Here is a 44,064-nt window from a genome sequence, read left to right as displayed (position 1 = left end):
CTGGCCAGAAAGCTGGCCAGGATCGCCTGGGGTGTCTTCAAAAGCGGCCGGGACTTCGATCCGGCCATGCTGAAGGTGGGTCAAGCCTGCTTCCAGCAGGCTTGACCACGAACATAGGATCTCGACTGCTTCATTTCGCCCAGTCGAGCATGGCTCGACTCTACAGATGGGTGGGGCGCCAGTCGGCGCCCAGCGCCCTTACTTCTTCAGGCTGTCGCGGATCTCGCGCAGCAGCACCACTTCCTCGGCCGGTGCGGCCGGGGCGGCTTCCTGCTTGCGCGACAGGCGGTTGATCGTCTTGACCACCAGGAAGATGGCGAAGGCCACGATCACGAACTGGATCAGCGTATTGATGAAGTCGCCATAGCCGATCACCACGGCCGGGATTTCCTTGCCGTCGGCACCGATGCTGGCCGGTGACAACGTCCAGGCCAGCTGCGAGAAATCCACCTTGCCGATCAGCATGCCCAGCGGCGGCATGATGATCTTCTCGACCAGTGCGGTCACGATCTTGCCGAAGGCCGCGCCGATCACCACACCGACGGCGAGGTCGATGACGTTGCCGCGCATCGCGAATTCCTTGAACTCGGTGAGCATTCCCATTGTTGTTTTTCTCCGGTGGGGGAAGTGGACAGCGCGCAGGGTAGCGCAGGTGATGTCAGCCGGCGATCACGCCGTGGCGCTCGGCCACGTTTTCCAGGCGGGCACTGAAGCGGTCGCCGGGCTTCAGCGCAGCCACCCCGGACGGGGTGCCCATGAACACCAGGTCGCCGGCGCGCAGCTGCCACAGCTTGGACAGCTCGTGCAGGATCTCGGGCACGTTCCAGATCATCTGGTCCAGCAGCGCCTGTTGGCGCACTTCGCCGTTGACCTCCAGCGACAGGTTCAGCGCGGCCAGGTCGCCGACTTCCTCGGCGTGGACGATTTCACTGATCGGCGCGGAAGCATCGAAGCCCTTGGCCGCATCCCACGGGTGTCCCTTGTCCTTGGCGGCGGCCTGCAGGTCGCGGCGGGTCAGGTCCAGTCCCACGGCATAGCCGTAGACCAGCGCCTCGGCGTCGGCCATGGCCAGCTCGCCCACGGGCGCGTCACGGCCGATTGCCACCACCAGCTCCACTTCGTGGTGCAGGTTGGCGGTTGCCGGGGGATAGGGAATGGCATCGTCGTGGCCGACCACGATCGCATCGGCCGGCTTGCTGAAGAACATCGGACGGCCGCGATCGTCGGCCGCCGGCACTGCTGCGCCCATTTCGCGGGCATGGTCGGCGAAGTTGCGGCCGACGCAGTAGATACGGTGCACGGGGAAACTGCCGCCACCGGCTACCGGCACACGCGGCACGGCTACGGCAGGGATCACATCGGAGACATCGGACATGCGGGCATCCAGGAAGGGCGTGCCCGCAGTCTAGAACGCATGGCGCCCGCCGTCAGCGGGCGCGGAGGACGTGGATCAACGCGAGGCCGGCAGCACCGGCTTGCGCACCACGCGGTACTCGCCTTCGACCACGGTCGGATCGACCGGACGGGCAACGCCCGGCTTGCGCGAGGCCAGCAGCTTCCACGCCAGGCCGACCAGGATCATCGCCGCACCGACGAACACGCCGATGAACACCATCGCGGCCAGGATCGCCAGACCGAGCAGGCCCACGGCAACACGCACCAGCGGGTGACGCGGCTTGCGCGGCGCGAACAGGGTGCGGAACTGGTTGAAGGCGGATGCGCGATTGAACATGGCGGCTCGATAGGCTGGGATCAGCGAAACCAGAGTATCGGGAGGTGCGACTGTCATTGAGTGAAAAACTCGTTAAATATAGCCTGTGCTTATTACGAATCAATGACTTGTGTTCATGTTGCAGCCAGTCACCTGAGCGGGCGTGCGACAATGCGCGTTTACTGTCCGAGCCTTCGCCATGACTGTCGCCGCTGCCCTGATCGCCCTTGATGCCATTGCCGATGGCGCGTTTGCCGAGGTCGAAGCAGTGGTTGATGGCGATGCCGAATCGCTGGTGCTGTACCGCGACGGCGCGCAGGTGCGTGCGTTCCTGAACATCTGCCCGCACGCCGGCCGTCGCCTGGACTGGGCGCCGGGCCAGTTCCTGAAGAGCCGCGAAGGCCACCTGGTGTGCGCCGCCCACGGTGCCTCGTTCGCGCTGGACAGCGGCGACTGCATCGCCGGCCCCTGCAAGGGCGACCGCCTGCGCGCGGTGCCGGTGGACGTGCGCGACGGGCAGGTTTATCTGGCCTGAGTCCAGGCCAGGAGTCGGATCCGTTTTCCGCAGGAAAGCGGCTCTGACCGCATCAAGCCAGAAGCAGTCGAGCATGGCTCGACTCTACAAAAGCATCCACGCATGGCGTGGATCTGCCGTGTCGACCAAGGTCGACACCTACCAAAGCAGTGCAGGACCCGCCCCGCCATCCCCCAGGAAACCAGCTTTTGACGTTGACGTTGCTTCTGCAGGTGCAGGGCGCAGCCCTGCCAACAAACCCAACCCTCAGAACATCAGGTTGATCATCAGCACCACCACGCAGGTGTAGATCAGCGACAGCGGGCCGCCGACCCGCCACATCTCGCGCGGGGTGTAGTTGGCCGGGCCGGTGATCATCGAAATCACCGGGTTGGAGGCCGTCATCAGGTTGTTGGACGCCGACAGCGCCACGATCAGCGCGAACGCCGTCGGGTTGCCGCCCGCCGCCAGCGCAAGGTTCACCGCAATGGGCACCATCACGATGGTGGCGCCCACATGGCTGATGACCAGCGAGAACGCCGTGGTCAGCAGCGCCAGCGCCACCTCCAGTACCCATACCGGAATACCGGTGGGTAGCTTGTCGATGGTATGGCCGGCCACCCATGCCGCCGCGCCACTGGAATCCATCGCCCAGCCGAGCGGGATCAGCCCGGCCATCATGAACACCGTCTTCCAGTTGATCGAGGCGTAGGCCTCGTCCATGCGCAGCACGCCGGTCAGCAGCATGCCGGCCACGCCGGTCATCAGCGTCAGCGCCACCGGCAGCTTGCTGGTCAGCGCGATCAGGATGGTCAAGGCGAAGATCGCCATGGCGATCTTGAACTTGTGCGGGCGCTGCTCGCCGGTCGGGTAGTCGGTCACCACCACGAAGTCGCGGCTGCGGGCGGCCTGCGCCAGGTCGGTCCAGATGCTGTGGAACACCAGCATGTCACCGGCACGCAACTGCACGTCGCGCACGTCCTCGCGGATCACCTGCTTGTCGCGGTTGATCGCCAGCAGGCTGATGCCGCGCTCCTTGCGCAGGCGCAGGTCAGCCGCACTCTTGCCGATCACGTTCGAGGTCGGCGGCACCACCGCCTCGGAAATACCAGCGCGGCTGGGGTTGAACAGGTCGCCAAGGTGCTTCAGGCGCGAGGACATGCGCAGGAACTGGTTCTGCGCGAAGTCGCTGATCTGCTCGCGTGGGCCCATCGCACCGAGCACGCTGCCGACCCAGATGCGCATCTCCGCCGGCGGCGCCAGGCGGGTGTCGTTGCCGGTCTTCAGGGCAAGCAGCAGCGGCGCATCGTGCAGGGTCTCCGCCTCACCCAGGGTCATGCCGACCAGCGGGCTCTCGGCGCTGACCACCAGCTCGAACACATCGCCTTCGATGCCGTAGGTCTTGGCAAAGTAGCTCTCGGTGCGCGCCGGCGTGACCCCGTCGTTGACCAAGTTTTCCTCTTCGATCAGCTTGCGGTCGCCGTAGTAGCGGAAGTACAGCAACGAGGCGACCAGCAGCGCTACGCCGATCGGCAGCGGCGCGAACATGCGCAGCGGCTCGATGGTGGCCAGGCCCGAGGGCAGGTTGTTGTTGGCCGAGGCCAGCAGATCGTTCAGCAGGATCAGCGGCGAATTGCCGACCATGGTCAACGCGCCGCCCATCACGATCGCCGCCGAGATCGGCAGCAGCAGGCGCTGCATCGTCAGCCCGGTGCGCGCCGCCAGTCGCGAGGCGACCGGCAGGTACAGCGCCATCACCGACGGGTTCTGCATGAAAGAGGAATTCAGGCCGGCAATGGCCGTGGTCATCATCAGCAGACGCTGCTCGACACCGTGGCCACGCCGCAGCAGCCAGGCGGCCAGCCGGTTCAACGCCCCGGTGCGGTCCAGGCCCGCACCGAGGATGGTGGTGGCGATGATGCTCATCACCGCGTTACCGGAGAAACCGCCGAAGATCTCCTCCGGTGCGATCAGGCCGGTGACACCGAGCACCACCAGCACCACCAGCGCCACCACGTCGGCGCGGATGCGCTCGAACAGGAACATCGCCATCGTGAAGCCGACCAGCCCGAGCACGAGCTTCATGTCGTTGGTCAGCGTCAGCGCGGTATCCATGTGGGGCGCAGTGTCCTCAGGCGATCGTCAGGTGCGGTCGTACAGCAGGTCCCAGACGCCGTGGCCGAGCTTCTGGCCGCGGGTCTCGAAGTGGGTCTGCGGGCGCCAGTCCGGGCGCGGCACGCTGCCACGCGGGCCGGCGCGGTTGACCAGGCCGGCGGTGGCGTCGAGCACGTCCCACATCTGCTCGGCGTAGTCTTCCCAGTCGGTCGCGCAGTGCAGGCGGCCGCCCGGGCGCAGCTTGCGCACCAGCAGGTCGGCGAACGCCGGCTGCAGCAGGCGGCGCTTGTTGTGGCGCTTCTTGTGCCACGGGTCCGGGAAGTAGATGCGCACTTCATCGAGCGCGCCGTCGGCGATCTCGTTCTGCAGCACTTCCACCGCATCGTGGTGGTACAGGCGCACGTGCTCGGCGTTGTCGTCGGCCAGTGCGTTCAGCAGCCGGCCCACGCCGGGCGCGTGCACTTCGATGCCGATGTAGTCGCGCGCCGGGTCGTGCTGGGCGGCGAAGCGCAGCGCGGCACCGTTGCCGAAGCCGATTTCCAGCACCTTGTGCGCCGGGCGGCCGAAGGTGGCGTCCAGGTCACGCGGCTGGCCGTTGTAGTCAATGCCGAAGCGCGGCCAGCGTTCGTCGAACGCGCGCTGCTGGGCAGGCGTGAAGCGGCCCTGGCGCAACACGAAGCTGCGCACCTCGCGGCGGCCCTCGCTCACGGTGAAGGGCTTGGGCGGGGCCTTGGAACCGGCGCTGTCGAAGGGATTGGTCATCAGCCGATCAACCCATCCACCGGGGAGGAGGCGCTGGCGTAGCGCTTGCGCGGGATACGCCCGGCCAGGAAGGCCTCGCGGCCGGCCTCGACCGCCTTGCGCATGGCGCTGGCCATCAGCACCGGGCTGCGCGCACCGGCAATGGCGGTGTTCATCAGCACGCCGTCGCAGCCCAGCTCCATCGCGATCGCCGCATCCGACGCGGTGCCCACGCCGGCGTCGACGATGATCGGCACCTTGGCGTCTTCGATGATCTGCAGCAGGTTGTACTTGTTCTGGATGCCCAGGCCCGAGCCGATCGGCGCAGCCAGCGGCATCACCGCAGCGCAGCCGATCTCTTCCAGGCGCTTGGCCAGGATCGGGTCGTCGGAGGTGTAGACCATCACCTCGAAGCCGTCCTTGACCAGCTGTTCGGCGGCCTTGAGGGTCTGCACCACGTCCGGGTACAGCGACTTCTGGTCGCCCAGCACTTCCAGCTTGGTCAGGTTGTGGCCGTCCAGCAGTTCGCGCGCCAGCCGGCAGGTGCGCACCGCGTCTTCGGCGGTGTAGCAGCCGGCGGTGTTGGGCAGGATGGTGTAGCGCTCCGGCGGCAGCACGTCGAGCAGGTTCGGCTCGCCCGGGTTCTGCCCGATGTTGGTGCGGCGGATGGCCACGGTGACGATCTGGGCGCCTGCAGCCTCGGTGGCCAGGCGGGTTTCTTCCAGATCCTTGAACTTGCCGGTGCCGGTGAGCAGCCGCGAGCCATAGGTCTTGCCGGCGATCACCAGCGAATCGGGGGAGACATGAACGTTCATGGCGCGATTATCGCTTATCCGCCTGAAGATGGGATCACGCAATGGCGTGCAGGCCGTGGATGGGTAGGGTTTGTGCCGGCCGCTGGCCGGCAGATGCAGGGTGCCTGACAGCGTCGGATTGCCGGCCAGCGGCCGGCACTGCCCGGGATGGCCTCAGCCCCCGCCCAGCGCGTGCACGATCTCCACCACGTCGCCTTCGGCCAGGAGATGCTCGCCATGGCGGCTGCGGCTGACGATCTCGCCGTTGACCTCCACCGCCACCCGGCGCTGCAGCAGCTGCTCGGCCTCAAGCAGGTCGTGGAGGGTCGCCGAGGCGGGCAGGGTGCGGGGTTCGCCGTTGAGCTGGATGTTCATCCCTGCATTGTCGCTGATAGCCCGTCGGGATCGGAACGTTTGTAATTTGAACCGGGCGCCAGCTCCGGCACAGCAGGTTTCGACGTGGTCAGGCGACAATCCATGCGGCGGCGCAGCGTGAGCAAACGGCGGCGCGGTGAAACCATTGACCGTGCGCCGGCGTACGTGCGCCGGATTCCAACTTGTTTACCCCACAGGAGTTCCTAGATGCAGCTCAGCAAACACCCGATCCGCTCCCTCATGGCGGCTGCGATCGCACTGGCCGCGCTGCCGGCCATGGCAGGCGAAAATCCGTACTCCAAGGCGGTGTTCTTCGGTGACAGCCTCACCGACGCCGGCTACTTCCGCCCGCTGCTGCCCGAGGCCACGCAGGGGCTCTCCGGCCAGTTCACCACCAACCCGGGCTGGGTGTGGTCGCAGCAGGTCGCCAATTACTACGGCCTCAACAAGGACCCCAACGGCAACGGCCAGAACGGCGACAACTACGCTGTCGGCGGCGCCCGCGTGTCGGTCGAAGGCAGTGGTGCCCTCGGCGCGATCCCTTCGTTGAAGTCGCAGGCGGCCCGCTACCTGGCGGCAAACGGTGGCAAGGCTGACCGTAACGCCCTGTATACCGTCTGGGGTGGCGCAAACGACCTGTTTGCCGCCGCCGGCGCTGCCGGTGCGGGTGCGCCGCCGGCCCAGGTGCAGGGCATCATCGGTGCGGCGGTCACCGACCAGATCGCGCTGGTCGGTGCCCTGAAGCAGGCCGGTGCCCAGTACGTGCTGGTGCCGAACCTGCCGGACGTGGGCATCACCCCGCAGTTCCGCGGCCCCAATGCAGCAGCCGCCACCGCCATGTCGGTCGGCTACAACAAGGCGCTGTATGGCGGCCTGAAGCAGGCGGGCATCGAGTTCATTCCGCTCGATACCTTCAGCATCCTGCGTGAAGTGACCGCCAACCCGGGCATGTACGGTTTCACCAACGTCACCGGCACCGCCTGCAAGATCAACCCGGCCAACACCACGGGCAGCATCATCGGCTGCAACCCGACCACCTACGTCAGCCCCGATGCGTACCAGACCTATCTGTTCGCCGATGGCGTGCATCCGACCGTTACCGGTCACCAGCTGCTGGGCCAGTACGCCGTCTCGGTGCTGGAGGCTCCGCGCCTGCAGCAGGTGCTGAGCCACTCGGCACAGACCGTCGGCCGTTCGCGTGCCGACCAGGTCAGCAACCACCTGGGCGCCCGTCCGGCCGATGGCCTGTCGTGGTGGGGTGGCGTGCGCGGTGACCTGCAGCGCTATGACCACGCCGACCTGTACGACGGCGTGGCGCCGGCCGGCCTGTTCGGTGTCGACTGGGCACGCAACGGCGTGGTGGTCGGCGGCTTCGCCGGCTTCGGTCGCATGAGTGCCGACTTCGGCAACAGCCGTGGCGACTTCACCCAGAAGGACACCACCGCCGGCCTGTTCGCTGCCTGGTATGGCGACCGCGTCTGGGTCAACGGCCAGGTCAGCTACACCTGGTTGTCGTATGACGTGAACCGCAAGGTCCAGCTGGGCCCGGCCACCCGCGAACACGGTGGCTCGCCGGACGGCAGCAACCTGACCGCTGCACTGAATGCCGGTTACGAGTTCGGCACCGAAGGTGGCTTCCGCCACGGCCCGATCGCTGCGGTGATCTGGCAGAAGGTCAAGATCGACGGTTACAGCGAAAGCGCTGCTGCTGGCACGCTGGCCACCGCGCTGGGCTACGACCGCCAGAACGTCGACTCGACCGTCGGCCGCATCGGCTGGCAGGCCCGCTTCGATGGCGGCACCGTCAAGCCGTACGTGCAGGTGACCTACGACCACGAGTTCGAGGACACCAAGCAGGCCAGCGCGTGGCTGCAGACCCTGCCGGAACTGGGCAGCTACCGCGTGCCGGGCCTGGACTTCGACAAGAACTACGCCACCGCTGTTCTGGGTGCGCGCATGGACCTGTTCGGCCTGCAGGGCAACGTTGGCCTGAGCACCACGGCCGCGCAGAAGCGCGCCCGTGACGCGACGATCTTCGCCACCGTGGGTGGCAGCTTCTGATGAATGCAACATCCCGGGCACCGCAAGGTGCCTGGGATGCCTGCACGGCAGCGCCGGGCCATGCCCGGCGGGTGCGGCGGCCACCATTGCGCAACACCGGCCGCTCCGCATAGACTTTCACCCGCAATGCGGGCGTAGCTCAATGGTAGAGCTGTAGCTTCCCAAGCTACTGACGTGGGTTCGATTCCCATCGCCCGCTCCATGTCTCCCAACGGTTTGCGCCGCTTCAGGCGCTCCGCAATATCCAGACTGCTCCGCATTTCACCGCGTCGGAGTGGCCTTGGCCCCACTTCTTTCGCACGTAGATCTCGGTCGTGGTGACCGATGAATGGCCCAGTTGGTGCTGCGCCTCGCGAATGTCCTTTGCCGAATCGGCCTTGTCCGTGCCCGCCTTGGCGCGGATATCTCGGAACTGGAACTCCCCCTTTGCAGTACCCGCTGCCTCCCGGGCCTTGTCGAACCGGTAGCGCAGGGCCGCGCGCCCCAGAGCTAGGCCGTCGTCGTCTACGATCAGCCGCGTGCTGTAGACCTTCTCTCGCCCATTCGGGCACTTCTCCCTCTTGCGTTTTGCAACGCGCTCGAGCAGCGCAGCCAACTCGCCTGTGATCTCCATGGCGACGCGGTTGCTGGTCTTCGACTTCTGGATGATGAGGCCGCGCGCTGCGACCTGGCTCACGTCCATTGCGGATGCCAACGGGCAACCAGTCTTCTCCCAGGTCCCGGCAACTGTCTTGTACGGAGTGCACTGATATACCAGCAGGCTTTGAGGCGTACACCTCATCTGGAACGGTGCATGTCCGAAGCGATCTGCTCAACTTCCATTTGCGCCATAATATCGATATCAACGAAGCTTGCGCCGTTGCGTACCATGTGTCGAGGATCATAGTAGCCCGGTACGTCACGCTTGACTTCCAGGCCAAGAGCCCCGTAGTTGCGGTCACTGGTCCGAACAGCAACTTCGGGCTCAACGTGATTTTGACTAATCTCGGAGGCAACAACTGGCGAGTGTCGGCCTACGCGGGCTCATCGTTTGTATTCGATACGGTGCGGGTATACGACTCGGTTGTGACCGGAACGCCGGGCAAGACCGGAATCGAGGTCTACGAGCGCACACCGTGGAGCTGGCCTTCGCTTTGTGGGCGAAGCCCCTGCGCATCATGGGCGTAGCTACTGCCCTGTTCGGGGCGGCAGAGGACGCCTATATGCTGGTGCCGGCTGGCCGGCGCTACGCGGTGATCTCGTCTCGTTCGTGTCAGCGGATTGAGCGTGGCGTGGGCTTCCGCCTGACCGGGCCGCAGAAGATGGGACCGGTGTAGCGGGTTCGGGGCGCTTCTACTATGCCGGTGCGACTGCCCTGATCCCGCAGTCCGACAATGAGACACAGTTCAGCGCATCCGGCCACTTCGTGCTGATCGACGTGACCGGGCACTAGGCTGCGGCGTGTCAGATTGCGCCGATGTGCTACTCAGCCCAGATCACCGCCGTGTATCAGAGGCTGTGCCGTAGCATCGGCGAGGGAATGTTGATGCATGAGGTTGCGTCTGAGGACGAGAAATGGCGCCGATTGCTTGGATGCGCGATCAGTCCAGTCGAGGTAGTATCGGTTGGTCACTGTAGAGAGACGCAGGCTTGGCGGTCTACTTCGGAAGTGACGGAAATCGCATTGTTGCCAAGGAGAAGGTCGTGTTGAAGGGCTGTTTTGCTGGGCTTCTTGCGCTGGTGGGATTCATTTCTTTCGCTCCCGATGTTGAGGCGAAAGCTGTTCGTTGCGATACATGTACTAGGGACCTTGATTTCCGCAATGAAGCAATAAGGCTAGGTGCGGGAACACATCTTGTTTATAACGTATCCGCCAATTTGATCCAGCAGTACTACATCGGATACGACAGCACTGGAGGTGGAGGTGGAGGTGGTGGCGTTGTTCCCCGTGCTGCGGGTCCTGTGGTGCAGCGTCAGACGCCACCGTCAGGAGCAGTCGAGGAGGTTAAGCGTGCGCACCAGGTAATGGTGGAGGGCGGCGGCACCCTACGGCCCACTTATATCGTTCCAGTTGATGTTTTGGGTCTGAACCCAAGTGCCTCGGGCAAGACCGCCTATGACTACGTCGGTGATCACAACTTGCGCGCGATGGTAGAGTCAGCAGCTGGCAGTACTGGTGTAATCACAAAGATTGTTGGTGCCAACGTTTTGACAGCGATGTCTGATCTTCTCCAGCACGTGACCAACTACACAGGACTTCGCGATCAAGCTCGACTGTTGATGCGGATTGTGTTCAAAGATGGATCCTACGTTACGGTTATTGTGAATCTTGAGTATCAGAACGGTCAGAGCGAAGTAGGTAGTGAGCGTACTGCCGCAGGTCAATTGATTCCTTCCGATATTCAGCAGGTGCAGGGGGAGTGGACGGACTACAACGGGGAGAACCTTGCACAAATGGTCACGCACCTGCATGGCCTTGGTGCAACGATGACTTCGTCTGGTCCATCCTCTGGCTCCGTGCAGGCAATTACTTGCAGCGGTGCCGGCGCGGCCAAGACATGCCATGTACAGTATCTGATTCGCTGATTGTACTGGCCGCTGGAATAGCCCCTGTATAAAGGGGCTATTTTATTGTGAGGCGAATATTGTCGAAGCTGGGGTGATGGCCGCTAAAACCCTCTGCGCCTGAGCAGCGCCGCGCCGGCCAAGCCGTCGACGACCAAGCCCCTTCCGAAGGACGCCAGTAAAGCGTGGGTGAGGGCAGAGATTCAGCAGATGCAGCGTTTCGTCTCAGGGGCCCGAGCGCACTCCGCAATTGCTGCGGATACTGCGTTTCTCTCGGTAAAAGTGAATCTGCAGCGCGGCACATTGCAGAGCGGAAATCATAGGTAAGCCATTGAAGCGTAGGGGGTCATGACGAGCTTCCCAAGCTGCTGACGTGGGTTCGATTCCTATCGCCCGCTCCATGTCTCCAAGGTACTCCCCCCAGGCAGACGCGGCGCAATCGTTGAACCACGCCGAAGTCCAGCGTGTGGCTGCAGCGCCCTGATTTCTCTCTTCAATGCGTTGGACTGTGGCTTCTCCGAACCGCAGCCCAAGTGACTTGTTTACAAGGCGCATTGCAATCGTGTTCGAATCGTCGACGCTGGCTCCTGCAACCTCCGCTGTCTGCCGGGTCCGCCGGGTCGCAGGGTTCAGTTGGTGCTGGGCTTGGGGATGCTAAAAGATCGTTAACCCTTGCCTCCCATCGTCCGCTGCCCGGAGCGCGAATGATCGCCGCACTTTTGCCCATCAGGCGTTGCTTTGATTTTTCAGGACGATCCAACCGGAAGGAGTTCTGGTCGTACTCCCTGTCTGCTGCCCTTGTGGTGGCAGTGGGCTACACCTTGATGGACGGCGGATACTGGCTGACGGGCACCGTGCTGCTCGATGGGGAGGTCTTCGAGCCGTTCCGGACGCTGGGGTGGGTCATGACGGTCTGCGCGGTCATCGTCCTCCTTCCGCCCATGCTGGCCCTGGCCGTTCGACGACTGCACGACATCGACGAGTCCGGCTGGTACGTCGTGATCGCCTTCATCCCGTTGGGTGTGTTCGTCCTCTTCCCGGTCATGCTTCTGCCGGGCAACGAGGAAGAGAATCGATTCGGCGGTGTTTCCGGCCTGCCGGGTGCCTGACTCAACGCCGGGCGAAGTCCACCAGGTCGGAAGGGTAGTGGGGGCAGGTGCGTAGCGTGGCGTCGTCACCGCCATACAGCACCACCAGCGCAGCCACTTCAAATGCCCAGTAGCCCCACGCGTTCGGCCCGATCAGGCGCCGGGTCCGCTTCTGAGCCTTTGGCGGCAGCAGGAAGAAGTCGCGGTACTGCACCTGCAGGTAGCCGGCCAGCAGTGAAGGGTCGAACGCTTCACCGTCGCGCAGCGGCGCGAACAGCTCGGCGAACGGTCGCGGATGAAAGACCTCATCACTGGCTTCCACCAGGCCCAGCGCCGGCGCGCTGAGGTAGTCCAGCACGCGGTCGGTGTCGAAACAGAGCACCTTCTCCACCAGCGCCGGCAGGCGTTCCTGCGCATCCAGCAGCACGCCCAGTGACAACAGCTGCAGTGCGTATTCGTAGTGCTGCGTTGTACGCGATTGCAACGACGCAGCCAGCGCGATGTCGTGGCCTTGCTGTTGCAGGCTGTCCCGGGCAAGGGCCAGCAAACGCGCATGCTCGAGCCAGAGATCTGCTACGTCGGCATGCATCTGCTGCAACGCCGTGGGGGCGAAGCCGCGGTCGATGCCTTTCAGCAGCAGGTTGCTGCCGGTCTGTGCAACCGTCTCCCAGCCGTAGGCATGCTCCAGGGCCGCATGTCCCTGCAGCGATTCCTCCACAGATTCACCGCCATTGCGCGCATGGCGTGCAAGCAAGGCCATGCCTGCGTTCCAGTCCGCCTGCCAACCCGGCAGGCGAAGCGTGCGGCGCGGCTGGCCCGGGGCCTTGGCCAGTGCTCTCCATCGCGGCAGCATGTCCTGCAGCAGATTCCGGCGATTCACGGCAGTCATCGATTCCATCATCAGCGAGAGTCTAGCGGCATTGCCGGTTCGAACCCCATTGCCTGGCACAGCGTTGAAGGTTTGAATGGTGCACAGTCGCCGCCGCCCAGCCTGCATGACCGTTGATCGAATCGCCCTCCGCCGCTTCACCCAATGGCTACCGTTCCTGATATGGGTAGCGATCTGCGTGGTGTGGTGGTCGCCTTGGGGTGTGGTCGTTGGCCTGGCCGCATGTCTTGCCCTGGGCGGCGTGCTGCAGCACTTCGATCTGGTCGGCGATGCCGTAGGGGGCGCACTGCTGCGCTCGCGGGCGAAGCTGCCCTTCGCGCCCCGGCCCCCCACGCATGATGTGCTGTTGGATTGGGGCGAGCTGGGCATGGGCGGCCCGGCCTACGGCACCCTGATGCTGCGCGATGGCGCCATTGTCGAGGGCGTATCCACCGCAGGCAGCCACGATGCCAGCGGCGAGTGGCTGGCGCTGGCGGGCAGCGCGCTGCGTGTGGCCAGTGGCTACAGTGATCGCAGCGAAGCGGTGATCGTCTACGACGAAGCGGACAAGAGGGTGATGCACCTGCTGGCGATTGTTCCCAGCCTGTTCTGGCAGGAGCTGCACGAGCGCCGGCAGCTTGGCGGGGATGCCGAAGCCGCGATGTGGTTGCGGGATATTCCCAGTCGATCGACCACGCTGCGCCCCTGCCGGGGTCTATGGCTGGAACAGGAGCATCCGGCGCTGGCCGCCGGGGTGCCGCAGGTGTTGCGGCATGTCCTGCCTGATGCCCGGGTGCTGCAGGCCATCCCGCTGCTTCCCGACGACCTGCGCCTGACTGCGCATCCGACCTTGTTCGCGCGCATCTGCCCGTACGCGCTCTGTCTTGATGGCGAGCCCAGTGACCGTCACGCCTGCGATCTGGAGACGGTCATTGCCAGCCCGTCCGGACGATGCGTGGTGGTGGCGGGCAGCGTGCTTGATGGGGATCTGCGTCCCATCGAGGGCGTATGGCTCGTCCACTGGCAGGGGCGTTGGCAGGCCATTGGCCGCCGTGCGATGGGCGGCAGCGGCAAGACCCGGAGTGGGGCCTGGATCGATGTGATCGCGGTCGGCGATGACGGAACGCTTCGCTGCGAAGCCTATGAGGAACACTGGACGTTCGAGGCGATCACACGCGTCCCCACGCCACACACGGCATTGGCGCTGCCTGTGGAATGGCGGGAAACCGCATTGGCCGTGCGTGTCCGCGATGGGGGCTTCTCGCTGCGCCTGCCCCGCGCGGATCAGCGGCCCTCAGTCACAGGTTAGACTGCGTCGAATCAAACAGGGAGGTTCCGGCATGCGTCGTCGATGCAGGCCGGGAAAGCGCTGGAAAAGCTGAAGAAATGGGCTGCGGGCAGTACCGGGTGCGGATGACCGGACTTCCGTATGGCTCATGCGCCTGCCGCCTGCACCTGTTGCGCATACTCCTCGGTAAACAGCCCTGACAATGCCCGGCGCTGCTCTGCATCGATGGCGCGCGAGGCGTTGGTTGTGTAGTCGAAATGCACCATCACGCAGCGCCCGCTGGCCACCAGGGCCTCGAACTGGAACGCCTGCTGCACGATCGACAGCGAGGAGCGGCCGATGGCTTCGATGCGGGTCTCGATGCGCACCTCATGGCCGGCCTGGATCTGCTGCAGGAAGTCGATCTCGTAGCGGCGCAGGATCAGCGTCAGGTCACGCATGCTGGCCTCCTGGCTGAAGTGGCGGAAGATCTCCTGGCGACCCTCCTCGAACCAGACGGGCAGGGCGGTGTTGGTGACGTGGCCAAGCACGTCCACTTCGGAAAATCGCGGAAACACGGTGATCGTCATCGGCCGCTCCATGCGCACTGAACAGGTCCGCGCAGTGTGCCGGCTGCTGCCGGCCAAGCCACGCCGCACGGCATCATCCACCCGCCACACGCCCGCGCTATGCTGCGCGCCTGCCGTCCGATCCTGCCGCGATGAAGCTCGCCATCCTGTCCCGCAACAGCTCCCTGTACTCCACCCGCCGGCTGGTCGAGGCGGCCCGCGCGCGCGGCCACACCGTTCGCATCCTCGACCCGCTGCGCTGCTACATGCGCATCGCCGCCGATGGTTTTTCGATGCACTACAAGGGCCGGCCGATGACCGGCGTGGACATGGTCATCCCGCGCATCGGCGCCTCGATCACCCGCTATGGCACCGCCGTGCTGCGCCAGTTCGAGCTGATGGGCGCGCGCACTCCCAACCCGTCCGATGCGATCCTGCGTTCGCGCGACAAGCTGCGCGCGCACCAGTTGCTGGCAGCCAAGGGCATCGACATGCCGGTCACCGTGTTCGGCGACAACCCCGATGACACCGTCGACCTGTTGTCGATGCTCGGCCCGCCGCCGCACGTGGTGAAGCTCAACGAGGGCACCCAGGGACGGGGCGTGATCCTCACCGAGAAGGCCAGCGCTTCGCGTGGCATCGTCGAGGCCCTGCGGGGCCTGTACGCCAACTTCCTGATGCAGGAGTTCATCGGCGAAGCCAAGGGCGCCGACCTGCGCTGCTTCGTGGTCGGTGACCAGGTGGTGGCGTCGATGCAGCGCCAGGCGCCGGAAGGTGACTTCCGCTCCAACCTGCATGCCGGCGGCACCGCGGTGGCGGCCAAGGCCAGCCGCGCCGAACAGCAGGTGGCGGTGCGTTCGGCCAAGGCGCTGGGCTTGTCGGTCTGTGGCGTGGACCTGATCCGCTCCGCGCGTGGCCCGCTGGTGCTGGAGGTCAACTCCACGCCAGGGCTGGAAGGCATCGAAGCCGCCTGCGGGGTGGATGTGGCCACGCGTATCATCGAGCACGTCGAGAAGATAAAAAAGCCTTGATTAATCAATGACTTGAAATTCTCATGGGCAAATGAGGCCGGCTTTAACACGCCTTTAATCGGCGTCGGCGTAGCCTTCAGCGAACCGCAGCTCTGCCTCTCAGCAGGATCGGTATCGGGATACGACTTCAGACCCAGGCGGGGCACCGCCTGGGTCTTTTTTATGCCGCCGGAAGTCCCTTGTGGAGGCAGCGTGACGGCCGTAGAGTGGCGCCCATCGTTCCTGGATGGATCCGGAGGCTGGCGATGTACCGCATCACGATGATCGCGTTGTTGCTGGGGCTGTCTGGTGCTGTCTCCGCCAAGCCGGAGAAGACCGCCATACAGATGGACGGGCAGGCACCGGTGGCCGAGCAGGTCCGGCGGGTTGAGAAGGCCCTCGATGACGGCGAGTACAGCGAGATTTCCGCTGATGACCGCGCCCAGGTGCAGCAGGCACTGGCGCGCATCACCCAGCGCATGGGCGACCACCGCACGCTTCAGGAGCTCCCGCCGCAGGTCCAGGCGGAGGTCTTCAACGACCAGGAGCGTATCAATACCGTTCTTGTCCGCGCCCACGAGGACAGCCGCCAGATCTGCCAGCACACCCGCACCACCGGCAGCAACATGCCTAAAAGCCGCTGCCTGACCGTGGCCGAGCGCCGCCGGATCGAGGAAAAGGGCAAGGCCCTGCTCAACGACCAGCGCACCTTCAACAACTTCAACCCCGCCACCAACCACTAGGCTGTCCGATGCCCCTGCGCATGGCACTTGCTGGCGTGAAGGTGGTGCGAATACAGTCAACACTCAACTCAAACAAGGATTCGTTTGTCATGAAGTCCCTCCTGTTGTCGGCGGTCCTGATCTCGGGCCTGACCCTGGCCACCGCCGCCTCTGCATCGAACCAGTCCGGTGAGGTCTTTATCCCCGGCAAGCCGCTGCAGCAGCAGATCGAGCGCATCGAAATCGAACTCAACGATGGCGAGACCTACAGCGAACTGAAGCAGACCGACCGCAGCCGTGTACGCGAGGCGCTGGTGCGCATGCGTACGGCCGTCGAGCAGCATCCTGACCGCGATTCCATGCCTGAACAGGTACGAACCGATGTCTTCAACGACCAGCAGATCGTGAACACGGTTTTGACACAGGCACGTGAAGATAGTCGTCTAATATGCCAACGTGAAAAGGCCACGGGTTCGAACCGGTCCACGACGCAGTGCACTACCGTTGCCGAGCGCGCCCGGCGGAAGGACAAGGCACAGCGTGATATGGGCCAGGCCCAGCGCATCGGCAAATTCGTAAATTAGAGGTGACAGTGAGAATCCTGGTAATCGAAGACAACAGCGACATTGCGGCCAACCTGGGCGACTACCTGGAGGACCGGGGCCACACCGTGGACTTCGCGGCTGACGGGGTTACCGGTCTGCACCTGGCCGTGGTGCACGAGTTCGACGCGATCGTGCTGGATCTCAATCTGCCAGGCATGGACGGCATCGAGGTCTGCCGCAAGTTGCGCAATGAAGCGCGCAAGCAGACCCCGGTACTGATGCTCACCGCCCGCGATTCGCTGGACAACAAGCTGGCCGGCTTCGATTCCGGCGCGGACGACTACCTGATCAAGCCGTTCGCGCTGCAGGAAGTGGAAGTGCGTCTGAACGCCCTGTCGCGACGCGGCAAGGGCGTGCAGACCCGCGTGCTGGAAACAGGCGATCTGGAATACAACCTGGATACGCTGGAAGTGCGCCGCCAGGGCAAGCTGCTGCAGCTCAACCCGACCGCGCTGAAGATCCTGCAGGCGCTGATGGAAGCGGCCCCGGCCGTGGTGACCCGCCAGGAGCTGGAAACCAGGGTGTGGGGTGAAGAACTGCCCGATTCGGATTCCCTGCGGGTGCACATCCATGGCCTGCGTGCGGTGGTCGACAAGCCGTTTGAAGTGCCGCTGATCCAGACCCGCCATGGCATCGGATACCGCATCGCCACCCCGGAAGCCTGATTCGGTGGCAACCAAGGGGGAGCGCCGGCGCACGCCTTATCGGCGGCGCCTGCGCAGCCGCATCATCGTTTCGTTCGTGTTGTTGGGCTTCTGCCTGACGACACTGTTCGCGTTCGCCACCAACTGGGCCCGCCTGCGCGTGGAAAACCAGCTGGTGGAAGAGCTGATGAACCGCAACATCGACGAGTATGCGCGCCGCTATTACGAGCACCCCGGGCATAACCCGGACGCACCGGTGCTGCAGATCAAGGCCTATGCCTATTCGAAGGACAAGTTCGACCGGGTGCGCGAAGAGCGCGCGCAGTGGGCGGGCTTCTCCGATGGCATCCACAGCGTCAGCGGCGATGAGCACGGCGAGCCGTACTCCTACAAGCTGGCCGTACGCAAGACGCCCGACGCCTGGTTCTTCCTCGCCTATGACATGACCGACAGCGTGCGCGGCGGCAAGCAGCTCAACCGCGCGCTGGTGCTGTCGGTGCTGGTGTTCAGCGTGCTGTCGCTGGTGCTGGGCTGGTGGTCGGCCTCGAAGGTGATGAAGCCGGTGTCGGATCTGGCCGCGCGGCTGCGTGCCTATCGCGGCGGCACCAGTGATCCCGAGCCGTTGGCGCCACGCTTCCCCGACGACGAAGTGGGGCAGCTGGCCCAGGCGCTGGACGACTATTCCTCGCGGCTGACCGAAGTGGTGCAGCGCGACCGTGAATTCAATGCAGACGTCAGCCATGAGCTGCGCACGCCGCTGGCAGTGATCCGTGGCGCCACCGAGCTGCTGCTGACCCGGCCCGGCCTGGACGAAAAGGTGCTGCAGCGCCTGCAGCGCATCCAGCGCGCCGAACAGCAGTGCAGCGATCTGATCGGCGCACTGCTGCTGCTGTCGCGCAACGAGCGCGGGCAGGGCACCAGCAACGTCGCCCGCGTGGCCGAGCAGCTGCTGGACGCACACCGTGCGCAGCTGGGTGGCAAGCCGCTGGAGCTGCTGCTGGAAGGTGAGCGCAATCTGGTGATCGACGCGCCCGAGGCGGCGCTGTCGGTGGCACTGGGCAACCTGATCGGCAACGCCGTGAAGTACTCGCAGGACGGCGAGGTACGCGTGTTCGTCGGCACGAACTCGGTGTCGGTAACCGACAGTGGCCCGGGCCTGAGCGAGGAAGACGCGGCCAAGCTGTTCCAGCGTGGCTACCGCGGCACGCATGCCGGCCACTCGCAGGGCGGCGGCATCGGCCTGTCGATCGTCAGCCGCCTGTGCGACCTGTACGGCTGGCAGGTAAGCGTGCGCCCCGGCGGCCAGCGTGGCGTGATCGCCACCCTGACGTTCTCGCCGAAGCCGTTGTAAGGGCCCCTGCTTTGGTGGGTGCCGACCTTGGTCGGCACGAACCCCGCCGACCTTGCATCGCGCCCTGTGTCGCTTGTGCCACCACCGTGATCGCTGCCGCGCCCCGCGCGTGTAGATCCACGCCATGCGTGGATGCACTTCGGTAGTGCCGGCCGCTGGCCGGCAACCAGGCCTCAACCCCCGGCCAACCCCAGATACCGCGCATGCAGCTGTTCCACCTGCACCTGCAGGTCCTCCGGCTGCCCATCATTGACCACCACGTCATCGGCCAGCGCCAACCGCTGTGCGCGGCTGGCCTGCGCAGCAATCATCCGGTCGGCCAGCGCGGCATCAATGCCATCGCGCTGCATCAGCCGCGCATGCTGCACGGCTTCGGGCGCATCCACCAGCAACACCCGGTCCAGCCACGGGTAGGCTTTCCGCCCGCCCACCTCGGTCAGCAGCGGAATCGCGGCAATCGCATAGGGGCCCTCAGCCTGCTCGCACTGCTGTTGCATCAGCAGGCGGATGGCGGGGTGGGTGATGGCTTCCAGCGCCGTCCGCTCGGCCGGGTCGGCAAACACGTGGGCGCGCAGGCGCCCCCGGTCCAGGCTGCCATCGGCCAGCAGCATGTCGGCGCCGAAACGCTCGGCGATACGGGCCAGCGCCGGGCTGCCGGCAGCCACCACGGCCCGTGCGGCCAGATCGGCGTCGGCCACCACGATCCCCAGCGCCTCAAAGCGCCGGGTCACCTCGCTCTTGCCGGAGGCGATGCCTCCGGTCAGGCCAACCACATAGCGGCTCATGGGGACTCCCCTCAGCGCAGCCCGCTCATCACCAGGTACTGCTCCACCAGTGGCGCACCCCACATGAAGTACAGCCAGCCGGCGATGGCCAGGTACGGCCCGAACGGGATGGGCGTGGCGCGGTCACGGCCGCGGCTGTACAGCCAGATCGAGCCGATGATGGCGCCCAGCACCGACGACAGCAGGATGATCGGCAGGATCCCCTTCAGGCCACACCAGGCGCCCAGTGCCGCCAGCAGCTTGAAGTCGCCGTGGCCCATGCCTTCCTTGCCGGTCAGCTGCTTGAACAGCCACCAGACCGTCCACAGCGACAGGTACCCCACCGCCGCACCCACCAGGGCGGGCTTGGCTGGCATGTACAGGTTGTCGATGCTGCCTATCAGCCCCAGCCACATCAGCGGCAGGGTCAACTGGTCGGGTAGCAACTGAGTGCGCAGGTCGATGCCGGACAGGGCGATCAGGAAGCAGGTCAGCACGATGGCGCCGAAGCCCTGCCAGCCGAAGCCGAACTGCCAGACGCAGGCCAGCACCAGCACCGAGGTCAGCGCCTCCACCAGCGGGTACTGCAGCGAGATGGGCGCCTTGCAGTGGCGGCACTTGCCACCCTGGATGATCCAGCTGAACAGCGGGATGTTCTCGTACCAGCTCAGCTTGTGCTTGCAGTGCGGGCAGTGCGACGGCTCCACCACGATCCCCGGTGGGGGTGGTTCATAGAAGTCCGGTTCCTCCAGGACTTCGCGCGCATCGCGCTTCCACTGCCACTCCAGCCGCTTGGGCAGCCGCAGGATGACCACGTTCAGGAAACTGCCCAGCAGCAGTCCCAGGGCGGCCGCGGCGGGGTAGCCGAGGCCGGGGTGCTGGTCGAGAAATGCCATTGATACCTTTAGCCGACGACGGCGCCGAGTTTGAAGATGGGCAGGTACATCGCGATCACCATGCCGCCCACAATGGTACCAATGAACACCATGATCATCGGCTCCAGCAGGCTGCTCAGGGCATCCACCGAGTTGTTGACCTCTTGCTCATAGTACTCGGCCACCTTGAACAGCATGGCGTCCAGGGCGCCGGCCTCTTCGCCGATGCCGGTCATCTGGATGACCATGTGCGGGAACAGGTTGGTCTGCTTCATCGACATGTTCACCGGGTAGCCCACCGAGACGTCGTCGCGCATGCGCAGCACCGCCTCTTCGTACACGGTGTTGCCGGTGGCGCCAGCCACGATGCCCAGGGCCTCCACCAGCGGCACGCCGGCCTTGAAGGTCACCGCCGTGGTGCGCGAGAAGCGGGCGATGGCGCTGTTGTGCATGATCTGCCCGATCACCGGCACCTTCAGCACGAACCGGTCCATCGCATGCTGCATCTTCGGCGAGCGTTTGTAGGCCATGACCAGACCGACCGCCGTACCGATCGCAACCAGCAGCATCAGCCACCACCACGACACCATGAATCTCGAGAGGTTCACCACCAGCTGGGTGAAGGCGGGCAGCTCGGCGCCGAAACTCTTGAACACGTCCTCGAACTGCGGCACCACGAACACCAGCATGATGCCGCTGACCAGCATCGCCACCACCACCACCATGATCGGGTAGAACAACGCCTTCTTGATCTTGCCCTTCAGCGCTTCGATGTTTTCCTTGTAGGTGGCCACCGTGTCCAACACGGTTTCCAGCACGCCGGCGCCTTCACCGGCCCGCACCAGGTTGCGGTACAGCTCGTCGAACTGCACCGGGTGCTTGCTGATGGCCTCATGCATCGAGGAACCGCCCTCGATATCGGTGCGGATGGTGTCCACCAGCTTCTTCATGCGCGGGTTCTTGTGCCCGCTGGCAATGATGTCCAGTGATGACACGATCGGCACGCCGGACTTCATCATCGTGGCCATCTGCCGGCTGAAGAAGGCGATGTCCTTGGGCTTGACCGGGCTGCCGGCGGCGCCGAACAACGGTTTCGACTTCGGCTTGACCTGACCCGGATTGATGCCCTGGCGGCGCAGCTCGGCACGCAGCAGGTTGGCGTTCTTGGCCAACTGCTCGCCCTTCATCTTCACGCCCCGCTTGTCGGTCCCCTCCCAGACAAACGGCTGCAGTTCCATGGTGGCGCGCGCCACCGGTTCTTTCTTGATCGCACTGCGACTGACAGACATGTTGGCTCCCCAAGACCCGCCATCCCCAGGCGGGTAACTAGCCATCGATGGTAGCGGGTTCAAGGCCGGATGGGCAGTTGGTGGGGCGCCCGGAATGCGATTTCGTGCCGGGTGCCGGCCAAAGGTGACGCACTGCGTCACATTGCCGCGTCCATCGCAGATTCGGATGCGGGGGGTTCCCATCCACGAAATTGCTGCCATCATGGGCGCGGGGAAATCCAGGGGGAGGCGTGCCGGGGTTGGCACGCAACCTGCGTTGATCCACCCGCAGGGTACGGGGCCCGCTCAACCGGCGCTGTCCGGTCCGATCCCGTGCACTGAACTCAACCACCACTATCTTGGGGATGTACCAATGAAGAACCAGAAGGGCTTCACCCTTATCGAACTGATGATCGTCGTCGCGATCATCGCCATCCTGGCCGCCATCGCACTGCCGGCTTACCAGGACTACACCTCGAAGTCGAAGGTCACCGCTGCGCTGGCCGACCTGGCCTCGCACAAGACCCAGTTCGAGATGGAAGTCAGCAACGGCAACAAGCCGACGCTGGAAACGGCAGGTTTCCAGGCTGATAACACCGGCAGCTGCAGCGAAATTACTGTCGCCGAAACCGGCATGACCTGCACTATTCGTGACCCCGGTCGCATTGGTAGTGCCTCCAAGCTGCAGCTTGCATATGCTGAGGCTACTGTCGATGCGGATGGCAAGATCACCAAGGCCGGTGGCTTCACCTGCAAGGTCGATGACATCAAGCCGAAGTATGCTCCGGCCGGTTGCAACTAATCGAGTTGGGCTAGGATGAGCGGGGACTTGATGTCCTCGAACTTCCGAAAGCAAACACAAGGCCCGCTTCGGCGGGCTTTGTGCTGACCGGGACAAGAAAACCCAGTCAGCACACAGCAATGGGGATTGCTGGATCAAACAGGGGGAGTCATGAACACGCAGAAGGGCTTCACGCTCATCGAACTGATGATCGTGGTGGCCATCATCGCCATTCTGGCGGCCATCGCGACAGTAGTATTTCAGCCTTACATCATCCGTACCCAGCTGACAGCCGCGCTGGCGGATATCAGTCCCGGAAAGACACTGGTGGAGACGGTCGTATATCAGGGCCGCTCCGCCGGCGAGGTCACCCCCGAGTTCATCGGCGGCGCCCAGAACGCCCACTGCTCGAACGTGGAAGCCGAACTCAGCGACTCCGGCGTCGGCCATATCAGCTGCACCTTGAAAGGACACAGTGCGCTGGAAGGCAAGGACCTGATCCTGCGCCGCTCGGCCGAGGGCATCTGGAGCTGCGACGGCAGCGCGTTCGAAGCGCGCTATCGCCCGACCGGCTGCTGATCACACTTCTGCGCTCTGATGGGATGCTGGCCGACCCTTGACGGGGCTATCATCACCGGGGGAGTCAGGATCGTGCGTGCCGGGTAGGGAGTGCCAGGCGAGGCCGTGTTGCTCATGGATTGGCGATGCCGTTGGCCGTTGGGTCGCGGCGGGTTCTGCTGCCCCGTGCGGTGTCCGTGCAAGGCGTACGGCACTGCATGACCCCATGAGCCAAGGATTCATATGAACGCTGTCACCACCGCCAATCTTGTCGGCATCACCGGCCTGGCCCGTCGCCTGGTGCAGGACGGGGCCCTGGACGAGGCCACCGCCCGCGACGCCATGGCCAAGGCCGCGGCCGCCCGCCAGCCACTGCCCACGTGGTTCGCGCAGAACAAGCTGGTCAATGCCTCGCAGCTGGCCGCCGCCAACGCGGTCGAGTTCGGCATGCCGCTGTTCGACGTGTCCACCTTCGACGCCGGCCAGAACGCGATGAGCCTGGTCAGCGAGGAGCTGCTGCGCAAGCACAACGTGCTGCCGCTGTTCAAGCGCGGTGGCAAGCTGTTCGTCGGCACCAGCAACCCGACCCACTCGCTGGACGAGATCAAGTTCCACACCAACCTGGTGGTCGAGCCGATCCTGGTCGACGAGGATCAGATCCGCCGCACGCTCGAGCAGTGGCACGCCAGCCACGATGCCATCGGCAACGCACTGGGTGGCGATGACGAGGGCATGGGCAACCTGGATGTCGCGGCCGGTGACGAAGATCTCGGCGCCAGCAGCGGCGACTCCGGCATTGACGCCAAGAGCGACGACACCCCGGTGGTGAAGTTCGTCAACAAGGTGCTGGTCGATGCCATCCGCAAGGGCGCATCGGACATCCACTTCGAGCCCTACGAAGACGATTACCGCGTGCGCCTGCGCATCGACGGTCTGCTGAAGATGGTGGCGCGCGCGCCGGTGAAGTTGAACCAGCGCATCGCCGCGCGCCTGAAGGTGATGGCCCAGCTGGATATCGCCGAGAAGCGCGTGCCGCAGGACGGGCGCATCAAGCTGAACCTGTCCAAGACCAAGCAGATCGATTTCCGCGTCAGCACGCTGCCGACCCTGTTCGGTGAAAAGGTGGTGCTGCGTATCCTGGATGGCAGCGCGGCCAAGCTGGGCATCGACAAGCTGGGCTACGAGCCGGACCAGCAGAAGCTGTTCCACGACGCCATCCACAAGCCCTATGGGATGGTGCTGGTGACCGGCCCGACCGGCTCGGGCAAGACGGTGTCGCTGTATACCGCGCTGGGCATCCTCAACGATGAGACGCGCAACATCTCCACCGCCGAAGACCCGGTGGAAATCCGCTTGCCCGGCGTCAACCAGGTGCAGCAGAACAACAAGCGCGGCATGACCTTCGCTGCGGCACTGCGCTCGTTCCTGCGACAGGATCCGGACATCATCATGGTCGGCGAAATCCGCGACCTGGAGACGGCCGAGATTGCGATCAAGGCGGCGCAAACCGGCCACATGGTGCTGTCCACGCTGCATACCAACGATGCGCCGCAGACCATCGCGCGTCTGATGAACATGGGTATCGCGCCGTACAACATCACCAGCTCGGTGACGCTGGTGATCGCCCAGCGCCTGGCACGCCGGTTGTGCGGCAACTGCAAGCGACCGGCGAACCTGCCGGAGCACGCGCTGCTGGCCGAGGGCTTCACCCAGGCGCAGCTGGATGCGGGCATCCAGTTGTACGAGGCGGTGGGCTGCGATGAGTGCACCGAGGGCTACAAGGGCCGAACCGGTATCTACCAGGTGATGCCGATGACCGATGAGATCGCCACGATCGTGCTGGCCGGCGGCAACGCACTGCAGATTGCCGAGGCGGCGCAGCAGATCGGGGTGAATGACCTGCGGCAGTCGGCGTTGAAGAAGGCGGCAGCGGGTGTGACCAGCCTGGCCGAGATCAATCGCGTTACCAAGGATTGAGGTAGATCCACGCTATGCGTGGATGACGCGGCGGCGCACGCCAACCAAGGTTGGCGCCTACCAGGGCCGTTCGGCCCTTACTCCATCCCCAGCTTCTTCAGCTTGTAGCGCAGCGCGCGGAAGGTAATCCCCAGCTGCGCGGCCGTGCGGGTCTTGTTCCAGCGGTTCTCTTCCAGCGCGCGCTGGATGGCGCTGCGTTCCAGCTGCTCGATGTACGAGGGCAGGGCGGCACCGCCCGGCTGCAGGTCGGCCACGGCTTCGGCGGGAGCAGCGCCGCCGGGCGCTCGCGGGGCGTGCTGCGGCAGGCGCAGGTCGTCGGCACCGATGCGGTCTTCTTCGGCCAGTGCCAGCGCGCGCTCCAGAATGTTCTCCAGCTCGCGCACATTGCCCGGGAACGCGTAGTGGGCCAGCGCTTCCAGCGCGGACGGCGCCAGCAGCGGTGTGGCACGGCCGTGGCTGCGGGCCAGCCGCGCCAGCACGGCGGCAGCCAGTTCCGGCAGGTCCTGGCGGCGCTCGCGCAGCGGCGGCACCTTCAGTTCAATCACGTTGATGCGGTAATACAGGTCGTGGCGGAAGCGCCCGTCCTCGACCAGCTCGGCCAGGTCGCGGTGCGTGGCCGAGAGAATGCGCACGTCCACCGGTTCTTCGTTGGCCGCACCGACCGCACGCACCGACTTTTCCTGGATCGCGCGCAGCAGCTTCACCTGCATCTGCAGCGGCAGCTCGGCCACTTCGTCCAGGAACAGGGTGCCGCCGTGTGCAGCCTGGAACAGGCCCGGCTTGTCGGCATGGGCGCCGCTGAAGCTGCCTTTGCGATGGCCGAAGAACTCGCTCTCCATCAGCTCGCCGGGAATGGCACCGCAGTTGACCGGCACGAACGGACCAGCCGCACGCGCGCCCTGGGCGTGGATGGTGCGCGCGACCAGTTCCTTGCCCACGCCCGATTCACCGAGGATGTAGACCGGTGCCTGGCTGCGCGCGACCTTGCCGATGGTGGTGCGCAGTACGTCCATGGCCGGCGAAGCGCCGAGCAGGCGTGCAGCCTGTTCGGTGGCGGGGCCGGGCGCAGGGCGTTCGGTGTTGTTGAGTTCCAGCGCGTGCTTGACCAGGCCGCGCAGCACCGAGATGTCCACCGGCTTGCTGACGAAGTCGAAGGCGCCGGCCTTCAGCGCTTCCACGGCCAGGTCCATGCTGCCGAAGGCGGTGATCATCGCCACCGGCGTGCGCGGGTAGTGCTGGGCGATCTCGCTGACCAGCTCGATGCCGTTGCCATCCGGAAGGCGCATGTCGGTGATGCACAGGTCGTACGGGTTGCTGGCCAGCAGCTCGCGCGCTTCGGCCAGGTTGGCGGCGGTACTGATGCGCAGCCCCATGCGGCCGAGGGTCAGTACCAGCAGTTCGCGGATGTCGCGTTCATCGTCGACGACGAGGGCGCTGCGGGTTTCGTTCATGGGCGTGAAAGATAAACGAGGGGGCTGGAAGCGACAAATGTTTGACGCACAGAATTGGAATCAGGTGGGCAACAGCGTGTGCGGGCCAGGCAGCACCAGGCGGAAGCAGGAGCCGCCGGCGGGCACCGGGATGTAGTCGAGCCGTGCCTGGTTGGCGCGGCACAACTCGCGGGCGATATACAGGCCCAGCCCGGTGCCGTGCTCGGAGGTAGTGAAGAACGGGCGGAACAGCTGTGCGGCCACGCTCTCGGGAATGCCGGGGCCACGGTCCATCACGTCGATCACCGCGCTGCGCTCGTGCTGCGCCACGCGCAGGCGCACGCGCGCCGGCTGCTGGCCGATGCGGCCGTACTTCAGTGCGTTGTGCACCAGCACGGTGAGCACCTGGTGCAGGTGTTTGCTGTCGACCTGCGCCATCACCGCCGTGTCGCTGATGATCGGTTCGATGCTGTCGGTTTCCAGCGTCTGGCCCTGCTTGTACTCCAGCACGAAGCGGCGCACGAAGGCGACCAGGTCGACGTTCTCGGGCGTGGCGCGCTCGCGCCGTGCCAGCCCCAGCACGCTCTCGACGATGCCGTTGGTGCGCTGGCATTGCTGGCGGATGATCTGCAGCAGGCGGCGGTCGCTTTCGTTGAAACCGGTGCCTTCCTCCAGCAGCTGCACGGCGTAGTTGATCGCCGCCAGCGGATTGCGGATCTCGTGGGCGAGGCTGGCCGAGAAGCGGCCCATCGCCGACAGGGTGAGCGATTCGGCGCGCCGCGAGACCACGCTGGAGTCGTCCAGGAATACCAGCGCCAGTTCGCTGCCGGCCAGCAGGCGGGCGAACCGCGGTTGCACTTCCGGCTGGTCGGGGTTGAGCTGCAGCGGCAGTTCGTCCTGGGCCCAGCCGTTGCGCCAGCGCTGCAGGCGGCGCGCCAGTTCCGGCGCGGCACTGGCCAGATCCAGGCGTCCCGTCTCACCGATGCCGTCGTTGTCGCCGAGCAGCATCGAGGCCGCTTCATTGGCCAGGGTGATGCGGTTGTCGGCGTCCACCACCAGCACGCCGGTGCGCATGCGGCGGATGATCAGTTCGTTGATCTGGAACAGGTTGGCCACTTCGTCGCCGCGCTGGTTGGCCAGCTGCTGGTTGCGGCGCGCGCGGTTGCCCACCTGGTAGCTGATGAAGGCCAGCGCCAGGTAGCTGGTGGCGAACATGGCCAGCTCGGCCAGCGTGCGGGTGGGGTCACCGCCTTCGAGCACCTTCCAGAGGTATTCGGTACCGGTGGCCAGGCTGGCAGCGACCGCCAGGCCCAGGCCCCAGCTCAGCGGCAGCAGGGTGGCGGCAGCGGCGATGTTGAACAGCAGCGACATCGAGATGCCGGCGCTGGCACCGGGCAGGGCATGCGCCAGCAGGGTGGCGGCGATGATGTCCACCAGCACGCTGCTGACCACGATCGGGCGCAGCCAGCGTTCGTTGCGGCCGATCGCCAGGGCCAGCAGCGACAGCAGCAGATAGATCGCCGCGACGGTATCGGCCAGACGCGGGTGATGGGCCTCGCCGACCATGCCGGACAGGGGGCTGTAGAGCAGGCCGGCGATGACCGCGGCGATCAGCACCCGGTACAGCGCGAAGAAGTACAGCTCACGCCGCGGAATCGATTCGATGCGGTCGATCAATGAAGCACTGGGTGACACGCCGGAACTCCCCTTCTGGCTGCCTGGGTCTGGAATCTGCGGCGGCCCTGCCTGGCATCCCCTGAAGCCGGGCGGGTTCGTCGCTTCTATGTGGCCTGCGGTGGAAGCCGCCGGGCAAGCCCGACACTACACACCTTGGTTGACCAGTATAGGGCCCCCGGCAGGACGCCGCCGGAGCCGCCCGGATCGCGCATTTGGCCTGCCGTGGATACCGGTGGTCAGCGCCGGCCCGGGCGCAACTGCCTGAATGGCGGTGGAAATCTGGCCGGGTGTGGCGTTTTGTACAGACTTCTTTGCGCCCCGGCGCTGGCTCGGCCACAATAGTGGGCCCGCCGCGGTCCATGCCGGCGCCCCGCCGGGGCCCTGAGGAATTGCGTGCGGTCGTTCCTATTCCCACGGTGACGCATGAATTTCCACGAATACCAGTCAAAACAACTGCTTGCCGAGTACGGCATCCCGGTCCCGGCCGGCAAGGTCGCTGCGACCCCGGACGAAGCGGTTGCCGCTGCCAACTCCCTGGGCCAGGGCCCCTGGATGGTCAAGGCGCAGATCCACGCTGGCGGCCGCGGCAAGGCTGGCGGCGTCAAGTTCTGCAAGACCACCGACGACGTGAAGGCCGCTGCGGCCAAGATGCTCGGCACCAAGATGGCCACCTACCAGACCGCTGGCGTTGAACTGCCGGTCAACCTGGTGCTGGTGACCACCGCCGGCGAGATCGTCAAGGAACTGTACCTGTCGGTGCTGGTTGACCGTGGCACCAAGACCATCACCTACATCGCCTCTTCGGAAGGCGGCGTGGAGATCGAGCAGGTCGCCGCTGAAACCCCGGAGCTGATCCACTCGCTGAACGTCGACTTCGTCGAAGGCGTGCAGGGTTACCACGGCCGTGATTTCGGCTTCAAGCTGGGCCTGACCGCCAAGCAGGCCGGCCAGTTCGCCAGCATCATGGTGAACCTGTACCGCCTGTTCAACGAAAAGGACCTGGCCCTGGTTGAAATCAACCCGCTGGCCATCCTGGACGACGGCAACCTGTACGCGCTGGACGGAAAGTTCGACAGCGACGACAACGCCGCGTTCCGTCAGAAGGCCCTGGTCGCCATGCGCGACAAGACCCAGGAAGATCCGACCGAAGTGATCGCTTCGGAGCTGGACATCAACTACGTCACCATGGACGGCAACATCGGCTGCATGGTCAACGGCGCAGGCCTGGCCATGGCCACCATGGACGTCATCAAGCTCAACGGCGGCGAGCCGGCGAACTTCCTGGACGTGGGCGGCGGTGCCAACAAGCAGCGCGTCATCGAAGCGTTCAAGCTGATCCTGTCCTCGGACAAGGTCGAAGGCATCTTCGTCAACATCTTCGGCGGCATCGTCCGCTGCGACATGATTGCCGAAGGCATCATCGCCGCCGTGAAGGAAGTGGGCGTCAAGGTTCCGGTCGTGGTGCGCCTGGAAGGCACCAACGTGGAAGAAGGCAAGCAGCTGCTGCGTGACAGCGGTATGGCCATCATCCCGGCTGACAACATCAACGATGGCGCCAAGAAGATCGTTGAAGCTGTCAAGAACGCTGCCTGATTCGACACCAAGGAATTCCCATGTCTGTTTTGATTAACAAGAACACCAAGGTGATCGTGCAGGGCTTCACCGGCCAGCAGGGCACCTTCCACGCCACTCAGATGATCGAGTACGGCACCCAGGTTGTTGGCGGCGTGACCCCGGGCAAGGGTGGCACCACCCACATCGACCTGCCGGTCTTCAACACCGTTGCCGACGCCGTGCAGAGCACCGGCGCCAACGCTTCGGTCATCTACGTGCCGCCGCCGTACGCGGCCGACGCGATCCTGGAAGCCGCTGCTGCCGGCATCAAGGTCATCGTCTGCATCACCGAAGGCATCCCGGTGCTGGACATGCTGCGCGTCAAGAACGTGCTGACCCGTTCGCATCCGGACACCGTGCTGATCGGGCCGAACTGCCCGGGCGTCATCACCCCGGGTGAGTGCAAGATCGGCATCATGCCGGGCCACATCCACCAGCCGGGCAAGATCGGCATCGTGTCGCGTTCGGGCACCTTGACCTATGAAGCGGTCAAGCAGACCACCGAAGTCGGCCTGGGCCAGTCCACCTGCATCGGCATCGGTGGTGACCCGATCAACGGCCTGAACTTCGTCGACTGCCTGAAGCTGTTCAACGAAGACCCGCAGACCGAAGGCATCATCATGGTTGGCGAAATCGGCGGTGACGCTGAAGAAGCCGGCGCCGAGTACATCAAGAACCACGTGAAGAAGCCGGTCGTCGGCTTCATCGCCGGTGCGTCGGCTCCGGCCGGCAAGCGCATGGGCCACGCCGGTGCGATCGCCTCGGGCGGCAAGGGCACTGCTGAAGGCAAGTTCGCCGCCATGGAAGCTGCCGGTGTTGTCACCGTCCGCTCGCCGGGCGACCTGGGCGCTGCCATCGCCAAGCTGGTCAAATAAGACCGCTTGTGTAGAGTCGAGCCATGCTCGACTGACGCTCTTGCTTCAAACAGAAAGGCCGCCTCCGGGCGGCCTTTCTGCGTCTGGTGCCCGGCCATCCAGGAAAGCCCATTCATGCATGGCGTGGATCTACTGAGCCGGGGCTGTCCACGCAGTGAGCGCGCCCGGCGCGCGCATGGCGCAGCGCTACAATGGGCACATTGCAACCACAGGCTGGATTCCCATGGCTTCGATCCGCATCGCGATGGCGCAGTTCGACTTCCCGGTCGGCGATGTCGCCGGCAACACCGAGCGCATCATCGAGATGATCGGCCAGGCGCGCGACGAGTACGGCGCCGAGCTGGTGATGTTCCCCGAGCTGGCGGTGAGTGGTTATCCGCCGGAAGACCTGCTGCTGCGCCCGGGCTTCCTGTACGAGTGCGAGCAGGCGATGGCCCGCATCGCTGCTGCCTGCCGTGGCATCACCGCCGTGGTCGGTTGGCCGCAGGCGGCCGGTGCGGTGGTCTACAACGCCGCCAGCGTGCTGCGTGACGGCCTGGTCGAGCAGACCTACCGCAAGCGCGAGCTGCCCAACTACGCGGTGTTCGACGAGCGCCGCTACTTCGATGTCGATCCGGATGGCGGCAGCTGCGTGTTCGAGGTCAACGGCATTCCGGTCGGCCTGCTGATCTGCGAGGACCTGTGGTTCGCCGAGCCGCTGGCCGACACCGTGCGCGCCGGTGCGCAGCTGGTGGTGGTGCCGAATGCCTCGCCCTACGAGCGTGGCAAGCATGCCCAGCGCGATGCAGTGCTGGCCGCACGCACCCGTGAGAGCGGGGCGGCGATCGCCTACCTCAACGTGGTCGGTGGCCAGGACGCGCTGGTGTTCGACGGCGCCTCGGTAGTGGCCGATGGCGACGGTACCGTGCACCCGGCCGCCGCCGCCTTCGTCGACCAGTGGCTGGTGGTGGAGTACGACGGTGAAACCCGCCGTTTCATGCCGCACGTGTGGATGGACGATGGCGACGAGAGCATGGACGCGCTGGCCTGGCGCGCAGTGACCCGTGGCATCCAGGACTACTGCCGCAAGAACGGCTTCAAGAAGGTGTGGCTGGGCTTGTCCGGCGGCATCGATTCGGCGCTGGTGCTGGCCATGGCCGTGGACGCGATGGGCGCGGAAAACGTCACCGCCGTGCGGTTGCCGTCGCGCTATACCGCGGGCCTGTCCAACGACCTGGCCGCCGAACAGTGCCAGGCACTGGGCGTGAAGCTGGAGGCGGTATCGATCGAGCCGGCGTTCAAGGGCCTGATGGAATCGCTGGCGCCGATGTTCGAAGGCACTGCGCCGGACGTGACCGAAGAGAACCTGCAGTCGCGCAGCCGTGGCGTGATCCTGATGGCGCTGGCCAACAAGTTCGGTGGCCTGTTGCTGACCACCGGCAACAAAAGCGAATACGCGGTGGGTTACGCCACCATCTACGGCGACATGTGCGGTGGCTATGCGCCGCTGAAGGACCTGTACAAGACCGAAGTGTTCGGGCTGTCCAAGTGGCGCAACACCGTGGGCGGCGCGCCGGTGATCCCGCCGGCCGTGATCAGCCGCCCGCCGTCGGCCGAGCTGCGCGAGAACCAGCTGGACCAGGATTCGCTGCCGGCCTATGACGTGCTGGACGGCATCCTGTATCGCTACATCGACCAGGAGCAGTCGCGCACGGAGATCGTTGCGGCCGGTTACGACGCTGCCGTGGTCGACCGGGTGCTGCGCCTGGTGCGCATCAGCGAGTGGAAGCGGCACCAGGCCGCGCCGGGGCCGAAGGTCTCGCGCCGGGCATTTGGCCGCGAGCGTCGTTACCCGATCAGCAACGGTTACAAGGGCTGAAGCTGCGGTTGGCGGGTAGTGCCGGCCGCTGGCCGGCAACCCCGCATACCGCGTATCCACGCATGGCGTGGCTCTACTCCGTTCGGTAGTGCCGGCCGCTGGCCGGCAACCCGTATAGCGCGCATCCACGCATGGCGTGGATCTACTGCGTTCGGTAGTGCCGGCCGCTGGCCGGCAACCCGCATACCGCGTATGCACGCATGGCGTGGCTCTACTGGGCGTCCTCAAGCAGTTGTTCGAGGCTGGCGGTTTCCGCAGCGTCGTTGAAGCGTCCGTCCCCCAGCCGTGCCCGCACAAACGCCAGGCCATCCGCCGCCGCCGCATCCAGCGTGCCGCGGTGGTCGACCGGGTAACGCCGGAACGCGACCGGCTCGCCTCGCAGGGCCAGGCCTGCGGCATATAGCAGGGTGGTCAGATAGGGCACATCCCGGTCCTCGCTGCCGTGGCCCAGCATCAGCGGTTGGCTGAAGCCGCGGCGCGGTACACCGAGATAGTCGTACAGCACCGCCCAGATGCCCGGCACGCTGGTCAGCGGTGCAGTGAACATGCTGCCGGTATCCGCACCGTCCAGCGTGGTGGCCAGTTCGCCCAGGCACTGCTCGCGTGCCACTGCCACGCGGGCGCGACCGGTGTCGCTGAGGACGCGGTCGATCTGTGGCGCAACCTGCAACAGACCGTCGAGCAGATACGCGTGATACGCGTTGAGCGCGCCAGGATTGGCGGTGCGGTTGTCGGGCTTCATCACCAGCGCGGTCAGCTCGACGGCGGTAGGCGTGCCGGTGGTGAAGCTGCCACGGTAGTGAAGGGAAGGACCACCATAGGTGGGCGCCAGATGCCCGGCTGTGAGGGCTGCAGCGCCACCCTGTGAATGACCAACCGAGACCCAGCGCGGCGACAGCGTTGCGTTGCCCAGATACTGGCGGCTGGCCTTGACCAGGTCGATGGCATTGCGGGCGGCCGTGCGCACATGCAGATAGGCATGCTCGCCGGGGCTGCCGAGCCCCTGGTAGTCCGCGGCGACGACCGCATAGCCCTGGGCCAGGAACTGATCGAGGAAGCGCCCGTCGCGTTCGGGTTGGTAGGGGCCGGACACCGAGGGCGCGCAGCGATCGGCGATGCCCTGGGTGCCATGTGCCCAGGACACCACCGGCCAGCCGCCCGCTGGAGCCGCGCCGGCGGGCAGGTACAGCAGGCCGGTGCCTTCGGCCAGCTGGCCGCGAAGATCCGGGGTGCGGTAGTGGAGCTTGTAGGCCTGCGCAGCCTTGGACGGCACCCATGACGCGCGATAGGGGGCAGCAGACAGCAGATCGCCCGGTGCACCCGGTGCGGCAGCCAGGGGGCCCGAGGACAGCGCCAGCAGGGCGGTGGCAAGGAGGCAGGCGAGGGGGCGGAAACGGCGGGGCGGTAGGGTCATGGGGCGCTCCTTCACGGCCGGGATGGCCGTTGCGCCGCAGTGTGGAGGGCGTCGCCGGAGCGGGATGCGACCGGCGTCGCATCCGCCGGGAATTCGTAGAATTCCTAGTGTCGTGGTCCATGGGCGTACGAACCATCCACGCATGGCGTGGATCTACCGACAAAGAAAAGGCCCCTTTCGGGGCCCTCTCTTACTTCTTTTCCAGTCGCGCGTTGCGCTGGCCGGTGCTGGCGGATTTCTCGCCGGCGAACGGGTTCAGCTTGCGGATCATCCACGGGTACTTCGGCCACTTGCCTTCCAGCCACGGGTGGTCCGGCTGGTTCAGCTGCAGGACGCGGCGGGCATCGTCGGCCAGGGTCTTGTTGCCCAGGTGGGTGTAGGAATCGGCCAGCACAGCCACGGCGTCGTACTGGAAGGCGCTCTGCGGGTAGGTTTCCAGCAGGTAGTTGGCGCGGCCGGCGGCCGAGACCCAGGCGCCGCGGCGCATGTAGTACAGGGCGTTGTCCAGCTCATGCTGGGCGAACACGTCACGCAGCTCCAGCATGCGCTGGCGCGCATCGGCGGCGTAGCGGCTGTTCGGGTAGCGGTCCACCACGATGTTGAAGTCCGAATACGCCTGGTGCGGCGTGGACAGGTCGCGGCGGCTGGCATCCAGCGACCATACGCGGCGCAGGAAAACCGTACTGCGGTTGGAGTTGGCCAGGCCGCGCAGGTAGTACAGGTACGCGATGTTGCGATGGGTCGGGTAGGTACGGATGAAGCGGTCGATGCTGGACACCGCGTCATCGTGCTTGCCGGCCTTGTACTGGGCGTAGGCGGTCTCGATCATCGCCTGCTCGGTGTACGGACCGTACGGATACTGGGCCACCAGGCGGCGGAAGCTGGCTTCGGCGCCGCTCCAGTTGCCACCCTGCATCAGCTTGTGGCTCTTCTCGTACAACTGTTCGACCGGCGTCCCTTCATCGGGGCGATCGCCCTTCTTGGCACCACGGTGGCAGCCGGTGGCGGCGATGACCAGCACCAGCAGCAGGGCGGTGAGGCGGACGGGCGCGGAGAGCATGGCGGAGCGTCGGATCATGGGGTCGAGGCGGGACGCGGCTGGAATACGAAGGGTCGATGATAGCCTAGTGTCCTGTCCAGCGACTGAAACCGGCCGCCGGGACCCCAAAATTTCAAAGAATGCCCCCTGCCATGTCTGAACAACCCTCTGAATCGGCCCGCCAGGCCATCGTCCCCGACACCGCTGCCGGCCGTCGTTTCGACGCCGTGGTGGCCGAACTGTTCCCCGAATACTCGCGTTCGCGCCTGACCGAGTGGATCAAGGCCGGTGAGGTGCTGCTGGACGGCGCCCAGGTGCGCCCGCGCGATCCGCTGCGCGGCGGCGAGCTCGTGACCCTCAACGTGGTGCTCGAGACCCAGACCGACGCCCAGCCGGAGGACATCCCGCTGGACGTGCTGTTCGAGGACGAGCACCTGCTGGTGATCAACAAGCCGGTCGGCCTGGTGGTGCACCCGGGCGCGGGCAACCACAGCGGCACCCTGGTCAACGCCCTGCTGTTCCGTGACCCCTCGGTGGCGGTGCTGCCGCGCGCCGGCATCGTGCACCGCCTGGACAAGGACACCAGCGGCGTGATGGTGGTGGCCAAGACCCTGGAAGCGCAGACCGCACTGGTCGAGCAGCTGGCCGCGCGCGACGTGCACCGCCAGTACCTGGCCATCGTGATGGGTGCGCTGGTGGCCGGCGGTACCGCCGATGCCCCGATCGACCGCCACCCACGCGACCGCCTGAAGATGGCCGTGCGCGAGGACGGCAAGGAAGCGATCACCCATTACCGCCTGCGCGAGCGCTTCCGTGCGCACACTGCGCTGGAGTGCCGCCTGGAAACCGGCCGTACCCATCAGATCCGCGTGCACATGGCGCATGTGCGCCATCCGATCATCGGTGACCCGCTGTACGGCGGTGCGCTGAAGCTGCCCAAGGGCGCCAGCGATGAGCTGGTAGCCGCGCTGCGCGGCTTCAAGCGCCAGGCCCTGCACGCCGAGACCCTGGAGTTCACGCACCCGATCACCGGTGAGCCGGTGCGCAACACCGCGCCGGTGCCGGACGACATGCTGCACCTGATGAAGGTGCTGCGCGAAGACAGCGAAGCCTTCGCCGCACGCGAGCGGGACCGCTGGTGATGGCCGCCGCGTTGCCTTTGCTGCAGGCGGACTGGCCGGCGCCTCCGGGCGTCCATGCGCTGACCACGCGTCGGCACGGTGCGGGCATTTCGCCGGCGCCGTTCGCGCAGTTCAACCTGGGCAACCGGCACGCGGCCGATGGTGATACCCCGGCCAACGTGGAGCACAACCGCCAGCTGCTGCAGCAGGGGCTGGCGCTGCCGTCGGCACCGCACTGGCTGCGCCAGGTGCACAGCAGTACCGTGCTGCGCTTCACAACGCCGCCGGTGCCTGGCGCAAGCGAACCGGTGGCCGACGCTGCGGTGACCTCGGTGCCCGGCGTGGTGCTGGCGATCCTGACCGCCGACTGCCTGCCGGTGGTGTTCGCCGCTGCCGACGGTAGCGAGGTGGGCGCCGCTCACGCTGGATGGCGCGGGCTGGCCGACGGCATGCTGGAAGCCACCGTGGCCGCCATGCAGACCCCGCCCGCGCAGCTTCGCGCGTGGCTGGGCCCGGCGGCCGGACCGGCCGACTACGAGATCGGCGAAGAGGTCTTCCACGCCTTCGTCGGCCATGATCCGGCGGCCGAGGCGGCGTTTGTGGCGACACGCCAGGGGCACTGGAAGGTGGACCTGTTCGCGCTGGCGCGGCAGCGGTTGCGGGCGGCGGGGATGGACCCGGCGCAGGTTTATGGCGGCAAGGTGTCGACGATGGCCGATCCGGACCTGTATTCGCACCGGCGCGACCGTCGCACCGGGCGCATGGCGACCCTGGCCTGGATCGCGCCCTGACCCCGCCGCTGTTCGCGCGCGTGCTGGGGCCGGCCTTCGCCACCCTGGCCGCGCCGGTGCAGGCGCTGCATGCCGTGCCGTTGCCGTGCCGCTACGTGGGGCAGGCGCGCATCGTGAGAGGGCGGCACTGGCTGGTGCCGCTGCTGGCCGCGTTGGCGCAGTTGCCGAAGGACGGCGACGCGCTGCCCACCGAAGTGGCGTTCAGTGCACACGGGCAGGGCGAGCAGTGGGCGAGGCGGTTTGGCCGCTGGCCGATGGTGTCGCGGCTGTGGGCGCACGAGGGGTACCTGCGCGAGCAGTTGGGCGCGGTGCGCTTCGAATTTGATCTGCAGGCCCGCGACGGTGGCATCGACTGGTCGGTGCGGCGGGTCTGGGCGTTCGGGCTGCTGCCGCTGCCCAAGCGCTGGTTCGGCGGCGTGCGATGTCGCGAAGCGTCGCACGGCCAGCGCTACACTTTCCTGGTCGATGTGACCTTGCCCTGGGCCGGAGCCCTGATCCGCTATGAAGGCTGGCTCGAACCGCAGTGATTCCGCCGCCGAGGCCGGCAACGCGGTGATCGTGTTCGATGGCGTGTGCGCGCTGTGCAACCGCTGGGTGCGCTTCCTGCTGCGTTTCGACGGCAGGGGCCGCTACCGCTTTGCGGCGATGCAGGGCGCGCAGGGCAGCGCGATGTTGCGCGCGCACGGGCTGGACCCGCAGGACCCGATGTCGTTCCTGTTGCTGGACGCACAGGGCGCCTGGACCGATACCGATGCGATCCTGCGCGTGCTGGCGGGGCTGGGCGGCGCCTGGCGCCTGACCGGTGCATTGCGCGTGCTGCCGCGCAGTTGGCGCGACGCGGCGTACCGCGCGCTGGCCCGCAACCGCTACCGCTGGTTCGGACGGCATGACGCCTGTTACCTGCCCGCACCGGAGCAGGCCGCGCGATTCCTGGATTGAAGAAAAAAGGGGACGGAGGGGATTAAGTCGTTTGTGCACAAACGACTTAATCCCCTCCGTCCCCTTTTTCCCTCAACCTTCCAGCGCGTCCAGATAGCTGCGGCGCCAGTGGTTGATGTCGTAGGTGCGCAGGTGCTCCATCATCGCGTGCCAGCGTTCCTTGCGCCTGCGCAGCGACATCGTTGCCGCGGTGGCGATGGCGTCGGCCACGCCGTCCAGATCATGCGGGTTCACCAGCAGCGCCTGCTTGAGTTCGTCGGCGGCGCCGGCCAGCAGCGACAGCACCAGCACGCCGGGGTCTTCCGGGTCCTGCGACGCCACGTACTCCTTGGCTACCAGGTTCATGCCATCGCGCAGCGGCGTGACCAGGCCCACTGCCGCCGCCCGGTAGAAGCCGGTCAGCGTGGCATGGGTGAAGTTCTGGTTGACGTAGCGCAGCGGCGTCCAGTCCGGTTCGGCGTGCCCACCGTTGATGTGGCCGGCGATCTGCTCCAGCTGGCTGCGCAGCTGCCGGTACTCGGTGACATCGCCGCGCGAGACCGGGGCGATCTGCAGGTAGGTCAGCGAGCCGCGCTGATCCGGATGGCGCTCCAGATAGCGCTCGAAGCCGAGGAAGCGTTCGGGCAGGCCCTTGGAATAGTCCAGGCGATCCACGCCGATCGCCAGCTGGCGGTCACGCAGGCTGTTGCGCAGGTTCTTCACAGCGGCCTTGGTGGCGGCGGTGCCGGCCTGTCGCGCGATCAGCTCGGTGTCGATACCGATCGGGAACGCCGCCGCACGGAAGCGGCGCCCGCCCGGTGCTTCCAGCTCGCCGTTGTCGAGCACGCGGCCGCCGCCGAACAGGCGCAGGTAGGTCTGGAAGCGATCGGCGTCGCGCTGGGTCTGGAAGCCGACCAGATCGTAGGCGTACAGCGCGGAGAACAACCGAAGGTGGTCGGGCATGGCCTGCAGCAGGTCGGCCGACGGCATCGGGATGTGCAGGAAGAAGCCGATGCGGCAGCCGATGCCACGCTCGCGCAGCAGCGCACCAAGCGGGATCAGGTGGTAGTCGTGGATCCAGACGATGTCGTCCTCGCGCAGCAGCGGCGCGAGCTTGTCGGCGAACAGCGCGTTGACCTTATGGTAGGTCTCGCGGGTGCCCCGGTCGTAGTCGACCAGATCCAGACGGAAGTGCAGCAACGGCCAGAGGGTGCGATTGGCGAAACCGTTGTAGTAGCCATCCACCTCGCGCTTGCTCAGGTCGAGGGTGACGAATTCGATATCGCCATCCTTCTGCGTGTGCAGCGTGCCGCTGCCGTCGCGCACGCTCTTGCCGCTCCAGCCGAACCACATGCCGCCACGTTCCTTCAGCGCGGCCAGCAGGCCCACCGCCAGGCCGCCGGCGCGGTTCTCGCCCGGCACCGCCACGCGGTTTGAAACCACCACCAGACGACTCACGATGCCTCCTGCCAGGACCGCGACAGGCGCATTGCGGCGGTGATCAGGCCGACGTGCGAATAGGTCTGCGGGAAATTGCCCCAGGCCTCGCCGCTGTCGAAGGCCAGATCCTCCGACAGCAGGCCCAGGTGGTTGCGCTGTTTCAGCAGCAGCTCGAACATCCCGCGTGCTTCGTCCATGCGCCCAATCGCCGCCAGCGCATCGATGTACCAGAAGGTGCAGATGGTGAAGCTGGTTTCCGGTTCGCCGAAGTCATCCGGCGCGACATAGCGGTACAGCGAGTTGCCATGCTTGAGGTCGCGGCCGATGGCGTCGACGGTGGCCACGAAGCGGGCATCCAGCGCATCGATGAAGCCGATGTCGGCCAGCAGCAGCAACGAGGCGTCCAGCCGATGACCACCGAAGGTATCGGTGAAGTGGCCCAGCTCCTCGCTCCAGGACTCGGCCATGATGCGCGCATGGATGGTGTCGGCGCGCTCGCGCCAGTAATGGGCGCGGTCATCGCGCTTCAGGCGCACGGCGATCTTGCACAGGCGATCGCACGCTGCCCAGCACATCGCGCTGGTGTAGGTGTGCACCTCGGTGCGGCCGCGGAATTCCCACAGGCCGGCGTCGGGTACGTCGTGCAGGGCGAACGCCTGTTCACCCAAGGGTTCCAGGCGGGCGAAGGTGTGCGCATCGCCCGGGTCCTGCAGGCGGCGGTCGAAGAACAACTGCGTGGACGCCAGCACCACGCTGCCGTAGACATCGTGCTGGCGCTGCACCCAGGCCAGGTTGCCGCGCCGCACCGGGCCCATGCCACGGTAGCCGGACAGGCTGGGTACTTCGTCCTCGTCCAGCTTGGCCTCGAAGCCGATGCCATACAGCGGCTGCAACGTGCCATCGGTGGTGGCCAGGTTGAAGATGTAGCCGAGGAACTGTTCCATCGTGCGCGTTGCGCCGAGGCGGTTCAGTGCGCGCACCACGAACGCGGCATCACGCAGCCAGCAGTAACGGTAGTCCCAGTTGCGCACGCTGCCGGGTGCTTCCGGAATGGAGGTGGTCATCGCCGCGATGATCGCGCCGCTGTCCTCGTACTGGCACAGCTTCAGGGTGATCGCACTGCGGATCACTGCGTCCTGCCATTCCAGCGGAATGGACAGGTAGCGCACCCATTCGCGCCAGTAGTCGCGGGTGCGCTGGAAGGCTTCCTGCACATAGCCACTGATCGAGCGGTTGAGTGATTCATCCACCCCCAGGATCAGGTGGATGGGATGGTTGAGTACGAACGGCAGGCCATCGCGCACGAAGCGCACCGGCACGTCGGTGGTCAGCCGCAGCACGTGCTCGGGCAGGATCCAGCGCACGTGGTTGCTGCCCCAGGTGGACTCGGGCACGCGTGCGCCCCAGTCGGCCAGTGGCCGTGCGTGCACGGTGATGCGTGGGCTGCCGGCCAGTGGTCGTACCTGGCGGATCAGGCTGACCGGTCGGTAGAAACGGTCGTTCTGGCGCCAGCGCGGGGCGAAATCAAGGATTTCCAGTTCACCACCGTGCGCGTCGCGCAGCACGGTACGCAGGATCGCGGTGTTGGTCAGGTATTCCTGCTCGCTGCTCGCGAAGTCCTCCAGCTCGATGGCGAAGTCGCCACCCGTCTGCTGGTTGGGGCCGAGCAGGGCACAGAAGGTGGGGTCGCCGTCGAAGGTGGGCAGGCAGCTCCAGACAACGCGGGCACGTTTGTCGACCAGGGCGCCGAAGCTGCCGTTGCCGACCACGCCCAGATCAAGATCGGGTTGGGTCATCACGCGGTACATCTCGGTTGCGGCCGTGGGGTGGCCGGGTCAATAGGCATTCTCACGCAGCCAGGCGTGCACACTGCGTATGTCGGGCAGCGCGAACACGGCTTTGCTGGGTTCCCGTTCGCCTACCAGTACGCTCCAGCCATGCTGGCCATTGGCGGCGTCGAAGCCGAACTCATCGGTCAGGTCATCGCCGAGGAACACCGGCAGGCGGCCGCGGAACGGCAGGTACTGCATCATCCGGCGCACGGCACGGCCCTTGTCGGTGCCGACCGGAACGAACTCGACCACATGGTCACCGGGCTGCAGGCGATAGCTGGCACGGCCACGCACATGGCGGTCGGCGAAGGCGCGTACATTACTTGCCGCGTGCGGCGCACCGCGCCAATGCAGCGCCAGGCCGACGCCCTTGTCTTCCACCAGCACGCCGGGATGGCCATGGGCGAAGCGCATCGCCTGCTGGTGCAGCGCGTGCAGCCACTCGGCGGTGTCGTCGTCGTGTTCGTCGCGCAGGACGCGACCGTCTTCGCCGCGCAGTTCGTGGCCATGCAGGCCGGCGGCGGGCAATTTCAGGGGAGCGAACAGTTGATCCAGCTGCTCAAGCGGGCGACCACTGACCAGTGCCACGGCACCTTCCAGGCGGTCGCTGATGCGGCCGATGGCTTCACGCACATCCGGCAGCAACTGCACGGCATCCGGGCGTGCAGCGAATTCGATCAGGGTGCCGTCGACATCGAGGAACAACGCGCAGGCGTCATCCAGCAATGGCGGTGGCGGACGCAGGGGGAGCGGTTCAGCCATGACGCCCAGCTTGCCAGCGCGGGCGTGTACGTGGGGTCGAGGGCAGGCTACGGATCTGGTAGTGCCGGCCGCTGGCCGGCACCGTCATGGTCCCTGGATGCCCCCTGAGGTTGCCGGCCAGCGGCCGGCACTACCGGACTGATGAATCAGAACGTATAGCGGACGCGGCCGTAGTAATACGCGCCATTGCTGCCGATCGGCGACAGCACGTCGTACGGCAGGTTGCCGAAGTAGTGGATATCGCTGTTGGATCGATCCGGGTAGTTGTCGGTCAGGTTCTGCCCGCCGATGGCCACGCTCCACTGCGGCGTGATGCGGTACTCGACTTCCGCATCCAGCTGCCACTCGGCCTGGTAGGTCTGGCGCGGGATGTAGCCATCACCGAAGTTGAACACGCGGGTGGTGCTGCCATAGCGGTTCACGCGGGTGCTCAGCGACCAGTGGTCGTTGCTCCATGCGGCCGAGAAGCTGCCGCGCGTACGCGGCGTGGCATCGGTGAGGGTGTTGGTCTCTTCGATGCCGAACAGCACGTAGTCCGGGTTTAGCGCGCGCAGCTGCGCCGGCGTGGCCAGCACGTTTTTCAGCGTGGTCTTGGTGTAGGCATAGGTGCCGGTGAGCAGCAGCTGGCCATCGCCCAGCGATTGCCGCCAGTTGCTCACCAGCTCGGCACCGCGGGTGCGGGTATCGGCGGCATTGACGAAGAAGCTGGCGCTCTGCAGGCCGCTGACGCCGTAGTTGGCGGCCACGTAGTCGGTCAGTGCATCGCCGGTGATGCTCTCCGACAGCGCGATGCGGTCATCGATGTCGATCTGGAAGAAGTCCAGCGACAGGTCGAAGTGCTCGCCAATGCGGCTGGTGAAGCCCAGCGAGGTATTGATCGACTTTTCCGGCTTCAGGTTCTGCGCACCCAGGCCACGTGCGATCGGATTGTTGACCGACAACAGGCGGCCCTGCACCAGCTGGCCGCCGGCGTTGTAGCCGGTGGAGGTGGATTCGTAGCCGATCTGCGCCAGCGACGGTGCGCGGAAGTTGTTGGAGATCGCGCCGCGCAGCGCGAACGCCGGGGTGAATTCATAGCGCAGGCCAAGCTTGCCGGTCAGTTCACCGCCGAAATCGTCGTTGTGCTCGTAGCGCGCGGCCAAGTCGGTGGAGAACTTCTCGCCGAACTGGCTGGCGAGACTGGCGTAGGCGCTGGCCACGTCGCGCGACAGGCGCGCTGCATCCTGCGGGGTCAGGCCGGCACCGGCCTGCGAGCCGGTCGGGCGATCGGTGTAGGGGCCGGCGGCGTAGCTGGCCGGGTCGCCGGGACGGGTCTGGTAGCGCTCGTGGCGTGCTTCCACGCCCAGGCCCAGGGTGTGGCTGATGCTGTCGCTCTGGGTGAACACACGACTCAGGTCGAGGTTGCCCACGGTCTGTGCGTATTCGTAGTCGGCGGTCTTGAAGCGGGTCGGGCTGGTCGGGCCCAGCGACGCGTTGAGCGAATCACGCAGGCGGTAGGTGAAGTCGTTCTGGCCGTAATCCAGGCTGCCGTCGTAGCTCCATTCACCCCACTGGCCGCGCACGCCGGCCACGGCCTGCACGTCGCGGTTCTCGCCTTCGGAGATTGGCCGGTAACCGTTCGGATAGACCTGCTTCCAGTTGGCGTCGCCATCGGGGTAGCGGAAGTAGTTCGCGCCTTCGGTATCACGCTGGTTGAAGGTGCCGAACGCGTAGAACGTAGACGTCTGGCCCACCGGGATCTCAGTGTTCAGCCACAGGTTGATGTCCTTGCTCTTGCCATCGCCCAGCACGTAGTTGCGCTTGCCCTGCAGCGCCAGGTTGTCCGGCGTCTGGTCCCACGGCGGAATCTGGTCGAAGCCGGCGCGGTTGGTGCCGTTGCGGTGCTTGTACTCCAGGCCGACACGCAGGAAGCCGCCGTCCTCACCCAGCGAGGTGCCGACCTTGGCGCTGATGTTGCCGGTCTGGCCGTCGGTGAGGGTGCGGCCGATCGGCTTGAGGTCGGTGTGGTTGGCACCGTAGCTGGCCTCGATCTCGCCACCGTCGCCGCCGTTGTCGAGGATCACGTTGATCACGCCGGCCACGGCGTCCGAA

Annotated in this window: 41 protein-coding genes, 1 tRNA gene and 1 pseudogene (1 of these 43 only partly in view); 22 read left to right on the top strand and 21 right to left on the bottom strand. The window is 65.8% G+C overall.

The window, feature by feature from the left end; translation table 11 throughout:
• Nucleotides 1-105, top strand: a pseudogene (locus AC5O77_RS09925) (IS110 family transposase); the annotation flags it as partial.
• Nucleotides 106-198: 93 nt separating this feature from the next.
• Here AC5O77_RS09925 and mscL read toward each other — a convergent pair.
• From mscL to AC5O77_RS09910, 3 genes are all read right to left on the bottom strand, one after another.
• Nucleotides 199-603, bottom strand: coding sequence for a large-conductance mechanosensitive channel protein MscL (gene mscL, locus AC5O77_RS09920; RefSeq protein WP_032130206.1), 405 nt, complete (start codon nt 601-603; stop codon nt 199-201).
• A 55-nt stretch (nt 604-658) separates the two neighbouring features.
• Nucleotides 659-1,375 carry a fumarylacetoacetate hydrolase family protein gene (locus tag AC5O77_RS09915; protein WP_134952190.1) on the bottom strand — a complete coding sequence of 239 codons (717 nt, stop codon included), beginning with the start codon at nt 1,373-1,375 and terminating at the stop codon, nt 659-661.
• A 75-nt stretch (nt 1,376-1,450) separates the two neighbouring features.
• Complete coding sequence (locus AC5O77_RS09910) at nt 1,451-1,732, bottom strand: hypothetical protein (protein WP_005410817.1); 282 nt, start codon at nt 1,730-1,732, stop codon at nt 1,451-1,453.
• A gap of 178 nt (nt 1,733-1,910) precedes the next feature.
• On the opposite strand from AC5O77_RS09910, the gene AC5O77_RS09905 reads away from it, so the two are divergent.
• Nucleotides 1,911-2,246 (top strand): Rieske (2Fe-2S) protein, encoded by a 336-nt coding sequence (locus tag AC5O77_RS09905; RefSeq protein WP_317217583.1) that lies wholly within the window; start codon nt 1,911-1,913, stop codon nt 2,244-2,246.
• A gap of 246 nt (nt 2,247-2,492) precedes the next feature.
• Here AC5O77_RS09905 and AC5O77_RS09900 read toward each other — a convergent pair whose 3' ends face one another.
• The 4 genes from AC5O77_RS09900 to thiS form a co-directional block, all read right to left on the bottom strand.
• Complete coding sequence (locus AC5O77_RS09900; protein ID WP_494506754.1) at nt 2,493-4,340, bottom strand: SLC13 family permease; 1,848 nt, start codon at nt 4,338-4,340, stop codon at nt 2,493-2,495.
• A gap of 27 nt (nt 4,341-4,367) precedes the next feature.
• Nucleotides 4,368-5,102 (bottom strand): tRNA (guanosine(46)-N7)-methyltransferase TrmB, encoded by a 735-nt coding sequence (trmB, locus tag AC5O77_RS09895; RefSeq protein WP_494506753.1) that lies wholly within the window; start codon nt 5,100-5,102, stop codon nt 4,368-4,370.
• Nucleotides 5,102-5,896, bottom strand: a complete 795-nt coding sequence (locus AC5O77_RS09890) for a thiazole synthase (protein ID WP_010481470.1) — start codon at nt 5,894-5,896, stop codon at nt 5,102-5,104. The genes trmB and AC5O77_RS09890 overlap by 1 nt, the downstream gene beginning before the upstream one ends.
• A gap of 153 nt (nt 5,897-6,049) precedes the next feature.
• Nucleotides 6,050-6,250: a sulfur carrier protein ThiS gene (gene thiS, locus AC5O77_RS09885; protein ID WP_049401605.1), complete on the bottom strand. Its 201-nt coding sequence runs from the start codon at nt 6,248-6,250 to the stop codon at nt 6,050-6,052.
• 207 nt (nt 6,251-6,457) lie between these two features.
• On the opposite strand from thiS, the gene AC5O77_RS09880 reads away from it, so the two are divergent.
• Both AC5O77_RS09880 and AC5O77_RS09875 read left to right on the top strand, forming a co-directional pair.
• Nucleotides 6,458-8,311, top strand: coding sequence for an autotransporter domain-containing esterase (locus tag AC5O77_RS09880; protein ID WP_032128836.1), 1,854 nt, complete (start codon nt 6,458-6,460; stop codon nt 8,309-8,311).
• 128 nt (nt 8,312-8,439) lie between these two features.
• A tRNA-Gly gene (locus tag AC5O77_RS09875) sits at nt 8,440-8,513 on the top strand.
• Nucleotides 8,514-8,537: 24 nt separating this feature from the next.
• Here the strand turns inward: AC5O77_RS09875 and AC5O77_RS09870 are convergent.
• On the bottom strand, nt 8,538-8,987 hold the full coding sequence (locus tag AC5O77_RS09870; protein ID WP_478057702.1) for a tyrosine-type recombinase/integrase: 450 nt from the start codon (nt 8,985-8,987) through the stop codon (nt 8,538-8,540).
• A 953-nt stretch (nt 8,988-9,940) separates the two neighbouring features.
• Between AC5O77_RS09870 and AC5O77_RS09865 the strand changes: the two genes are divergently transcribed.
• Together AC5O77_RS09865 and AC5O77_RS09860 are read left to right on the top strand one after the other, a co-directional pair.
• The gene (locus AC5O77_RS09865; RefSeq protein WP_494506752.1) at nt 9,941-10,876 is read left to right on the top strand and encodes a hypothetical protein; all 936 of its coding nucleotides are present in this window, start codon (nt 9,941-9,943) and stop codon (nt 10,874-10,876) included.
• A 683-nt stretch (nt 10,877-11,559) separates the two neighbouring features.
• Entirely contained in the window at nt 11,560-11,964 is a 405-nt protein-coding gene (locus AC5O77_RS09860; protein ID WP_494506751.1) for a DUF805 domain-containing protein, read from the top strand.
• Nucleotide 11,965: 1 nt separating this feature from the next.
• Here the strand turns inward: AC5O77_RS09860 and AC5O77_RS09855 are convergent, their stop codons facing one another.
• Nucleotides 11,966-12,832 (bottom strand): PoNe immunity protein domain-containing protein, encoded by an 867-nt coding sequence (locus AC5O77_RS09855; protein WP_494506750.1) that lies wholly within the window; start codon nt 12,830-12,832, stop codon nt 11,966-11,968.
• Nucleotides 12,833-12,938: 106 nt separating this feature from the next.
• Here AC5O77_RS09855 and AC5O77_RS09850 point away from each other — a divergent pair, with 106 nt between their 5' ends.
• Entirely contained in the window at nt 12,939-14,120 is a 1,182-nt protein-coding gene (locus tag AC5O77_RS09850) for a hypothetical protein (RefSeq protein ID WP_478057706.1), read from the top strand.
• 125 nt (nt 14,121-14,245) lie between these two features.
• Here the strand turns inward: AC5O77_RS09850 and AC5O77_RS09845 are convergent, their stop codons facing one another.
• The gene (locus AC5O77_RS09845; protein WP_478057707.1) at nt 14,246-14,668 is read right to left on the bottom strand and encodes an acyl-CoA thioesterase; all 423 of its coding nucleotides are present in this window, start codon (nt 14,666-14,668) and stop codon (nt 14,246-14,248) included.
• A gap of 131 nt (nt 14,669-14,799) precedes the next feature.
• On the opposite strand from AC5O77_RS09845, the gene rimK reads away from it, so the two are divergent.
• From rimK to AC5O77_RS09820, 5 genes are all read left to right on the top strand, one after another.
• Nucleotides 14,800-15,678, top strand: coding sequence for a 30S ribosomal protein S6--L-glutamate ligase (gene rimK, locus AC5O77_RS09840; protein ID WP_005418651.1), 879 nt, complete (start codon nt 14,800-14,802; stop codon nt 15,676-15,678).
• A gap of 245 nt (nt 15,679-15,923) precedes the next feature.
• A complete protein-coding gene (locus AC5O77_RS09835; RefSeq protein ID WP_010481495.1) occupies nt 15,924-16,400 on the top strand; it encodes a hypothetical protein in 477 nt (158 codons plus the stop codon).
• Nucleotides 16,401-16,489: 89 nt separating this feature from the next.
• Nucleotides 16,490-16,963, top strand: a complete 474-nt coding sequence (locus AC5O77_RS09830) for a hypothetical protein (protein ID WP_049463500.1) — start codon at nt 16,490-16,492, stop codon at nt 16,961-16,963.
• 8 nt (nt 16,964-16,971) lie between these two features.
• Nucleotides 16,972-17,649: a response regulator transcription factor gene (locus AC5O77_RS09825; RefSeq protein ID WP_005410804.1), complete on the top strand. Its 678-nt coding sequence runs from the start codon at nt 16,972-16,974 to the stop codon at nt 17,647-17,649.
• Complete coding sequence (locus tag AC5O77_RS09820; protein ID WP_032128829.1) at nt 17,612-18,979, top strand: sensor histidine kinase; 1,368 nt, start codon at nt 17,612-17,614, stop codon at nt 18,977-18,979. Before AC5O77_RS09825 ends, AC5O77_RS09820 begins: the two co-directional genes overlap by 38 nt.
• A gap of 173 nt (nt 18,980-19,152) precedes the next feature.
• Here the strand turns inward: AC5O77_RS09820 and coaE are convergent, their stop codons facing one another.
• From coaE to AC5O77_RS09805, 3 genes are read right to left on the bottom strand one after another with little or no spacing between them, the layout of a single operon-like run.
• The gene (coaE, locus tag AC5O77_RS09815; protein WP_478057708.1) at nt 19,153-19,764 is read right to left on the bottom strand and encodes a dephospho-CoA kinase; all 612 of its coding nucleotides are present in this window, start codon (nt 19,762-19,764) and stop codon (nt 19,153-19,155) included.
• Nucleotides 19,765-19,775: 11 nt separating this feature from the next.
• The gene (locus AC5O77_RS09810) at nt 19,776-20,639 is read right to left on the bottom strand and encodes a prepilin peptidase (RefSeq protein WP_032128827.1); all 864 of its coding nucleotides are present in this window, start codon (nt 20,637-20,639) and stop codon (nt 19,776-19,778) included.
• An 8-nt stretch (nt 20,640-20,647) separates the two neighbouring features.
• The gene (locus AC5O77_RS09805; RefSeq protein ID WP_494506749.1) at nt 20,648-21,907 is read right to left on the bottom strand and encodes a type II secretion system F family protein; all 1,260 of its coding nucleotides are present in this window, start codon (nt 21,905-21,907) and stop codon (nt 20,648-20,650) included.
• A gap of 352 nt (nt 21,908-22,259) precedes the next feature.
• Here AC5O77_RS09805 and AC5O77_RS09800 point away from each other — a divergent pair, with 352 nt between their 5' ends.
• From AC5O77_RS09800 to pilB, 3 genes are all read left to right on the top strand, one after another.
• On the top strand, nt 22,260-22,688 hold the full coding sequence (locus AC5O77_RS09800) for a pilin (RefSeq protein ID WP_494506748.1): 429 nt from the start codon (nt 22,260-22,262) through the stop codon (nt 22,686-22,688).
• Between the two features lie 150 nt (nt 22,689-22,838).
• Nucleotides 22,839-23,246, top strand: a complete 408-nt coding sequence (locus AC5O77_RS09795; protein WP_494506747.1) for a pilin — start codon at nt 22,839-22,841, stop codon at nt 23,244-23,246.
• A gap of 222 nt (nt 23,247-23,468) precedes the next feature.
• Complete coding sequence (gene pilB / locus AC5O77_RS09790; RefSeq protein ID WP_494506746.1) at nt 23,469-25,202, top strand: type IV-A pilus assembly ATPase PilB; 1,734 nt, start codon at nt 23,469-23,471, stop codon at nt 25,200-25,202.
• Nucleotides 25,203-25,279: 77 nt separating this feature from the next.
• Here the strand turns inward: pilB and AC5O77_RS09785 are convergent, their stop codons facing one another.
• The gene (locus AC5O77_RS09785) at nt 25,280-26,653 is read right to left on the bottom strand and encodes a sigma-54-dependent transcriptional regulator (RefSeq protein ID WP_032128822.1); all 1,374 of its coding nucleotides are present in this window, start codon (nt 26,651-26,653) and stop codon (nt 25,280-25,282) included.
• Between the two features lie 60 nt (nt 26,654-26,713).
• Nucleotides 26,714-28,327, bottom strand: coding sequence for a sensor histidine kinase (locus AC5O77_RS09780; protein WP_494506745.1), 1,614 nt, complete (start codon nt 28,325-28,327; stop codon nt 26,714-26,716).
• Between the two features lie 405 nt (nt 28,328-28,732).
• Between AC5O77_RS09780 and sucC the strand changes: the two genes are divergently transcribed.
• The 3 genes from sucC (at nt 28,733) to AC5O77_RS09765 (ending at nt 32,656) form a co-directional block, all read left to right on the top strand.
• The gene (sucC, locus tag AC5O77_RS09775; protein WP_004154430.1) at nt 28,733-29,902 is read left to right on the top strand and encodes an ADP-forming succinate--CoA ligase subunit beta; all 1,170 of its coding nucleotides are present in this window, start codon (nt 28,733-28,735) and stop codon (nt 29,900-29,902) included.
• A gap of 20 nt (nt 29,903-29,922) precedes the next feature.
• The gene (gene sucD / locus AC5O77_RS09770) at nt 29,923-30,798 is read left to right on the top strand and encodes a succinate--CoA ligase subunit alpha (protein ID WP_005410793.1); all 876 of its coding nucleotides are present in this window, start codon (nt 29,923-29,925) and stop codon (nt 30,796-30,798) included.
• A 223-nt stretch (nt 30,799-31,021) separates the two neighbouring features.
• The gene (locus AC5O77_RS09765; protein ID WP_100437657.1) at nt 31,022-32,656 is read left to right on the top strand and encodes an NAD+ synthase; all 1,635 of its coding nucleotides are present in this window, start codon (nt 31,022-31,024) and stop codon (nt 32,654-32,656) included.
• Between the two features lie 211 nt (nt 32,657-32,867).
• On the opposite strand, the gene AC5O77_RS09760 is transcribed toward AC5O77_RS09765, so the two are convergent.
• Together AC5O77_RS09760 and AC5O77_RS09755 are read right to left on the bottom strand one after the other, a co-directional pair.
• Nucleotides 32,868-34,070: a lipase family protein gene (locus tag AC5O77_RS09760; RefSeq protein ID WP_478057723.1), complete on the bottom strand. Its 1,203-nt coding sequence runs from the start codon at nt 34,068-34,070 to the stop codon at nt 32,868-32,870.
• Nucleotides 34,071-34,260: 190 nt separating this feature from the next.
• Entirely contained in the window at nt 34,261-35,148 is an 888-nt protein-coding gene (locus AC5O77_RS09755; RefSeq protein WP_029379759.1) for an outer membrane protein assembly factor BamD, read from the bottom strand.
• 113 nt (nt 35,149-35,261) lie between these two features.
• Between AC5O77_RS09755 and rluD the strand changes: the two genes are divergently transcribed.
• Genes rluD through AC5O77_RS09735 form a run of 4 tightly spaced genes read left to right on the top strand, consistent with a single transcriptional unit; the run spans nt 35,262 to nt 37,960 of the window.
• Nucleotides 35,262-36,251, top strand: coding sequence for a 23S rRNA pseudouridine(1911/1915/1917) synthase RluD (rluD, locus tag AC5O77_RS09750; RefSeq protein WP_080291790.1), 990 nt, complete (start codon nt 35,262-35,264; stop codon nt 36,249-36,251).
• On the top strand, nt 36,251-37,021 hold the full coding sequence (gene pgeF / locus AC5O77_RS09745) for a peptidoglycan editing factor PgeF (protein ID WP_478057724.1): 771 nt from the start codon (nt 36,251-36,253) through the stop codon (nt 37,019-37,021). Before rluD ends, pgeF begins: the two co-directional genes overlap by 1 nt.
• A gap of 20 nt (nt 37,022-37,041) precedes the next feature.
• The gene (locus AC5O77_RS09740) at nt 37,042-37,548 is read left to right on the top strand and encodes a DUF4166 domain-containing protein (RefSeq protein ID WP_478057725.1); all 507 of its coding nucleotides are present in this window, start codon (nt 37,042-37,044) and stop codon (nt 37,546-37,548) included.
• Nucleotides 37,523-37,960: a thiol-disulfide oxidoreductase DCC family protein gene (locus AC5O77_RS09735; RefSeq protein WP_478057726.1), complete on the top strand. Its 438-nt coding sequence runs from the start codon at nt 37,523-37,525 to the stop codon at nt 37,958-37,960. Before AC5O77_RS09740 ends, AC5O77_RS09735 begins: the two co-directional genes overlap by 26 nt.
• Nucleotides 37,961-38,032: 72 nt before the next feature.
• Here AC5O77_RS09735 and otsA read toward each other — a convergent pair whose 3' ends face one another.
• The 4 genes from otsA to AC5O77_RS09715 all read right to left on the bottom strand — a co-directional run.
• Nucleotides 38,033-39,397 carry an alpha,alpha-trehalose-phosphate synthase (UDP-forming) gene (gene otsA, locus AC5O77_RS09730; protein WP_032128815.1) on the bottom strand — a complete coding sequence of 455 codons (1,365 nt, stop codon included), beginning with the start codon at nt 39,395-39,397 and terminating at the stop codon, nt 38,033-38,035.
• The gene (locus AC5O77_RS09725) at nt 39,394-41,175 is read right to left on the bottom strand and encodes a glycoside hydrolase family 15 protein (RefSeq protein ID WP_423164147.1); all 1,782 of its coding nucleotides are present in this window, start codon (nt 41,173-41,175) and stop codon (nt 39,394-39,396) included. Before AC5O77_RS09725 ends, otsA begins: the two co-directional genes overlap by 4 nt.
• A 39-nt stretch (nt 41,176-41,214) precedes the next feature.
• Nucleotides 41,215-41,973, bottom strand: a complete 759-nt coding sequence (gene otsB, locus AC5O77_RS09720; RefSeq protein ID WP_478057727.1) for a trehalose-phosphatase — start codon at nt 41,971-41,973, stop codon at nt 41,215-41,217.
• Between the two features lie 146 nt (nt 41,974-42,119).
• Nucleotides 42,120-44,064, bottom strand: partial view of a TonB-dependent receptor plug domain-containing protein gene (locus AC5O77_RS09715; RefSeq protein WP_478057728.1) — the 3' portion only. The gene runs 491 nt beyond the window's last position; 1,945 of the gene's 2,436 nt are visible here — the last part of the coding sequence; the start codon falls outside the window, past its right edge — the gene reads right to left on this strand; the stop codon is at nt 42,120-42,122.

The organism is Stenotrophomonas sp. INTA L402-1, from assembly GCF_059295135.1.
The sequence above is the reverse complement of the archived record's forward strand: the minus strand, read 5'-3'. Positions and strand labels throughout refer to the sequence as shown.

What these genes read in the sequence shown, in the direction of transcription:
- AC5O77_RS09850 (WP_478057706.1), top strand. Translation starts at nt 12,939, where the DNA reads ATGACCGTTGATCGAATCGCCCTCCGCCGCTTCACCCAATGGCTACCG.
- pgeF (WP_478057724.1), top strand. Translation starts at nt 36,251, where the DNA reads ATGGCCGCCGCGTTGCCTTTGCTGCAGGCGGACTGGCCGGCGCCTCCG.
- sucC (WP_004154430.1), top strand. Translation starts at nt 28,733, where the DNA reads ATGAATTTCCACGAATACCAGTCAAAACAACTGCTTGCCGAGTACGGC.
- AC5O77_RS09890 (WP_010481470.1), bottom strand. Translation starts at nt 5,896, where the DNA reads ATGAACGTTCATGTCTCCCCCGATTCGCTGGTGATCGCCGGCAAGACC.
- pilB (WP_494506746.1), top strand. Translation starts at nt 23,469, where the DNA reads ATGAACGCTGTCACCACCGCCAATCTTGTCGGCATCACCGGCCTGGCC.
- AC5O77_RS09820 (WP_032128829.1), top strand. Translation starts at nt 17,612, where the DNA reads ATGGCATCGGATACCGCATCGCCACCCCGGAAGCCTGATTCGGTGGCA.
- sucD (WP_005410793.1), top strand. Translation starts at nt 29,923, where the DNA reads ATGTCTGTTTTGATTAACAAGAACACCAAGGTGATCGTGCAGGGCTTC.
- AC5O77_RS09725 (WP_423164147.1), bottom strand. Translation starts at nt 41,175, where the DNA reads ATGACCCAACCCGATCTTGATCTGGGCGTGGTCGGCAACGGCAGCTTC.
- AC5O77_RS09810 (WP_032128827.1), bottom strand. Translation starts at nt 20,639, where the DNA reads ATGGCATTTCTCGACCAGCACCCCGGCCTCGGCTACCCCGCCGCGGCC.
- otsB (WP_478057727.1), bottom strand. Translation starts at nt 41,973, where the DNA reads ATGGCTGAACCGCTCCCCCTGCGTCCGCCACCGCCATTGCTGGATGAC.
- AC5O77_RS09735 (WP_478057726.1), top strand. Translation starts at nt 37,523, where the DNA reads ATGAAGGCTGGCTCGAACCGCAGTGATTCCGCCGCCGAGGCCGGCAAC.
- AC5O77_RS09855 (WP_494506750.1), bottom strand. Translation starts at nt 12,832, where the DNA reads ATGACTGCCGTGAATCGCCGGAATCTGCTGCAGGACATGCTGCCGCGA.
- rluD (WP_080291790.1), top strand. Translation starts at nt 35,262, where the DNA reads ATGTCTGAACAACCCTCTGAATCGGCCCGCCAGGCCATCGTCCCCGAC.
- AC5O77_RS09805 (WP_494506749.1), bottom strand. Translation starts at nt 21,907, where the DNA reads ATGTCTGTCAGTCGCAGTGCGATCAAGAAAGAACCGGTGGCGCGCGCC.
- AC5O77_RS09905 (WP_317217583.1), top strand. Translation starts at nt 1,911, where the DNA reads ATGACTGTCGCCGCTGCCCTGATCGCCCTTGATGCCATTGCCGATGGC.
- AC5O77_RS09900 (WP_494506754.1), bottom strand. Translation starts at nt 4,340, where the DNA reads ATGGATACCGCGCTGACGCTGACCAACGACATGAAGCTCGTGCTCGGG.
- AC5O77_RS09835 (WP_010481495.1), top strand. Translation starts at nt 15,924, where the DNA reads ATGTACCGCATCACGATGATCGCGTTGTTGCTGGGGCTGTCTGGTGCT.
- thiS (WP_049401605.1), bottom strand. Translation starts at nt 6,250, where the DNA reads ATGAACATCCAGCTCAACGGCGAACCCCGCACCCTGCCCGCCTCGGCG.
- AC5O77_RS09845 (WP_478057707.1), bottom strand. Translation starts at nt 14,668, where the DNA reads ATGACGATCACCGTGTTTCCGCGATTTTCCGAAGTGGACGTGCTTGGC.
- AC5O77_RS09800 (WP_494506748.1), top strand. Translation starts at nt 22,260, where the DNA reads ATGAAGAACCAGAAGGGCTTCACCCTTATCGAACTGATGATCGTCGTC.
- AC5O77_RS09880 (WP_032128836.1), top strand. Translation starts at nt 6,458, where the DNA reads ATGCAGCTCAGCAAACACCCGATCCGCTCCCTCATGGCGGCTGCGATC.
- AC5O77_RS09755 (WP_029379759.1), bottom strand. Translation starts at nt 35,148, where the DNA reads ATGATCCGACGCTCCGCCATGCTCTCCGCGCCCGTCCGCCTCACCGCC.
- AC5O77_RS09795 (WP_494506747.1), top strand. Translation starts at nt 22,839, where the DNA reads ATGAACACGCAGAAGGGCTTCACGCTCATCGAACTGATGATCGTGGTG.
- AC5O77_RS09830 (WP_049463500.1), top strand. Translation starts at nt 16,490, where the DNA reads ATGAAGTCCCTCCTGTTGTCGGCGGTCCTGATCTCGGGCCTGACCCTG.
- AC5O77_RS09760 (WP_478057723.1), bottom strand. Translation starts at nt 34,070, where the DNA reads ATGACCCTACCGCCCCGCCGTTTCCGCCCCCTCGCCTGCCTCCTTGCC.
- AC5O77_RS09860 (WP_494506751.1), top strand. Translation starts at nt 11,560, where the DNA reads ATGATCGCCGCACTTTTGCCCATCAGGCGTTGCTTTGATTTTTCAGGA.
- AC5O77_RS09915 (WP_134952190.1), bottom strand. Translation starts at nt 1,375, where the DNA reads ATGTCCGATGTCTCCGATGTGATCCCTGCCGTAGCCGTGCCGCGTGTG.
- AC5O77_RS09785 (WP_032128822.1), bottom strand. Translation starts at nt 26,653, where the DNA reads ATGAACGAAACCCGCAGCGCCCTCGTCGTCGACGATGAACGCGACATC.
- AC5O77_RS09910 (WP_005410817.1), bottom strand. Translation starts at nt 1,732, where the DNA reads ATGTTCAATCGCGCATCCGCCTTCAACCAGTTCCGCACCCTGTTCGCG.
- AC5O77_RS09765 (WP_100437657.1), top strand. Translation starts at nt 31,022, where the DNA reads ATGGCTTCGATCCGCATCGCGATGGCGCAGTTCGACTTCCCGGTCGGC.
- rimK (WP_005418651.1), top strand. Translation starts at nt 14,800, where the DNA reads ATGAAGCTCGCCATCCTGTCCCGCAACAGCTCCCTGTACTCCACCCGC.
- trmB (WP_494506753.1), bottom strand. Translation starts at nt 5,102, where the DNA reads ATGACCAATCCCTTCGACAGCGCCGGTTCCAAGGCCCCGCCCAAGCCC.
- coaE (WP_478057708.1), bottom strand. Translation starts at nt 19,764, where the DNA reads ATGAGCCGCTATGTGGTTGGCCTGACCGGAGGCATCGCCTCCGGCAAG.
- mscL (WP_032130206.1), bottom strand. Translation starts at nt 603, where the DNA reads ATGGGAATGCTCACCGAGTTCAAGGAATTCGCGATGCGCGGCAACGTC.